General features: G+C 71.1%; 54 protein-coding genes and 1 pseudogene (2 of these 55 cut by a window edge). 39 read left to right on the top strand and 16 right to left on the bottom strand.

Annotated elements, in window-relative coordinates; translation table 11 throughout:
• On the bottom strand, positions 1-801 hold the 5' portion of the coding sequence (locus A3CE_RS0106735) for an SDR family NAD(P)-dependent oxidoreductase (protein ID WP_020639308.1). It extends 105 nt beyond the left edge of the window; the window shows 801 of its 906 coding nt (coding positions 1-801); its start codon is at positions 799-801; its stop codon lies beyond the left edge, outside the window.
• Between the two features lie 72 nt (positions 802-873).
• On the opposite strand from A3CE_RS0106735, the gene A3CE_RS0106730 reads away from it, so the two are divergent.
• The 3 genes from A3CE_RS0106730 to A3CE_RS0106720 are packed head-to-tail and all read left to right on the top strand — an operon-like array spanning position 874 to position 3,535.
• Positions 874-1,974, top strand: a complete 1,101-nt coding sequence (locus tag A3CE_RS0106730) for a serine hydrolase domain-containing protein (protein ID WP_020639307.1) — start codon at positions 874-876, stop codon at positions 1,972-1,974.
• 11 nt (positions 1,975-1,985) lie between these two features.
• The gene (locus A3CE_RS0106725; protein WP_020639306.1) at positions 1,986-2,741 is read left to right on the top strand and encodes an SDR family oxidoreductase; all 756 of its coding nucleotides are present in this window, start codon (positions 1,986-1,988) and stop codon (positions 2,739-2,741) included.
• Positions 2,742-2,758: 17 nt separating this feature from the next.
• On the top strand, positions 2,759-3,535 hold the full coding sequence (locus tag A3CE_RS0106720; protein WP_020639305.1) for an enoyl-CoA hydratase/isomerase family protein: 777 nt from the start codon (positions 2,759-2,761) through the stop codon (positions 3,533-3,535).
• A gap of 87 nt (positions 3,536-3,622) precedes the next feature.
• Here the strand turns inward: A3CE_RS0106720 and A3CE_RS0106715 are convergent, their stop codons facing one another.
• Positions 3,623-4,435: an enoyl-CoA hydratase/isomerase family protein gene (locus A3CE_RS0106715; RefSeq protein WP_020639304.1), complete on the bottom strand. Its 813-nt coding sequence runs from the start codon at positions 4,433-4,435 to the stop codon at positions 3,623-3,625.
• 88 nt (positions 4,436-4,523) lie between these two features.
• On the opposite strand from A3CE_RS0106715, the gene A3CE_RS0106710 reads away from it, so the two are divergent.
• The 9 genes from A3CE_RS0106710 (at position 4,524) to A3CE_RS0106670 (ending at position 13,062) form a co-directional block, all read left to right on the top strand.
• Positions 4,524-5,654 carry an acyl-CoA dehydrogenase family protein gene (locus A3CE_RS0106710; protein ID WP_020639303.1) on the top strand — a complete coding sequence of 377 codons (1,131 nt, stop codon included), beginning with the start codon at positions 4,524-4,526 and terminating at the stop codon, positions 5,652-5,654.
• Positions 5,655-5,677: 23 nt separating this feature from the next.
• The gene (locus A3CE_RS0106705; protein WP_020639302.1) at positions 5,678-6,856 is read left to right on the top strand and encodes an acyl-CoA dehydrogenase family protein; all 1,179 of its coding nucleotides are present in this window, start codon (positions 5,678-5,680) and stop codon (positions 6,854-6,856) included.
• Positions 6,857-6,954: 98 nt separating this feature from the next.
• The gene (locus tag A3CE_RS0106700) at positions 6,955-8,529 is read left to right on the top strand and encodes an AMP-binding protein (RefSeq protein ID WP_245589443.1); all 1,575 of its coding nucleotides are present in this window, start codon (positions 6,955-6,957) and stop codon (positions 8,527-8,529) included.
• On the top strand, positions 8,526-9,674 hold the full coding sequence (locus tag A3CE_RS0106695) for a thiolase family protein (protein ID WP_020639300.1): 1,149 nt from the start codon (positions 8,526-8,528) through the stop codon (positions 9,672-9,674). Before A3CE_RS0106700 ends, A3CE_RS0106695 begins: the two co-directional genes overlap by 4 nt.
• Complete coding sequence (locus A3CE_RS0106690; protein ID WP_020639299.1) at positions 9,674-10,066, top strand: Zn-ribbon domain-containing OB-fold protein; 393 nt, start codon at positions 9,674-9,676, stop codon at positions 10,064-10,066. Before A3CE_RS0106695 ends, A3CE_RS0106690 begins: the two co-directional genes overlap by 1 nt.
• Before the next feature lie 9 nt (positions 10,067-10,075).
• Positions 10,076-10,531 (top strand): MaoC family dehydratase, encoded by a 456-nt coding sequence (locus tag A3CE_RS0106685; protein ID WP_020639298.1) that lies wholly within the window; start codon positions 10,076-10,078, stop codon positions 10,529-10,531.
• Positions 10,532-10,544: 13 nt separating this feature from the next.
• Positions 10,545-11,279 (top strand): FadR/GntR family transcriptional regulator, encoded by a 735-nt coding sequence (locus A3CE_RS0106680; RefSeq protein WP_026468226.1) that lies wholly within the window; start codon positions 10,545-10,547, stop codon positions 11,277-11,279.
• A gap of 58 nt (positions 11,280-11,337) precedes the next feature.
• The gene (locus A3CE_RS0106675) at positions 11,338-12,489 is read left to right on the top strand and encodes an acyl-CoA dehydrogenase family protein (protein WP_020639296.1); all 1,152 of its coding nucleotides are present in this window, start codon (positions 11,338-11,340) and stop codon (positions 12,487-12,489) included.
• 57 nt (positions 12,490-12,546) lie between these two features.
• Complete coding sequence (locus A3CE_RS0106670; protein ID WP_020639295.1) at positions 12,547-13,062, top strand: DinB family protein; 516 nt, start codon at positions 12,547-12,549, stop codon at positions 13,060-13,062.
• Between the two features lie 52 nt (positions 13,063-13,114).
• Here the strand turns inward: A3CE_RS0106670 and A3CE_RS0106665 are convergent, their stop codons facing one another.
• Positions 13,115-14,068: a GlxA family transcriptional regulator gene (locus tag A3CE_RS0106665; protein ID WP_026468225.1), complete on the bottom strand. Its 954-nt coding sequence runs from the start codon at positions 14,066-14,068 to the stop codon at positions 13,115-13,117.
• Positions 14,069-14,198: 130 nt separating this feature from the next.
• On the opposite strand from A3CE_RS0106665, the gene A3CE_RS0106660 reads away from it, so the two are divergent.
• Genes A3CE_RS0106660 through A3CE_RS0106640 form a run of 5 tightly spaced genes read left to right on the top strand, consistent with a single transcriptional unit; the run spans position 14,199 to position 20,233 of the window.
• Positions 14,199-15,545: a hypothetical protein gene (locus tag A3CE_RS0106660; protein ID WP_020639293.1), complete on the top strand. Its 1,347-nt coding sequence runs from the start codon at positions 14,199-14,201 to the stop codon at positions 15,543-15,545.
• Positions 15,542-16,936, top strand: a complete 1,395-nt coding sequence (locus A3CE_RS0106655; RefSeq protein WP_020639292.1) for an acyl-CoA reductase — start codon at positions 15,542-15,544, stop codon at positions 16,934-16,936. The genes A3CE_RS0106660 and A3CE_RS0106655 overlap by 4 nt, the downstream gene beginning before the upstream one ends.
• Positions 16,937-16,971: 35 nt before the next feature.
• Entirely contained in the window at positions 16,972-18,255 is a 1,284-nt protein-coding gene (locus A3CE_RS0106650; protein ID WP_020639291.1) for an acyl-CoA dehydrogenase family protein, read from the top strand.
• Positions 18,252-19,373 carry an acyl-CoA dehydrogenase family protein gene (locus tag A3CE_RS0106645; protein ID WP_020639290.1) on the top strand — a complete coding sequence of 374 codons (1,122 nt, stop codon included), beginning with the start codon at positions 18,252-18,254 and terminating at the stop codon, positions 19,371-19,373. Before A3CE_RS0106650 ends, A3CE_RS0106645 begins: the two co-directional genes overlap by 4 nt.
• 8 nt (positions 19,374-19,381) lie before the next feature.
• On the top strand, positions 19,382-20,233 hold the full coding sequence (locus A3CE_RS0106640) for an enoyl-CoA hydratase-related protein (protein WP_020639289.1): 852 nt from the start codon (positions 19,382-19,384) through the stop codon (positions 20,231-20,233).
• A 6-nt stretch (positions 20,234-20,239) separates the two neighbouring features.
• On the opposite strand, the gene A3CE_RS0106635 is transcribed toward A3CE_RS0106640, so the two are convergent.
• Positions 20,240-20,995 carry a FadR/GntR family transcriptional regulator gene (locus A3CE_RS0106635; RefSeq protein WP_020639288.1) on the bottom strand — a complete coding sequence of 252 codons (756 nt, stop codon included), beginning with the start codon at positions 20,993-20,995 and terminating at the stop codon, positions 20,240-20,242.
• A 165-nt stretch (positions 20,996-21,160) separates the two neighbouring features.
• Between A3CE_RS0106635 and A3CE_RS0106630 the strand changes: the two genes are divergently transcribed.
• Complete coding sequence (locus tag A3CE_RS0106630) at positions 21,161-22,021, top strand: oxidoreductase (RefSeq protein ID WP_020639287.1); 861 nt, start codon at positions 21,161-21,163, stop codon at positions 22,019-22,021.
• Positions 22,021-22,938, top strand: coding sequence for a dihydropteroate synthase (gene folP, locus A3CE_RS0106625; RefSeq protein ID WP_020639286.1), 918 nt, complete (start codon positions 22,021-22,023; stop codon positions 22,936-22,938). The genes A3CE_RS0106630 and folP overlap by 1 nt, the downstream gene beginning before the upstream one ends.
• 6 nt (positions 22,939-22,944) lie before the next feature.
• On the opposite strand, the gene A3CE_RS0106620 is transcribed toward folP, so the two are convergent.
• A complete protein-coding gene (locus tag A3CE_RS0106620; protein ID WP_043791887.1) occupies positions 22,945-23,181 on the bottom strand; it encodes a three-helix bundle dimerization domain-containing protein in 237 nt (78 codons plus the stop codon).
• Between the two features lie 145 nt (positions 23,182-23,326).
• On the opposite strand from A3CE_RS0106620, the gene A3CE_RS0106615 reads away from it, so the two are divergent.
• Complete coding sequence (locus tag A3CE_RS0106615) at positions 23,327-25,891, top strand: hypothetical protein (RefSeq protein WP_020639284.1); 2,565 nt, start codon at positions 23,327-23,329, stop codon at positions 25,889-25,891.
• A gap of 3 nt (positions 25,892-25,894) precedes the next feature.
• Here A3CE_RS0106615 and A3CE_RS0106610 read toward each other — a convergent pair whose 3' ends face one another.
• Positions 25,895-26,518 carry a TetR/AcrR family transcriptional regulator gene (locus A3CE_RS0106610; protein WP_020639283.1) on the bottom strand — a complete coding sequence of 208 codons (624 nt, stop codon included), beginning with the start codon at positions 26,516-26,518 and terminating at the stop codon, positions 25,895-25,897.
• Positions 26,519-26,633: 115 nt separating this feature from the next.
• Between A3CE_RS0106610 and A3CE_RS0106605 the strand changes: the two genes are divergently transcribed.
• From A3CE_RS0106605 to A3CE_RS0106595, 3 genes are read left to right on the top strand one after another with little or no spacing between them, the layout of a single operon-like run.
• Positions 26,634-27,368, top strand: a complete 735-nt coding sequence (locus tag A3CE_RS0106605; protein ID WP_026468223.1) for an SDR family NAD(P)-dependent oxidoreductase — start codon at positions 26,634-26,636, stop codon at positions 27,366-27,368.
• Positions 27,369-27,411: 43 nt separating this feature from the next.
• A complete protein-coding gene (locus tag A3CE_RS0106600) occupies positions 27,412-28,041 on the top strand; it encodes an NADPH-dependent F420 reductase (protein ID WP_020639281.1) in 630 nt (209 codons plus the stop codon).
• Between the two features lie 45 nt (positions 28,042-28,086).
• Positions 28,087-28,977, top strand: a complete 891-nt coding sequence (locus A3CE_RS0106595; RefSeq protein ID WP_020639280.1) for a TIGR03619 family F420-dependent LLM class oxidoreductase — start codon at positions 28,087-28,089, stop codon at positions 28,975-28,977.
• Positions 28,978-29,059: 82 nt separating this feature from the next.
• On the opposite strand, the pseudogene A3CE_RS58365 reads toward A3CE_RS0106595, so the two are convergent.
• Positions 29,060-29,230, bottom strand: a pseudogene (locus A3CE_RS58365) (DUF3159 domain-containing protein); the annotation flags it as partial.
• Positions 29,231-29,413: 183 nt separating this feature from the next.
• Between A3CE_RS58365 and A3CE_RS0106585 the strand changes: the two are divergent.
• The 4 genes from A3CE_RS0106585 (at position 29,414) to A3CE_RS0106570 (ending at position 35,302) form a co-directional block, all read left to right on the top strand.
• Positions 29,414-30,094, top strand: coding sequence for an LppX_LprAFG lipoprotein (locus A3CE_RS0106585; protein WP_020639278.1), 681 nt, complete (start codon positions 29,414-29,416; stop codon positions 30,092-30,094).
• Entirely contained in the window at positions 30,091-31,635 is a 1,545-nt protein-coding gene (locus A3CE_RS0106580) for an MFS transporter (RefSeq protein ID WP_020639277.1), read from the top strand. The genes A3CE_RS0106585 and A3CE_RS0106580 overlap by 4 nt, the downstream gene beginning before the upstream one ends.
• Before the next feature lie 2 nt (positions 31,636-31,637).
• Complete coding sequence (locus A3CE_RS0106575) at positions 31,638-32,123, top strand: DUF5662 family protein (RefSeq protein WP_221761424.1); 486 nt, start codon at positions 31,638-31,640, stop codon at positions 32,121-32,123.
• 428 nt (positions 32,124-32,551) lie between these two features.
• Entirely contained in the window at positions 32,552-35,302 is a 2,751-nt protein-coding gene (locus A3CE_RS0106570; protein WP_245589442.1) for an AfsR/SARP family transcriptional regulator, read from the top strand.
• A 30-nt stretch (positions 35,303-35,332) separates the two neighbouring features.
• Here the strand turns inward: A3CE_RS0106570 and A3CE_RS50280 are convergent, their stop codons facing one another.
• From A3CE_RS50280 to A3CE_RS50270, 5 genes are read right to left on the bottom strand one after another with little or no spacing between them, the layout of a single operon-like run.
• Positions 35,333-36,169 carry a MurR/RpiR family transcriptional regulator gene (locus A3CE_RS50280; protein ID WP_084641314.1) on the bottom strand — a complete coding sequence of 279 codons (837 nt, stop codon included), beginning with the start codon at positions 36,167-36,169 and terminating at the stop codon, positions 35,333-35,335.
• A gap of 38 nt (positions 36,170-36,207) precedes the next feature.
• On the bottom strand, positions 36,208-37,146 hold the full coding sequence (locus A3CE_RS0106560; protein ID WP_020639273.1) for an ABC transporter substrate-binding protein: 939 nt from the start codon (positions 37,144-37,146) through the stop codon (positions 36,208-36,210).
• A 53-nt stretch (positions 37,147-37,199) separates the two neighbouring features.
• Positions 37,200-37,889: an ABC transporter permease gene (locus tag A3CE_RS50275; protein ID WP_020639272.1), complete on the bottom strand. Its 690-nt coding sequence runs from the start codon at positions 37,887-37,889 to the stop codon at positions 37,200-37,202.
• A gap of 9 nt (positions 37,890-37,898) precedes the next feature.
• Positions 37,899-38,528 (bottom strand): ABC transporter permease, encoded by a 630-nt coding sequence (locus A3CE_RS0106545; protein ID WP_043790717.1) that lies wholly within the window; start codon positions 38,526-38,528, stop codon positions 37,899-37,901.
• Positions 38,525-39,661, bottom strand: coding sequence for an ABC transporter ATP-binding protein (locus A3CE_RS50270; RefSeq protein ID WP_043790715.1), 1,137 nt, complete (start codon positions 39,659-39,661; stop codon positions 38,525-38,527). Before A3CE_RS50270 ends, A3CE_RS0106545 begins: the two co-directional genes overlap by 4 nt.
• A 151-nt stretch (positions 39,662-39,812) precedes the next feature.
• Between A3CE_RS50270 and A3CE_RS0106535 the strand changes: the two genes are divergently transcribed.
• The 10 genes from A3CE_RS0106535 to A3CE_RS0106490 all read left to right on the top strand — a co-directional run bounded on the left by A3CE_RS0106535 (position 39,813) and on the right by A3CE_RS0106490 (position 52,455).
• A complete protein-coding gene (locus tag A3CE_RS0106535; protein ID WP_020639269.1) occupies positions 39,813-41,294 on the top strand; it encodes an aromatic amino acid ammonia-lyase in 1,482 nt (493 codons plus the stop codon).
• A gap of 141 nt (positions 41,295-41,435) precedes the next feature.
• Positions 41,436-41,708 (top strand): Rossmann-fold NAD(P)-binding domain-containing protein, encoded by a 273-nt coding sequence (locus A3CE_RS0106530; protein ID WP_020639268.1) that lies wholly within the window; start codon positions 41,436-41,438, stop codon positions 41,706-41,708.
• A 182-nt stretch (positions 41,709-41,890) separates the two neighbouring features.
• Positions 41,891-42,829 (top strand): ABC transporter permease, encoded by a 939-nt coding sequence (locus A3CE_RS0106525; protein ID WP_020639267.1) that lies wholly within the window; start codon positions 41,891-41,893, stop codon positions 42,827-42,829.
• The gene (locus A3CE_RS0106520; protein ID WP_020639266.1) at positions 42,829-43,824 is read left to right on the top strand and encodes an ABC transporter permease; all 996 of its coding nucleotides are present in this window, start codon (positions 42,829-42,831) and stop codon (positions 43,822-43,824) included. The genes A3CE_RS0106525 and A3CE_RS0106520 overlap by 1 nt, the downstream gene beginning before the upstream one ends.
• A 10-nt stretch (positions 43,825-43,834) precedes the next feature.
• Positions 43,835-45,508, top strand: a complete 1,674-nt coding sequence (locus tag A3CE_RS0106515) for an ABC transporter substrate-binding protein (protein WP_020639265.1) — start codon at positions 43,835-43,837, stop codon at positions 45,506-45,508.
• Positions 45,505-47,214, top strand: a complete 1,710-nt coding sequence (locus A3CE_RS0106510) for a dipeptide ABC transporter ATP-binding protein (protein ID WP_020639264.1) — start codon at positions 45,505-45,507, stop codon at positions 47,212-47,214. The genes A3CE_RS0106515 and A3CE_RS0106510 overlap by 4 nt, the downstream gene beginning before the upstream one ends.
• 286 nt (positions 47,215-47,500) lie before the next feature.
• Positions 47,501-49,111 carry an ABC transporter substrate-binding protein gene (locus tag A3CE_RS0106505; RefSeq protein WP_020639263.1) on the top strand — a complete coding sequence of 537 codons (1,611 nt, stop codon included), beginning with the start codon at positions 47,501-47,503 and terminating at the stop codon, positions 49,109-49,111.
• The gene (locus tag A3CE_RS0106500) at positions 49,108-50,061 is read left to right on the top strand and encodes an ABC transporter permease (RefSeq protein WP_026468219.1); all 954 of its coding nucleotides are present in this window, start codon (positions 49,108-49,110) and stop codon (positions 50,059-50,061) included. The genes A3CE_RS0106505 and A3CE_RS0106500 overlap by 4 nt, the downstream gene beginning before the upstream one ends.
• Positions 50,054-50,887 carry an ABC transporter permease gene (locus tag A3CE_RS0106495; RefSeq protein ID WP_245589440.1) on the top strand — a complete coding sequence of 278 codons (834 nt, stop codon included), beginning with the start codon at positions 50,054-50,056 and terminating at the stop codon, positions 50,885-50,887. The genes A3CE_RS0106500 and A3CE_RS0106495 overlap by 8 nt, the downstream gene beginning before the upstream one ends.
• Complete coding sequence (locus A3CE_RS0106490) at positions 50,884-52,455, top strand: dipeptide ABC transporter ATP-binding protein (RefSeq protein WP_020639260.1); 1,572 nt, start codon at positions 50,884-50,886, stop codon at positions 52,453-52,455. Before A3CE_RS0106495 ends, A3CE_RS0106490 begins: the two co-directional genes overlap by 4 nt.
• Positions 52,456-52,528: 73 nt before the next feature.
• Here A3CE_RS0106490 and A3CE_RS0106485 read toward each other — a convergent pair whose 3' ends face one another.
• Positions 52,529-53,479: an NADP-dependent oxidoreductase gene (locus A3CE_RS0106485; protein ID WP_020639259.1), complete on the bottom strand. Its 951-nt coding sequence runs from the start codon at positions 53,477-53,479 to the stop codon at positions 52,529-52,531.
• Positions 53,480-53,610: 131 nt separating this feature from the next.
• Here A3CE_RS0106485 and A3CE_RS0106480 point away from each other — a divergent pair, with 131 nt between their 5' ends.
• Positions 53,611-54,513: a helix-turn-helix transcriptional regulator gene (locus A3CE_RS0106480; protein WP_020639258.1), complete on the top strand. Its 903-nt coding sequence runs from the start codon at positions 53,611-53,613 to the stop codon at positions 54,511-54,513.
• Here the strand turns inward: A3CE_RS0106480 and A3CE_RS0106475 are convergent.
• Together A3CE_RS0106475 and A3CE_RS0106470 are read right to left on the bottom strand one after the other, a co-directional pair.
• Positions 54,470-54,739 carry a hypothetical protein gene (locus tag A3CE_RS0106475; protein WP_020639257.1) on the bottom strand — a complete coding sequence of 90 codons (270 nt, stop codon included), beginning with the start codon at positions 54,737-54,739 and terminating at the stop codon, positions 54,470-54,472. The genes A3CE_RS0106480 and A3CE_RS0106475 overlap by 44 nt on opposite strands.
• A gap of 60 nt (positions 54,740-54,799) precedes the next feature.
• Positions 54,800-55,468, bottom strand: a complete 669-nt coding sequence (locus A3CE_RS0106470; protein WP_020639256.1) for an MmyB family transcriptional regulator — start codon at positions 55,466-55,468, stop codon at positions 54,800-54,802.
• Between A3CE_RS0106470 and A3CE_RS0106465 the strand changes: the two genes are divergently transcribed.
• Positions 55,467-56,240 carry an SDR family NAD(P)-dependent oxidoreductase gene (locus A3CE_RS0106465; RefSeq protein ID WP_020639255.1) on the top strand — a complete coding sequence of 258 codons (774 nt, stop codon included), beginning with the start codon at positions 55,467-55,469 and terminating at the stop codon, positions 56,238-56,240. The genes A3CE_RS0106470 and A3CE_RS0106465 overlap by 2 nt on opposite strands.
• A gap of 62 nt (positions 56,241-56,302) precedes the next feature.
• Here the strand turns inward: A3CE_RS0106465 and A3CE_RS0106460 are convergent, their stop codons facing one another.
• Positions 56,303-56,471: the final stretch of an SDR family oxidoreductase gene (locus A3CE_RS0106460; protein ID WP_020639254.1), read on the bottom strand. The gene runs 701 nt beyond the window's last position; only the last 169 of its 870 coding nucleotides appear in the window; its start codon lies off the right edge, out of view — the gene reads right to left on this strand; its stop codon occupies positions 56,303-56,305.

Genomic DNA, 56,471 nt, shown 5'->3' with positions numbered 1-56,471 from the left:
GCCGATCACCGTCCAGCCCTGCAGGCGGTTGACCGTGGCGCCGTCGATGCGCAGCACCTGGCCGGTCAGCCAGCCGGCCGCGTCCGAGGCGAGGTAGACGACCGCACCGGACGCGTTGGCGGGATCGCGCGGATCGAACCCGGCGGCGTCGCTGCCCGTGCCGGCCACCGCCAGGTCGGCGGTCATCCGGGTGGCCGCGATCGGCGAGATCGCGTTCGCCGTCACGCCGTAGCGGCGCATCTCCAGGGCGGTGATAACGGTCAGGCCGGCGATACCGGCCTTCGCGGCGCCATAGTTCGCCTGTCCCGCGTTGCCGAACAGGCCGGTGCCCGACGTCGTGTTGATCACCCGGCCGGCGACCCGTTCGCCGCGCTTGGCCGCGGCCCGCCAGTACGCGCAGGCGTGCCGGGTGAGCGCGAAGGTGCCCTTGAGGTGGACCGCGATCACCGCGTCGAACTCCTCTTCGGACATGGAAAAGAGCATGCGGTCGCGGACGATCCCGGCGTTGTTCACCACGATGTCGAGCCGGCCGAACTCGGCGACCGTGTCGGCGACCATCGCCTCGGTCGCGGCCCAGTCGGTCACCGACGCGTGGTTCGTGGTCGCCGTCCCGCCCAGCTTGACGATCTCCGTCGCGACGTCGTCGGCCGGGGACTCGCCGGTCTGTTCGCCGTGGAGGCCCGACCCGAGATCGTTGACCACGACCGTCGCGCCCGCCTCGGCGAGGGCGAGGCAGTGTGCCCTGCCGAGCCCCCGGCCGCCGCCGGTCACGATGGCCACCTTGCCGTCGAGGATGCCCACAGCCGCTCCAATCAGTTAACTAATCTTATTCTTTATGCTAGCTTGTGGAGCGGGCCGAGTCGAGGAGGGCGGATGACCGAAGTGGCACAGCACGAGGTGGCCGGTCCGGCCGCCGTCGGCGTCGACCCCGGCCGGCTCGACGTTCTGCTGCGGCACGTCCGGCATGCGGTGGCCGAGATGCCGCTGCCCTCGATGCAGGTGGCCGTGGCCCGGCAGGGCAGGCTGGCGGCGTTCGAGACCTTCGGCGACGCCACCGGCCGGGACCGGTACGTGCTGCAGTCCGTCGGCCGGTCGATCGTCGCGGGCGTGGTGTGGCACCTGATCGGCAGGGGACTGCTCGACCTCGGCGAGCGCGTCGCCGAGATCGTTCCCGGGTTCGGCGCGAACGGCAAGGACGCCGTGACCGTCGAGCACGTGCTGACCCACACCGCCGGGTTCCCGTTCGCCCCGCTCGGCTACCCGAAGATGCTCGACCGCGAGCAGCGGCTGGCCGCGTTCGCCCGCTGGCGCCTGGACTACCCGCCCGGCACCAAGTTTCAGTTTCACCTGACGTCGGCGGCCTGGCTGATCGGCGAGATCGTGCACCGGCGCACCGGCCTGACCTTCGCCGAGTACCTGCGCGCCGAACTCACCGGCCCGCTCGGCCTGTCCTCCCTCGACCTGGGGGTTTCGGCGGACACTGTCCTGCCGATGCTCGCCACCGACCGCACTGGCGACGACCAGGAGCCCGACCCCTGGGGCCCGTGGTACCTGTCCGACCCTCGCGTGCTCGCCGCCGGAGAACCGAGCCATGCGCTCGTCGGCACGGCGGCGGACGTGGCGCTGTTCTTCCAGGCGCTGGTCCACTCCGGACGCTGGCCTGCCGACGCTGTCACCGAAGGGTCCCGGATCCGGTTCACGCGGCGACCGGCCGGAGAAGAGGCCTATGGCGGCGGCACTCCGGTCAGCATGGGGCTCTTCGTGACCGTGGCCGGCGGTGGTCTGCCGTCCACCGGGTCCCCGGCACTGTTCGGCAACAGCGGCGCCGCCTACCAGCTCGGCTTCCTGGATCCGGTCAGTGGAGTGTCGTTCGCGTTGCTGTGCAACGGATACCCGCTCGCCGGCTACGACCTGTCCGAACGCGGCCGGTCGATGATGCGCACCATCGCCGACCTCGCCGCGGACCTGACCTGACGGAGGATTTCGTGGACACACCCGACAAGGTCGCGCTCGTCACCGGAGCCGGGCGCGGCATCGGCGCGGCCATCGCCGCCGAACTGGCCGCGCGCGGCCACCGGATCGCGGTGTGCGACGTCGACCGGGCCGCGGCGAACGACACTGCCGCGGCCATCGCCGACGAACACGGTGTGAAGACGGCGGCGGTCGTCGCGGACATCGCCGACGGCGAGGCGGTCCGGGCCGCGGTCACCGAAGTGGAGGCCGGGCTCGGCCCGGTGGACGTGCTGGTGAACAACGCCGCCATCGACGTCCTCGGTCGATTTGTCGACAGCACCGAACGGGACTGGGACCGGATCATCGGGGTGAACCTGCGGGGCACCATCACGGTGACCAGGGCCGTGCTGGACGGGATGATCGGGCGCGAGCGCGGGCGGATCATCCACATCGCCTCCGACGCCGGCCGGGTCGGCTCCTCCGGTGAGGTGGTCTACTCCGCGACCAAGGGCGGGATCATCGCGTTCGGCAAGGCACTGGCCCGAGAGGTCGCCCGGCACGGCATCACGGTCAACAGCGTCTGCCCCGGCCCGACCGACACCGCGTTGCTCGGGCAGGTGGCCGAGTACAGCCGGCGGATGTACGAGGCGACCGTCCGCGCGATCCCGCTGCGCCGGGTCGCCCAGCCGACCGACATCGCCGGCGTGGTGGGCTTCCTGGCTTCCGACGCGGCCGCCTACCTGACCGGGCAGTCGATCTCGGTCAGCGGCGGTCTCACCATGTTGTGACCGAAGGGAATCCAGTCGTGGCAGACCTGCTGCGCGTCGACGTGGCGGACCGCGTCGCCGTGCTCACCCTCGACCGCCCGGAGCGGCTCAACGCCATCGGAACCGCGACGGCGGACCGCATCGAGTCCACATTGGACGAACTGCGGGCCGACCCGTCGGTGCGGGCGCTGGTGTTCACCGGGGCGGGCCGCGGCTTCTCCGCGGGAGCCGACCTCGACGAGATCGAGGCGCTGCGGACCGCCTACGAGTTCCGCGCCTTCGTGGGACGGCTGACCGAGGTGTTCGGCCGGCTGCAGGCGTTCGCCAAGCCGTCGGTGGCCGCGATCCACGGGTTCGCCCTCGGCGGTGGTCTCGAACTCGCCCTCGCCTGCGACCTCCGGGTCGCCGAGCGCGGCGCCAAGCTCGGCCTGCCGGAGATGAAGCTCGGCGTGCTGCCCGGAGCGGGCGGGACCCAGCGGCTGCCCCGGCTGGTGCCGCCGGGGATTGCCAAGCAGATGATCCTCACCGGCGAGCCGATCGACGCCGAGCGCGCCTACGCGGTGGGCTTGGTGAACGAGCTGGTGGAGCCGGGCGAGGGGCTGCGCGTGGCGACGGCGCTGGCCGGTCGCCTCGCGGCGGGCGCCCCGCTGGCCCTGGCGGCGGGCAAGGCCCTGGTGGACCGCATCGACGGCGACCTCGCCGCCGGGATCGCCGCCGAACGGGAGACCGTATCCGTCATGTTCACCGCCGAGGACCGGGCTGAGGGGCTGCGAGCCTTCCGCGAGCGCCGCCCCGCCGACTTCCGCGGGGTGTAAGCGCGGCTCCCGAAGGTCGTGAATGAGTCATTCAGGACCTGCGAGGTCCTGAATGAGTCATTCAGGACACCCGCACCCGGCGCCTCGCTACAGCGGGAGGTCGGCGCCCGCGGTGAAGTCGGGGCTGCGCTTCTCCCGGTGCGACGCCAGCCCCTCCTGCACGTCGGGGCCGCCGAAGCCGAAGAACTCCAGGCCCAGCGACGATTCGAAGATCGGCGAAGCGGTGCGGTACCAGTGGTTGAGCGAGCGCTTGGTCCAGCCGAGCGCACTGGCCGAGCCCGAGGCGAGTGAGGTGGCCACCCGCAGTGCCTCGGCGTGCACCCCTTCGTCGTCGACGCACCGGGACACCAGGCCGATCCGCTCGGCTTCCTCGCCGGTGAGCACCTCGCAGGTGAGCAGGTAGTACTTCGCCTTGGCCATCCCGCACAGCAGCGGCCAGCAGAGCGCCGCGTGGTCGCCGGCGGCGACGCCGAGGCGGGTGTGGCCGTCCACGATCTTCGCCCGGCGGCCCACGATGGAGATGTCGGCCATCATGCCGACCGCCAGCCCGGCCCCGACCGCGGGTCCGTGGATGGCCGAGATGACCGGTTTCGAGCAGTTCAGCACCCCGTACACCATGTCCCGCGCCTCCCGCATCACCCGGGCGCGCACCACGTAGTCGCGGCTCATCTCCTCGATCGAGTCGAAGGTGCCGCCGGCCGAGAACGCCTTGCCCGCGCCCTGCACGAGCACCGCGCGGGTCTCCGGGTCGCGGTCGATCACCGGCCAGACGTCGGCGAGTTCGGTGTGCATCCGGGGGGACACCGCGTTGAGGTTGGGCGCGTCCAGCACGAGCCGCAGCACGCCGGGGGCGGGGCGGTCGAAGGTGAGGGACGGGAACTCGTCGTAGCGATCACTCATCGGGACTCCTCGTGCGACGCCGGGACATTGACTCAAGCCACTCCGGTAAGACTATAATTATATAACTGATTGCGGGAAGGTGTGCCGGATGACGGAAACGGCTTCGGTCGGCGTCCTGAGCGACGAACAGCTCCAGCTGCGCCAGGTGCTGCGGACCTTTCTGGACAGACACAGCGCCGAGCCCGACGTGCGCCGCCTGATGGCGACCGACGAGGGTTACGACACGCGGGTGTGGCGACAGCTCGGCGGCGAACTCGGGTTGCCAGGGCTCGCGATCCCCGAAGAATACGGCGGATCGGGCTTCGGCTACGCCGAACTCGGGCTCGTGTTCGAGGAGACGGGCCGCGCGCTGCTGTGTGCGCCGTACTTCGGCACCGTCGCGCTCGCCGCCGAAGTGCTCCTGCGCGCCGGGGACGAGTCGGCGGCCAAGGACCTGCTGCCGGGGATCGCGGCGGGCGAGACCATCGCGGCACTCGCCCTCACCGAGCCGGGTGGGCGCCGTGACGAAGGCGGGATCACCGTCCGGGCCGAGCGGGTCGCGGGCCACTGGCAGCTGAGCGGGGTCAAGACCCATGTCCTCGACGGCCACACCGCGGATCTCCTGCTCGTCGTGGCCCGGACGGACGCGGGGACGGGTCTGTTCGCCGTCGACGGTTCGGCCCCCGGTCTGCGGCGGACCGCGGAGCGCACCATCGACCAGACACGTAAGCAGGCCCGCCTGGACTTTTCCGGGGCCCCGGCCCGGCTGATCGGCGACGCCGGGAGTGCCTGGCCCGCGATCGAGCGCACGCTGTCGACCGCTGCCGTCCTGCTCGCCGCCGAACAGCTGGGCGGCGCTTCCCGCGCGCTGGAGCTGGCGGTGGACTACGCGAAGATCCGCGAACAGTACGGCCGGGCGATCGGCTCGTTCCAGGCCGTCAAGCACCGCCTGGCCGACATGCTGACCGACGTCGAGTGTGCCCGGTCCGCGGTGCAGGACGGTCTGCGCGCCCTGGTGGCCGACGCCGAAGACCTGCCCATCGCCGCGTCCGTGGCGAAGGCGTACTGCTCGGAAGCGTTCACCCGGGTGGCCGCCGGGGCCATCCAGGTGCACGGCGGCATCGGCTTCACCTGGGAGCACTCCGTGCAGCTGTACTTCAAGCGCGCCAAGGCGTCCGAGCTGCTGCTGGGCACGCCGGCCGAGCACCGCGCGCGGCTCGGCCGGTGGCTGGGCCTGTGACCGCGCGTCGAGAGGAGCTTTCGGTGGACCTGGACTTCGGGCCGAGTGTCGCGGACTTCCGGGCGGAGGTCCGCGACTGGCTGGCCGGGCACCTGGTCGGCGAGTTCGCCGCGCACCGCGGGATCGGCGGACCGGCCGACTCGGAGGCGTGGGACGTCCGGGTGGCGTGGGACCGCGAGCTGGCCGCGGGCGGCTGGCTCGGGCTGAGCTGGCCGGTCGAGTACGGCGGCCGCGGCCTCACCCTGCTGGAGGAGGTCGTCTTCAACTACGAATACGCCCGCTCCGGCGCGCCTTATCGGGCCACGACCAGCGGCCTCGACCTGTTCGGGCCGATGCTGCTGGCCATGGGCACGCCGGCGCAGAAGCAGCGGTTCCTGCCGCCCATCCTGCGCGTCGAGGAGCTGTGGGGGCAGGGCTTCAGTGAGCCGGGAGCGGGCTCCGACCTCGCGTCGCTGCGCTGCCGGGCGGAGCTGGACGGCGACCACTGGGTGCTCAACGGCCAGAAGGTGTGGACGACGATGGCTCACACCGCGGACTGGCTGTACGTGCTGGTGCGCACCGACCCGGACAGCGAGCGGCACCGGGGGCTGAGCATGCTGCTGGTGCCGCGCCACCAGCCGGGCGTGGACGTGCGGGTGATCCGGAACCTGGCGGGGCAGGACGAGTTCGCCGAGGTCTATTTCGACGACGCGCGCACCGCCGCCGACCTGGTCGTCGGCGAGGTCGGCCAGGGCTGGCGGACCGCGATGGGCACGCTGGGCATCGAGCGCGGCGTCACCCTCCTGCCGCAGCAGCTGTCGTTCGAGCGCGAAGTCGAGAACCTGGTGCAGGCCGCCCGGGACGCGGGTGACGCCGTGCCGGCGTCGACGCGGGACCGGATCGTCGAAGCCTGGATGTCGGTCCGCCTCATGCGCACCACCAACCTCCGCACGCTGGGTGAGGTCCTGGCCGGGCGCGCGCCCGGACCGCAGGCTGGGATCGCCAAGCTCTTCGCCTCGACGTCGCACCAGCGGATGGGACACCTCGCCGCCGAGGTCGCCGGCCCGGCCGGGCAGCTCGTCGGCGAGCACTACGACCTCGACGTCCGCCAGCGCACGTTCCTGCTGTCCCTGGCCGAGACGATCTACGGCGGTTCCAGCGAGATCCAGCGGAACATCATCGGCGAACAGCTGCTGGGCCTGCCGAAGGAACCGCGGCCATGACCGAGCGGCGCCGAGCGGTCACCAGCCGTCGCCGGTATCACTAGTTCAGCTAAATAGGTTAGCCTTTTCCGGAGTGTCAGGTCCAAGGAGTGATCACGGTGCACCCTGCCCGCCGCCTCAGCATCGCCGACGTCGTCCGCGAGCACCGCAGATCGTTCGCGGACGCGGTCGCGTTCGTGGACGGCGACGTCCGTCTCACCTGGACCGAGTTCGACGAGCGCACCAACCGGCTGGCCAGCGCCTTGGCCGCGGACGGGGTCGGCGCCGGCGACCGGGTGCTGTGGCTGGGGCAGAACTCCGTGCGGATCTGGGAGCTGCTCGGCGCGGCGGCCAAGCTCGGCGCGATGGTCTGCCCCGGCTACTGGCGGTGGGCGGCGCCGGAGATGGCCTTCGCGGTGCGGGACTTCGATCCGAAGGTCGTCGTCTGGCAGCACGAGGAGATCGGCGAAACGGTGGCCAAGGCGCGGGCGGAGCTGGGCGAACCGGCCGGCGTGCGCTGGCTGCGGCATGACAGCCCGGCCGGTGAGGACGGGTACGAATCCTTCCTCGCCGAAGGCGCGCTGGAGGATCCCGCGCTCGACGTCGACCCCGACGCGGCGTTGCTGGTCATCTACACGGCGGCGATGTCCGGCACGCAGTGCGGGTCGATGCTGTCGCACCGCAACCTCCTGGCGATGGGCGCCACCGGCGCGTGGCTGGGCGACATCGACCACACCACGGCGTTCCTGAGCGCCGGCCCGATGTTCCACATCGGCAACTACCAGTTCTGGGGCGTGCCGGCGTTCCTCCAGGGCGGCAAGAACGTGATCGTCCGGCGGGTGGTCGCCGAGGAGGTGCTGCCGCTGCTGGCCGGGGAAAAGTGCACGCACGGGTACCTGATGCCGCCGACGATCGTGGAGCTGGTGAAGCTCAACGCCACGGCCGGGCACGACCTGTCCGCCTTCCGGGCCAGCGTGGCGCCCCAGCTGTGGCAGGGCACCGTGACGGTCGACACGAGCCGGTTCACCGCCAACGGCGGCGGCGAGGGCCGCGGTTACGGCCAGACCGAGGTCACCGGGTTCGCGACCACCGGCGGATTCGGCGGATCCGGCCTGGGCAACGCCGGCCGCCCAGGCCCGTTCGTCGCCGTGCGGATCGTCGCCGAGGACGGCACCGAATGCGCGCCCGGCGTGGCCGGGGAGATCTGCGTGCGCGGGGACCTGGTGCACCTGGGCTACTGGAACCGGCCCGAGGTCAACGAGCACCGCTTCCGCGACGGCTGGTGGCACACGACCGACCTCGGCCGCCGGGAACCGGACGGCACGATCAGCTTCCTCGGCACCACCACCCGCATGCTCAAGTCGGCCGCCGAGAACATCTTCCCGGCCGAGGTCGAGAACTGCATCGAGGGGCATCCGGCGGTCAAGGAGGCGGCCGTGATCGGAGTGCCGAACGAGCGCTGGGCGCAGGACGTCAAGGCCGTCGTCGTGCTGCACGGCCCCGATCAGGCATCTGCCGCGGACATCATCGAGCACTGCCGGGAGCGCATCGCGTCGTACAAGAAGCCCAAGACCGTCGAGTTCGTGGACGCGCTGCCGCGGACCGCCGCGTTCGCCAAGGACTACGCCGCGCTCGACGCCCGGTTCGGTGGTGGCGGCTACCCCGGCGGCGAGACGCTCGGAGCCGGCCGGTGAAGACGGTCCGGCAGCCGGTCGTCGTCGGCGTCCACGCCACCGAGCAGGCGCTGTCGCTGCCGCACCGGGACGCGATGGACCTGGCGCTCGAAGCCGTCACCGGCGCGATCGCCGACGCCGGCCTTCGCCCGTCCGATGTAGACGGTGCACAGGTCGACTGGCCCGGGCCGGGTGGCGTGCCGGGGGAGGGCAGCTCGTGGGCGCGGCTGCTCGGCAACCTGCGCTGGACCAGCGACGCCATGCTGGACAACGCGGGCTCTCGCGGGCTGCTCAAGGCCGCCGCCGCGGTGTCGGCGGGGCTGGCCGACACGGTCGTCGTCGGCGGCTGCCGGCTGGTCTCCCGGGGCACCGGACCGGTCGGTGCGGGCGTCCCCGTCGAGTTCGCCGACGTCTGGGGCAGTTACGTCGTGGCCCAGTTCGCGCTGGTGGCGGCCCGGCACATGCACCAGTTCGGGACGACGCCACGGCAGCTCGCCGAGGTCGCGGCCACGATCCGGAACAACGGTTCGACGAACCCGGAGGCGATGATGTACGGGCGGGGTCCGTACACCGCCGACGATGTCCTGGCCTCGCGGATGGTCGCGACGCCGTTCCATCTCCTGGACTGCTGCATCGTCGGCGAGGGTGGCGGCGCGTTCGTGGTGACCACCGCCGAGCGCGCGCGCGACCTGCCGCGGTCGCCCGTCGCGATCCTGGGCGGCGGGATGGAGTTCCACCAGGCCGCGTACGCGAATCCCGCGCTGTACCGCGAAGTCGGCATGATCGGCCGGGACGCCGCGGCCCGCGCGTTCGGCACCGCCGGGGTCGGGCCTGCCGAGGTGGACGTCTTTTCCCTGTACGACCCGAACTCCTTCGAGGTCATCCGGCAGCTGGAAGCGCTGGGCGTGTGCGAGGAGGGGGAGGGTGGCCCGCTGGTGGAAACGGGCGCGATCGCCGTGGACGGCAAGTATCCGGTGAACCCGGACGGCGGCTGCCTGTCGTATGCCTGGAACGGGACGCAGCAGATGACGCTCAAGGTCGTGGAGGCCGTGCGGCAGCTGCGCGGAACCGCCGTGCACCAGGTCACCGGCGCCGAGGTCGCCGTCGTCGGCAACGCCGGCTCCGGTGCCCAGCACTACGAGATGTCCGTTCTGGGGAGGATCTGATGAGCCGTCCGGTGCCCCAGCCGACGACACTGAGCCGCCCCTTCTGGGACGCGGCCGCCGACGGCAGGCTCGTCCTCCCGAAGTGCGGGGACTGCGGGCTCACGTTCTTCGCGCCCGAGCCCGCGTGCCCGGGCTGCCTCTCCCGGAACTGGACTTACGTGCCGAGCACGGGAACCGGCACGGTGTACGCCGTGACGGTCGTCCACCGCGCGCCCGGACCCGGCTTCGACGTGCCGTTCGCGCTGGCGATCGTCGACCTCGACGACGGCGTGCCGTTGCTGTCCCACGTGGTCGGCTGCCCGGTGGACGACGTCGTCATCGGCCTGCGGGTGCGGGTCGACTTCCGGCCACTGACCGCCGAGATCACCTTGCCGTATTTCGTGCCCGCGTAAGGGAGTGCCATGCAGGTCTTAGCCGGTCTCGAGGGGATCTTCGCCGCCAAAGGCAGCGTCCTGGGCAGCAGCGAGTGGGTCACGATCGACCAGGACCGGATCGACGCGTTCGCCGGGGCGACCGGCGACCACCAGTGGATCCACGTCGACGCCGAGCGTGCCGCGGCGGGGCCGTTCGGCACGACGATCGCGCACGGCTACCTGACCCTGTCGCTGCTGCCGATGTTCATGGTCGCCGTCTACCGGGTCGAAGGCGCCCGGATGGCGGTCAACTACGGCCTGGACAAGGTCCGCTTCGTCACGCCGGTGCCGGTCGGCTCGCGGCTGCGCGGCACCACCGAACTGGTCGACGCGCAGCCGCTGGACGCCACGTCGGCCCAGCTGTTCTTTCGCGTGACCGTGGAGATCGAGGGCGTCGAGCGGCCCGCCTGCGTGGCCGAGACCGTCAGCCGCCAGTATTTCTAGGAAGGCGGACCACGTGCGGATACCCAAGATGGCCGAACTGGTCGCGCTCGAGCTGCGCCGCCGGATCGTCCGCGGCGAGCTGACCGAAGGCGACGCGCTGCCGGCCGAGGCCGAGCTGATGGCGGAGTTCGCGGTGTCGCGGCCGACACTGCGGGAGGCGTTCCGGGTGCTGGAATCGGAGTCGCTGATCAGCATCCGCCGCGGGGCTCGGGGCGGGGCGCGCGTGCACGTCCCGGACGGTTCCGTCGCCGCGCGCTACGCCGGGTTCATCCTCGAACACCGGTCGGCGACGCTGCAGGACGTCTATGCCGCCCGGACCGTGATCGAAGCGCCGTGCGCCGGGCTCCTCGCGGGGCGGCGCACCGCCGCCGATCTCGACCGGCTGCACACCGCGCTCGCCGAGGCGGAGTCGCTGATCGACGACCCGCCCGCGTTCATCCGCGCGCACATGCGGTTCCACGCCCTGGTCGTGGAGCTCTCGGGCAACCAGACGCTGGCCCTGCTCAACGGCATGGTGCGGCACATCATCGACCGGGCGAACTGGTCGCACGTCGACCTCGACGCGGGCACCGAAGAGAACGTCCGGGCCAACCTCAGCGGCTTCCGCGCACACGTCCGGCTGGTCGAGCTGGTCACCGCCGGCGAGGCGGCCGAGGCCACCCTGGTGTGGCGGTCGCACCTGGAGCAGGCCCACGAGTACCTGCTCGGGAACCGGTCGATGACCACGGTCCTCGACCTGCTGCGCTGACACCTATATAGTGCAATGAGATAGATGATTGTTCATCCCTGAGCGATGGGGGTCTGCCGTGGACTTCGAGCTGACCGACGAGCAACGGATGTTGCGCGAGACCGCGCGTCAGTTCGTCGCGAAGGTCTGTCCGGCGGAACAGGCCAAGAAGTGGGACGAGGAGTCCGCCGTGCCCCCGGAGCTGTTCTCCGGCATGGCCGACCTGGGCTGGTTCTCCCTGCCCTTCCCCGCCGAAGAGGGCGGGGACGGCGGCGGCCCGGTGGAGCTGATCGTGCTCGCGGAGGAACTCGGCCGCGCCAGCTTCGACGTGGCCATGTGCTACATCGGCGTGCTCATCCCGGGGATCACCGTGTTCCGCTGGGGAACCGAACCGCAACGGGACTTCATCCGCGACCAGGTGATGACCGGCCGGCACCGGCTTGCGGTCGGCCTGAGCGAGCCCGACAGCGGGTCGGACGCGGCTGCGCTACGCACCACGGCCGAGGACCGCGGGGACCACTTCGTGGTCCGTGGCCAGAAGGCCTGGTGCACGGGCGCCGGGCTGCCGGACACCACGATCGCGACGTACGTGCGCACCGGGCCGCGGGAACCCAAGCACAGCGGGATCAGCCTGCTGCTGATCGACCCGGAGAGCCCGGGGGTGGAGGTCCGCCGGACCCCCACCCTCGCCCGGCACATCCTGGGGACCAACGAGGTCTTCTTCGGTGACGTCGTGGTGCCCAAGGAGAACCTGGTCGGACCGGCCGGAGAAGGCTGGAAGGTGATGCTGTCCAACATCGAGCTGGAGAAGGTCATCATCACCGGCGGCTACCTCGGCGCGGCGCAGGCGACGCTGGACGAGATGCTCGAGTTCGCGCGCACCCGGCAGGCGTTCGGCCGCCCGGTCGGTACCTTCCAGGCGATCGCGCACGCCATCGCCGACCTGCAGACCGAGATCGACTCGGCCCGGCTGCTCGCGTACCGGGCAGCCTGGCTCCTGGCCCAGGGCAAGCCGTGCACCCGCGAGGGCTCGATGGCGAAGCTGAAGGGCTCGGAGACGTATGTCGCCGCCGCCCGGCTGGGCATGCAGGTCTGCGCCGGGCACGGCTTCTCCACCGAGAGCGTGATGAGCTTCCGCTACCGGGAGTCGATCGTGGCCACGATCTCCGGTGGCACCAGCCAGATCCAGCGCAATGGCATCGCACGGAGCATGGGCCTGCGCACCTACTGAGGGCGGTCCCGTAAACCAGGTGCCCGCTCCGCGCCGCCCCGGGTAGCGTTCGCCGGCATGGCATCGAAACTGGCACGGCCCCCGCTCCAAGCGGACGAACGCACCGCGCTCATCGGCTGGCTGGACCTGCAGCGGCAGATCCTTCGCTGGAAATGCGAGGGGCTGACCGACGACGACGCGCACCGCTCGGTCATCCCGACCTCGCCGGCCATGACGATGGCCGGTCTCCTCTCGCACATGCGCTGGACCGAACACACTTGGCTGGACGTGTTGTTCCTCGGCGGCGACGAGAAGCAGAACCCGTCGTTCGACGAGTCGGCCGAGGATGCCGACTGGCACACCGAAGGCCGCCCGCTCGCCGAACTCATCGCGGAGTACGCGGCCCAGTGTGCCCGCAGCAACGCGATCGTCGAGTCGGCCTCCCTGGACGACGTCGGCCGCCACGGCGGCTTCACCGCCGGTGGCGCCAACCTCCGCTGGATGCTGATCCACCTCATCGAGGAGACCGGGCGGCACGCCGGGCACGCGGACATCGTCCGGGAACTGCTCGACGGCACAAAGGGCTATTTCTGAAACGCGCTGAAGCGGCCGGCCCGGCCAGGGGAAGTGGCCGAGGCTGCTGCCGTCAGCCTTCACCGCGGCGGACGGCTGAAGGCGCGTGGCCGAACCGCCTGCGGAACTGGCCACGGAACGCCCCGGCGTCGGCGTAACCGACCAGCGCGCCCACCCGGTCCACCGGGATCGAAGAACGGCTGAGCATGATCCGGGCCGCGTCCAGGCGCAGCCGGCGCAGGACGTCGCTCGGGCTTTCGCCCAGCGCCGCGCGGCACCGGCGGCGCAACGTCCGTTCGGTGGTGCCGAGTTCCGCCGCGATCGCCGCGACGGACCGCGGTTCGGCGTAGTGCTCGCGGGCCAGCTGGAGGAACCGCCCCACCGTCGCGTCCGGCACCGGGTCGTGCGCCGCCCGGCGTCCGAGTTCTTCGTCCACCCAGTCCAGCTGGTTCGGCGAGCCGATCCGGCGCACCAGCTCGCGCACCATCTCCTGTTCGCCGTCCATGGTCGCGGCCGTGACGATGTTCCCGGTCGCCAGCACCGGCAGCCCGGGCAGCAGCAAGACGGCCGGATGGCGTGTTTCGATACGTCGTGCCACGCGCTCGTCGGCGACCGCTTCGACTCCGTCCAGCAGCCCCGCCTCAGCCAGCGCCAGCACGGACGCGCCCGCGGCCGCGATGAGCGCCCCGCCCGCGTGCTGCCGCCTGAGCCAGGGCAGGACCACCGCCCACTGCGACAGGTGCACGTCGCCGCCGAAGGCAGGCAGCACCACGGCTTTCGCGATGGTGTCCCCGCCGACGCGGCCGTCGGCGAGCAGCCGGACACCGCCCGCCGCGCACACTCCGTCGCCGGTCGGGGTCAGCACCCGCACCTGCAGGCCGGTCACCTCGGTGCTCGACGGGTAGAACGCGTGTCCGCCGTAGACCCGGCCGCGGTAACGGTCCGAGAGCGCCATGGCGTCCGAAACCAGCCCGAGGCTGCCGAGGAGGACTCCCTCGAAGGCGACGATGAAGACCTGCTGCCGCATCCGTGCCCGCCTCTCACCGTCCGAAGTGGCCGGAACGGCGCCGGTATCGTCCGTTCCGCCCATGGTTTCCGCCGCTGTACCGGCGCACGCTTCCTGCCGACCCCCCGTCCGGGATCCAAGGAGGCTTCCGATGGACCAGGCCAGCCGCACACTGCTCGAGCTGGGGCAGGCGCCGGAGCTCTACCGGTATCCAGCGGCGGAGTTGCTCCCGCTGCACCTGGCCGCGGCGGACGCCGTGGTCGCCGAGCGCCGGCAGCAGGTGCCGATCCTCGACCGCCGGGCCCGCGAGGCCGGTGTCGACCGGATTTCCCGCAAGAGCGACCTGGTTCCGTTGCTGTTCCCGCACTCGACTTACAAATCCTACCCGGCGAGCTTCGTGGAAAAGAAGCGCTGGAAGGATCTGGCGCGCTGGCTGACCACTTTGTCCACCGACGACGTGACCGGCGTCGACTTCGACGGCGTCGCCGACGAGGACGAGTGGGTCGACCGGCTGCGGGAAAACGGCCACTTCGTGATCGCCACCAGCGGCACCACCGGCAAGTGCTCGTTCCTGCGGCACAGCGCCGAAGACCGCGCGCGCAAAGTGGACGCCTTCGCCCGCCAGCTCGGCTGGCCCTTCGCCCGCGCGGACGGCTCCCGCAGCTACTTCTGGCTGGGGCCGCACGTCGGGGTGAACAGCGCCACGGATGCGGCGAACCTCGGGGCGAGCCTGTGGTCCACCCCGGACAACGCGTTCTTCCTGACCGACGAGCGGTTGCGCCTGACCGACATCAGCCGCCTCGCGGCCATGCGCCGCCGGATGGCCGACGGCCAGGCCACCCCCGGCGAGATCGCCGCCTTCGAACGGCAGCAGCAGGCCCGCAGCGCCGCGCTGTACCCCGGCATCGACGCGTTCATCGATCGCCTGCTGGACCGGCGGAACGAGAAGCTGAGCATCTCCGGCACCTGGGCGCAGCACCTGCTGGTCCGCGACCGGGCCCGGGAACGGGGTATCCCGGACGGCGCTTTCCACGCCGAGACGATCGTCAGCGCGGGCGGCGGGATCAAGAACGTGGCCCTCCCGGACGACTACCAGGAGCAGGTCGCGCAGTTCTACGGCGACGTCGTCCGCACCGGCACCTACGGGATGACCGAGATGTTCCAGCTGATGAACCGGTGCGAGAAGCTGCGCTACCACATCCCGCCGGGCCTGCTGCCACTCGTGCTCGACCAGTCGGGCGAGACGCTGCTGAACACCGAGGACGTCAGCGGGCAGGTGGTCGAAGGCCGCTTCGCGTTCGTGGACTTCGCCATCACCGGCCGCTGGAGCGGCACGATCACCAGCGACCGGGTGCAGTTCGACACTGCAGAGCAGTGTCTGTGCGGCCGCCCCGGGCCGACGATCCTCGACACCATCACGCGGTATCAGACCGGCGACGACACGATCGGGTGCGCCGGCACCATCGACGGCTACATCCGGGGAGCGCTGGCCTCATGACCACCCTCGAGACGGACACCCCGAACCGGGTGTGGCACGTGCAGCGCGGCGTGCCGGTCAGCGGTGACGAGCGCTCCTTCGGCAGCGGCGCGAACCGCTTCGTCACGCCCGCGCTGGACCTCGACGCGCTGGTCTGGCCGCGGAACGAACCGGGACCGGCCTTCGGCACGCCGGTCGCCGAGATCATGGACCTGCTGGGGGAACTCGGTTCCTGGCTGGACCGGGACCCGGACGGCCTGGTGGCCGACGCGCTCGCGGCGGCCCGGCGGACGAATCCGCTGCCGGCCGGGGTGCTCAGCCAGGCGTACGCCTCGTTGGGCAAGACGTTCAGCCGGCGCGCGATGGAGTTCATGGTCGAGCAGGAGCTTGGGGGCGCTGACGTCCTCGACGGCTGGCGGACGATCACCGGCCCGCCGTCCGGCCGCACCGTCCGGGTCCGCGCGTTCCCGGCCCGCGTGGTCCACGTGCTCGCGGGCAACGCCCCCGGTGTCGGCGCGGTTTCGCTGCTGCGGGCCGCCCTCACCAAGGGGGTCAACCTGTTCAAGCTGCCGTCGAACGACCTCTACTCGACCAGTCTGCTGCTCGCCGGCCTGCACGCGGTGGCGCCCGGCCACCCGACCACCCGCTCGTGCTCCGCCGCCTACTGGCGTGGCGGGGACACCGAGGTCGAGTCGGTGCTGTTCCGGCCGCAGTTCTTCGACAAGCTCGCCGCCTGGGGCGGCGAGGCGTCGTTGCGCAGTGCCCGCGCCTACGTGGGCCCCGGCTTCGAGCTGGTGTCGTTCGATCCCAAGACGTCGGTTTCCCTGATCGGACGGGAAGCGTTCGGTTCCGCCGCCGCGGTGACGGAAGCCGCGGAGGCCGCCGCGCAGGACATCATGCTGATGGACCAGCAGGCGTGCGCGGCCAGCCGGTTCCAGTACGTCGAGGGCAGTGCCGAGGACGCCGACCGGTTCGCTGCCGCGCTGCTCCCGCGGCTTGGCGTCGCCCGCAGGCTCGGGTCGGCGGTGGGGAACCCGGTGCCCGCCGAGATCCGCGCCGAAGTGGAAGCACTGCGGGACCTGGCGCCGTACGCCCGGGTGTTCGGTGGCTACGAGGGCCACGGGCTGGTGGTGCGCACCGAGGAGCCGGTCGACTTCCATCCCGAGTGCAAGGTGGCGAACGTCGTGCCGGTGGACCGGCTCGAGGACGCGCTGGGCCGGATCAACGTCGCCACGCAGAGCGTCGGCGTCTATCCCGCGTCCCGCAAGGAGTCGCTGCGGGACGCGCTCGCCGCGGCGGGCGCCCAGCGCATCGTGACGCTCGGGCACGTTCCGGTCGTCGAGGCCGGGCTGCCGCACGACGGCTTCTACCCGCTGCAGCGGCTGGTCCGCTGGGTCAGCGACGAGGGATAGTGTAATTATCTACCTATTAATGATAGGGTTGCCCGATGCAGCACGACCTCGAACCGGACTTCGTCGACGAGGTCCGCCGGTTCCTCGACGCGCACGCCGATCGCCGGCCCGAGCCCGCCGCGTTCCGCTGGGGTGACGGCGACGACCGGGTGGCCTACTTCAGCGCCGACCCGCCGGACGTCGAACGGGCCGCGGTGGATCGCGCGCGGGCCTGGCAGCGGACCCGGTACGAAAACGGGTTCGGCTGGATCACCGGCCCGCCCGAGTACGGCGGGCGGGGCCTGACCGCCGTCCACGACATGCTCTACGACGCCGTCGAGGCGGAGTACGACGTGCCGGACACCGGCACGATCGGTGTGGTCGGGCTGGGGATGGTCGGCCCGACCATCCTGGCCCACGCGCGGCAGCACCTGAAGGACCGGTGGCTGCCGGCGATGTACCGCGGCGACGCCATCGCCTGCCAGCTGTTCAGCGAGCCCGGCGCCGGGTCCGACCTCGCGGCCGTACGTACTACGGCGGTGCGTGACGGCGCGGATTGGGTCCTCAATGGACAGAAGGTGTGGACGTCGGTCGCGCACCTCAGCCAGATCGGCCTCGCCCTGGCCCGGACCGACCCGGACGCCCCCAAGCACCGCGGCATCACCGCGTTCCTCGTGCCGATGGACGCACCCGGCGTCGAGGTCCGGCCGCTGCGCCAGATGACCGGCGGCGCCGACTTCAACGAGGTCTTCCTGACCGACGTCCGGGTCCCCGACGACCATCGGCTCGGCGACGTCGACGGGGGCTGGACGGTCGCGCTGACCACCCTGATGAACGAGCGGGCGACGGTCGGCAACGAAGGTGTCGGCGCGGTGAGCGCGGCTCTGACGCCGGACCGGCTGGCCGCGTTGATGCGGGCAGCCGGTCACGAAGACGATGGCGCGCTGCGCGCCAGGCTGGCCGAACTGCTCGTCGACCTGACCGCCACCGCGCAGCTGAACGCGCGGGCGATCCGACGGATGCGGGCCGGGGTGGCGCCGGGACCGGAGATGTCGGTGTCGAAGCTGATGTACGCGCAGAACCTCACCAAGGCCGCGCACTTCGCAGCGGACGTGCTGGGTCAGCGAGTGATCGCCGACACCGGCGAGTGGGGAACCTTCGCCTGGACCGAGCTGCTGCTGGCCACCCCCGCGTTGCGAATCCTCGGTGGCACCGAGGAAATCATGAAGAACATCCTCGCGGAACGGGTGCTCGGCCTGCCGAAGGAACCGGGCATCGACACCCGGTCGCCGTTTCGCGCGCTGCGCCATTCCGTGGCGGACCAAGGAGGCCGGTCGTGACGACAGCGACTTCGCAGGAAGACCTCGACGCGTTGCGCGCGACCGTGCGCGACTTCCTCGAGGCGGTCTCGGGCGAGGAAGCCGCGCGGGAGCTGATCGAGTCCGAAGCACCGTTCGACCCCAAGGTGTGGGCGCAGCTGTCCGGCGAACTGCGGCTGGCCGGTCTCGCCATTCCGGAAGCCTACGGCGGCGACGGTTTCGGGCTGGTGGAGCTGGGTGTCGTGCTGGAGGAGATGGGCCGCTCGCTGCTGTGCGCGCCGTTCTTTTCCTCCGTCGTCCTGGCCGCCACCACGCTCCTGGCCGCCGGTGACGACGTCGCCTGCGCGCGGTACCTGCCGGGAATCGCGGCGGGCACGACGACGGCGGCCTTGGCGGTGACCGAGGCCGACGGCGCGTGGGGCCCCCGCCGGATCACTACGGTGGCGGAGGAGACTTCGCCGGGCCAGTGGTCGTTGACCGGGCGCAAGAGCTTCGTGATCGACGGGACCACCGCCGACCTGCTGCTGGTCGTGGCCCGTGCGGGCGTCGGCCTTTCGCTGTTCGCCGTGGATCGGCAGGCGCCGGGGGTGCGTGCCGAAGCCCTGCGTTCGCTGGACGCCACGCGAGCGCAGGCACAGGTCACCTTCGAGGCCGCACCGGCGACACGGGTCGGCGAGGACGGTGCGGGGGAGTGCGTCTTCGGACCGGTGCTCGACGTCGCGTCCGTCTGCCTCGCGGCCGAACAGGCCGGGGGAGCGCGCCGGGTGCTGGAAACCGCCGCCGAGTACGCCCGGACCCGCCACCAGTTCGGCCGGCCCATCGGCTCGTTCCAGGCGGTCAAGCACAAGTGCGCGGACATGCTGGTGCACGTCGAGCTGGCCGAGGCGACGGCCCGCGAAGCCGCCCGGCTGCACGACGAGGACCCCGCCGGGCTGCCGGCGGCCGCGGCGGCGGCACATGCCTGCTGTTCCCGTGCCTACCTCTTCGCCGCCATGGAGAACATCCAGGTGCACGGTGGGATCGGGTTCACCTGGGAACATTCGGCACACCTGCACTTCCGCCGCGCCAAGTCCGCCCAGCTGCTCTTCGGCGGCCCCGCGGCCTACCACGAGCGGCTGCTCGCGGCGCTCGGCGTCTGAGCCCGCCCGTGTCCGGCTACGAAACCCTGCTGACCGCCCTCGACGCCGGCGTCCTGACGGTCACCCTCGACCGGCCCGGAAGGCTCAACGCGATCACCCCCGACCTCGTGCGGGAACTGCTCGCCGTCCTGGACGCCGCCGACGCCGACGACGAGGTGCGGGCGATCATCGTCACCGGCGCCGGTCGGGCCTTCTGCGCGGGCGCCGACCTCGGTGCCGGAAGTGGCGCGTTCGACCACCGCGAGGCGGGTGCGGAGCACCGGGACCTCGGCGGCCTCGTCGCGCTGCGGCTCTACGCGAGTACCAAGCCGGTGATCGCCGCGGTCAACGGCCCGGCGGTCGGGGCGGGCGCCGGGCTGACCCTGCCGATGGACATCCGGCTCGCGTCCACCACCGCCCGGTTCGGGTTCGTCTACGCCCGCCGCGGCATCGTGCCGGAGTCCGCGGCCGCCTGGTTCCTGCCCCGGGCCGTGGGCATGCAACGCGCCATGGAATGGGTCGCCACCGGCCGGATCTTCGACGCCGCCGAGGCGCTCGCGGGCGGCCTGGTCCGGTCCGTGCACGAGCCGGACGAACTGCTGCCCGCCGCCATCGGCATCGCGCGCGAGATCGCAGCGAACACCGCGCCTGTGTCGGTCGCGCTCTCCCGTCAGCTGATGTGGCGGATGCTCGGCGAAGCGCATCCGATGGCCGCGCACCGGCTCGACTCGCGGCTGATGGGCGAGCTCGGCGGCGGTCCGGACGCGGCGGAGGGCATCGAGTCGTTCCTGGCCAAACGCCCGCCGGCGTTTCCCGGGCGGGTCAGCACCGGCCTGCCGCCGGGCTGGCCGTGGTGGCCGGAGGAGGCTTTCCGGCCGTAAGGGGGTTCAGGACAGGATGTCGACGAGCTCCGGCACCTCGCCGCGGGTCATGTAGTTGCTGACCTGCTTGAGGTGCTTGCGCCAGAACTCCGTCGCCCCGTCGGCGTCCCGCGCCTGGATCAGGTCCAGCAACTTGACATGGGCGCGCTGGACGACCTTGGCCGAGGCGAACGCGGGAACGTCGTCCTGCGTGGCGGCATAGGCGCGGTGGTGGGCGTCGATGAGGTGGAAGAGCATCCCGGCGAGCACGTCGAGCGTGTCGTTGCCGGACAGCTTCACCAGCAGCTCGTGGAAGTCCGCGTCGTGTTCGGCGTAACCCACCGCGTTGCCGATGAGCGTCTCGCCCTTTTCGACGAGCTCGGTCAGCACCTGCAGGTCCGTGGCGGTGCGCTTGGCCGCGAGGGTGCGCACGGCGGCGGTTTCCAGGAGGCTGCGAGCTTCGTAGACGTCGGCGATGGACGCCTTGCGGTACTGCAGGAGCAGGCCGGCATAGCGGGCGGCGACCCGGGAGTCGGGCACCAGCACGCGAGCCCCGCCGCGAGCGCCACGCCGGATGTTGATCAGCTGCTCCGATTCGAGGATGCGGAACGCCTCACGCAAAGTCGGCCGGGACACGCCGTACCGCTCCATCAAGGCTGTCTCGGAGGGCAGCACGTCGTCCTTCGCCAGCTCGCCGAGGACGATCTGGCGCCGCAGGTCGGCAGCGATCATCTCGCCCGCCTTCGGCACGCGCACGATGCTCGTTCTGGACGCGGCGGTCATCCTGTTCCCCCTTGAGTTGATTGAGTGAACTCATAGTACCGGATGACCGGTTCGCGAGCGCGGCGCCGGGCGGGCTCGCCGCCGGATTCGTTGACAGCCCGAAGGGCCGTCTCTATCGTCTATTCAGCTAGATAATTATTCTGATGCTGGTGAGAGGTGGCGACGATGGCACCGGACGCGCAGCCGCGGCACTGGCTGATCACGGGCGTGTCGGGCGGGCTGGGCCGCGCCCTCGCCGAGCAGGTCCTCGACCGCGGGGGCGTCGTCGTCGGGACGCTGCGCGACGAGCGTCAGTCGGCCGCCTTCGAAGCGCTCGCCCCGGGCCGGGCGTTCGCCGTGCAGCTCGACACCACCGACGGGCCGGAGGTGCTCGCGGACCGGGCCGCTGAGGCCGTGCGGCTGGCCGGGCACATCGACGTCCTGGTCAACAACGCGGGCTACGGGCTGGTCGGCGCCGTCGAGGAGGTCGGCGAAGACGAACTGCGGCATCAGATGGACACCAACTTCTTCGGCCCGCTTCGCCTGATCCGGGCGCTGCTGCCCCACCTGCGTGCGCGCGGGGGTGGTCATCTGGTCAACATCAGTTCGATCGCGGGGTTCCGGGGCCAGGCCGGTCTCGGGCTGTACAACGCGTCGAAGTTCGCCCTGGAAGGACTGTCGGAGGCCCTGATGGCCGAGCTGAAACCGCTCGGCATCGCCGTCACCGTCGTCGAACCCGGCGGATTCCGCACCAACTGGATGGGGAAGGGCCTGCGCCGGGCCGAGCGGCGGCTGGCCGAGTACGCGTCGGTCGACGAGCTCGCCGGCACGATGCGGCGGTTCGACGGCCTGCAGCCGGGAGACCCGGCGCGGGGTGCCGCCGCCATCATCACCGCCGTCGAGACGGCCGACCCGCCGCTGCGGCTGCCGCTGGGCGCCGACGCCCACCAGGCGGTCCGCGGCAAGCTCGCCGAGATCGCCCGCGAACTCGACACCTGGGAACACGTGAGCGTCTCGACGTCGTTCGAAGCGTCCGGGGCCGGATGATGATCCGCCGTTTCACGGTCCCGGCGGCCGGCCGCACGCTCGAGCTGGGCGGCCGGCCGTGGCTGATGGGCGTCGTCAACGCCTCGCCCGAGTCGTTCTCCGACGGCGCGCTGGTCGGCACCGCCGACGCCCAGCTCGCCCACGCGGCCCAGCTGCTCGAAGAAGGCGCGGACCTCATCGACGTCGGCGGCGAGTCCGCGATCACCAACGTGCCGGCGGTCGCCGTGCAGGAGGAGATCGACCGGGTGGTGCCGGTGATCGAACGGATCACCCGCGAGCTGGGCGCCCTGGTCTCCGTGGACACCTACAAGCCCGAGGTCGCCGAAGCCGCCATCGCGGCCGGCGCGGTCCTGGTCAACGACGTCAGCGGGCTGCGTGATCCGAGGCTGGCCGACGTGTGCGCGAGGACGGGCGCAGCCCTCGTCCTGATGCACACCCGGGCCGCCCCCAAACAACGGCTGCAGGACGCGAGCCGCTACTCGGACGTCACCCAGGACGTCCTCGCCTTCCTCGCCGAGCGCATGGCGGTGGCGACGGCTCGTGGCGTACCCGAGGAAGCCCTGATCCTCGACCCCGGGCCGGATTTCGCCAAGACCCCTGGCCAGACCATCGACGTCCTCCGGCACCTGAACGATCTGCACGCGCTGGGCCGGCCGCTGCTGATAGCGGTGTCGCGCAAGGACTTCATCGGCGCCCTCATCGACCGGTGCCCGAGCCGCCGGCTGGCGGGAACGCTGGCCGCCGTCGGCTACTGCACGGATGCCGGCGGGCACATCCTGCGCGTGCACGACGTCGGCGCCGTGCGCGAGTACCTGACCGTGCGCGCGGCGCTGCTCGGCGAGCTCGCCGTGGACCCCGCCCTCGCGCTCGCGGAATCGCTGCGCCACGAGCCCCCGGCCACGGACCACGCCGGCTGAGGCAGATCAGTCTTTCCGGTGCCGGCCCGGAGCGGTCAACGCCACCCGGACGGCCCGTTCGACCAGGATCGGGACGAAGGCGTGGATGCGAGCGCCGGCGAACCGGGCGCGCTCGTGGCCGACCAAGTCGTGGAGCCGGGCTCGGGTGACCTCCGAGTAGTCCTGGTCCAGCCGGTCTTCGAGCTGGGCGAAGTGGAGGTCCAGCTGCTCGGAAGCCATCGTGTCCAACGTCGGAGTGCTCATCTCGGGACCTTTCTCGGCTTCGGTCGTCCTTCCGGTGACGTACCCCATGAGACGACAAGCAGATGAACTGAAGATGAACAAGAGTGCGGAAGGTCCGCTAACGGCCCTGTAGCGCCTGGTCCGGCCGGTGCGACTCCCTGGTGTGATGTCCGGACAGCTGGATCCGATGCCGAGGCCGACCAAGGGCCCGTTTTCGCAGGATCTCGACGACCTGTTCGTCGAAGCGATCGCCGCCGTGCGGTCGCGGAGGGAGATCCGGGAGGAACTGGAGACCCTCCAAGATCCACCGGACCTCCACGCGGTCATCGTGGCGAACCGCGAGATGCTCTTCTCGTCCGTGCGCGAGCAGTTCGACCGTACCGAGATGGTGGGGAACCGCCTGCACGAGTTGCTCGTGGAGGCAGCGGGGCCGGTCGGCGCCGAGGAGCTGACCGGGCTCGTCGAAGGCGTCATGGCGTTGCGGAGTGTGGTCGACGACTTCAGCCTGGTGGAGCCGTCAGCTGAGCGCATTCACGAGCTGAGGCAGATCCGGCTGCGGATGGAACGCCGGACGAACGTGGTCGTGCCGCGCTCTGGGGACTTCCCTTACGACCCGGCCGAGGCGCTGAGAGCTGAGCTGTACGACTGTGAATATCTGCTCGCGGAAATGGTGTTGCGGGAGGCGGACCTGTTGGCGGCCGCCCGCCCCCGGGCACGGGAGGCGCTCGAGTTTCGCGCATTGGAAACCGACTGGGAAGTCCAGCGCAAGGATACTGTCCAGGCGCTGGAAGCGGCGGTGTTCAGCTGCGCGTTGACAGCCCTGAACACCGCCGTGACCGAGGAAACGGCGCCGCGGATGCGCGTCAAGTCCTTCGACGGGCTGCGGCAGAGCGTCACCACCGAGCGGATCGTGCTCACCGATGCCTACGAGCGGCTGGAACGCATGATCCGCGAGCGTAGCGACGGCAGCTTCGGGATCGCCGGGCCGCGCGGCGTCGGCAAGTCGACACTCGTGCGGTTCTTCGCCACCACACGCGGGGTGCGCGGCCTGCCCGACGACGAGGAGCACGAGCGGTCGACCGGGAATCGCCCGCGGCTCGGCGTGGTCGTTTCGGCGCCGGTCGCCTACCAGCCCCGTGACTTCGTCCTGCACCTCTACGCCGAGCTGTGCAAGCGGGTGATCGGCGGCGACACGATCGCCCGGCCGGAAAGCGAGCCCGAACCCGAACCCCGGTTCGCGGGGATGTCGCTGCGCTGGGCCCACGCGTGGCTGATGGTGCTGGGGGGCGGCGCGCTGGCCGTCACCGCCGGACTGCTGGTCCTGGTGGGTCTCCACGGGCCGCTGTGGGTCGCGCATCCGTTCGCCGACGCCGGTACGTTGTTGCTCGTCGTGGCCATGTTCACCACGACCATGCAGTTCGTCCGGAACGTGAAAGTGAACTTCGCGCGTGGCACCTTTCGGGCACGGCGCAAAGACCGGGTGTGGCCGGCAGTGGTCGTCACCGCGCTGGTGGTCGACGGGCTGATCATGGTCACCGCCGGGAACGGCTGGCAGAGCCCCACCTGGCAGCTGGTGGGGGCAGTGGCAGGTGCGCTGATCGGCATCCCGGCGTTCGTGCTGGCCGACGGAGCTCGCGACCTGCTGTCCAGGATGGACTTTCCCGACGAGCTACCGTTCTCCGAAGAGCTGCAGCTGCGTGAGCTGGCGGTCGAGCGGCTGCGCGGAATCCGGTACCAGCAGAGCTTCGCGCACGAGCGGTCGGTGGCGGTGAAGGCCGGCGGCGCGATCGGGTTCGACGTCGGCGGCAAGCGCGGTGAGACCCGCCAGGAGATCGCGAAAACCTATCCCGAGCTGGTCGGGGACCTGCGCGCGTTCCTGGCCGCGGTGGCGCAGCAGCACGTCGTCGTGATCGGCGTGGACGAGCTGGACAAGCTCCGCTCGTACCAGGACGTCGAGAACTTCCTCAACGACATCAAAAGCGTCTTCGGCGTCACCGGGTGCTTCTTCCTGGTCTCGGTGTCCGAGGACGCCGCCGCCGGCTTCGAGCGCCGCGGCGCGCCGTTCCGGGACGTTTTCGACAGCGCGTTCGACGACGTGCTTTCCGTGCGCCTGCTGGACATGCGGTGTTCGCGGAAGATCGTCTACGGGCTCCTGCTCGGCTGGACGAAGCCATTCGTCGGTCTGTGTTACGTCCTTTCCGGCGGGCTCGCCCGGGATCTGCGGCGCAGCGCGCGGGAACTCGTGTCCCACCGCGGCACCGGTGACGAAATCGAGCTCGGCACGGCCGCGCTCGCCATGTGCCGCCGTGAGGCGGAAGCGCGGGCCGACGCGATCCGGCACGAGCTGATGCGGGACCCGTTCGACGCCTTGAACATCGACCTGCTCACCAAGGTCGCGGACCTCACGCCCGCCGAGGCCACGGCGCCGTCGCTGCTGAAGTGGCACGACGAGCTGACCTCGTGGGCCCCCACCGCGGCGCCGGGAGAGCTGATCCCGGCGGCGGCGCGCCTCGGGAGCGAACTGGCGGCGTTCCTGCTCTTCGCCGCCACGGTGCTGGAGTTCTTCGACCCGGCCGAGGTCGGCGAGCGCATCCGCGAGGCCGAGAAACCCGGCAGCGGCGCGAAATGCCTGTCGACGCTGGCCACGGCGCGGCGGTCACTCGCGCTGAGTCCCGGGATTTCGATCGCGCACACCCGGCTCTTCCGCACGGCCTGGACGATGGACTCGTGAGTGTTATGTGTTCGACCGCGCGGCGACCGTGCCAGCTGCTGTCGGGATGGCGTTGTCGATGAGGACGGCGGCGATGGCGGCGGCGGTGGGGAAGGTTTCGGCGTTGAGGGCCCGGTTGCGGGCCGAGGCGCCGTCGAGCAGCAGCGCCAGTTGTTCGCCGAGTTCGTCGGGGTTGGTGGCGCCGGCTTCGCGGGCAGTCTCGGCCAGCCGTGCGGCAACGGCTTTCTTGTAGTCGTGAGCGCGTTGGCGTGCGGGGTGGCCGGGGTCGTGGATTTCGACGGCCGCCCCGATGAAGGGGCACAGGGGCGTGATGTCGTCCTCTGTTGCGTTCACGGGCGCCTCGAACACAGCGAGAAGCCGTTCGCGGGGCGTGAGGTCGGTCCGGTCGAACACTCCGGGCATGACGTCGGGATCGAACCGGCGCAGGTATTCGGCCACGAGTTCGTCCTTGCCGGAGAAGTGCTGGTAGGCCGTGCGCTTCGACACCTGGGCGACCGCGCAGAGCTGGTCCATGCCGGTCTGGTTGATGCCTTGCTCGCGGAACAGCTGCTGTGACGCGCTGAGGATGCGCTCGCGTGCGCCCCGGCCGCGGCGCCGGCCTTGAGGGCCCTTCTCCAACTCCGTCATGCCCCCAGTCTAGCCGAGTTAGGTACCGCTCGGTGTACATAGCTTGCGTCTCAGGTGATTGCCCGCTACGTTAAGAACACAGATCGGTGTACATAACTGAGGCAAGGGAGTGATCGTGGGAAAGCTCGACGGCAAGGTCGCGGTGATCACGGGCGGAACGAGTGGCTTGGCGCTGGCCGGCGCCAAGCTGTTCGTCGACGAAGGAGCGCATGTTTTCCTCTCGGGCCGGCGGAAGGAGGCGCTGGACGACGCCGTCGAGCTGATCGGCCGGAACGTGACCGGCGTGCAGGGCGACGCGGCCGACCTGGACGACCTGGACCGCTTGTTCGACACGGTCAAGCAGGAAAAAGGCGCGATCGACGTGTTGTGGGCCAGCGCCGGCACGGGCGAGCAGCGCAAGCTCGGCGAGATCACCGAGGAGCACTTCGATGCCACCTTCGGGCTCAACGCGCGCGGCACGCTCTTCACGGTGCAGAAGGCGCTGCCGCTGTTCAACGACGGCGGCTCGATCTTCATGACCGGGTCGAACGCTTCGCTCAAGGGCTATCCCGAGTGGAGTGTGTACGCGGCGAGCAAGGCCGTGCAGCAGGCCTACGCCCGCGTGTGGCTGTCCGAGCTGAAGGACCGGCGGATCCGGGTGAACGTGCTGACCCCCGGCCAGGTCGCCACGCCGAAGCAGGAGGAGCTGTTCGACGAGGAGACGAAGCGGCAGTTCGAGTCGCTGATCCCGCGGGGAAAGATGGGCCACCCCGACGAGATCGCGACGGTCGCGCTGTTCCTCGCCTCGGACGACTCGAGCTACGTGAACGGGATGGAACTGGCCGTCGACGGCGGCGTCGCGGCGATCTGAGGGCAGTCGACCTTTTCGATCGTCAATCAAGACGGGACACCTCATGAGCAGCATCAGCATCAGCATCATCGGCACCGGGAACATGGCCCGCACCATCGGCGCGCGGGCGGTGGCGGGCGGCAACACCGTCGAGATCATGGGCCGCGACCGGTCCAAAGCCGCCGACCTGGCCAAGGCGCTCGGCGGCAGCGCCACGACGGGCGAGTGGGGCGCCGTCCCGGCCGGGGACATCGTCATCGTGGCCCTGCTGGCCGACGGCGTCGTTCCGGTCGTCGCCCACTACGGAGACGCCCTCGCGGGCAAGGTCATCGTCGAAATCAGCAACCCGTTCAATTCCGCGGCCGACGGGCTGGCCCACGGCGAGGGCACCTCGATCGCCCAGGAAGCCGCGAAGGCGGCCCCGGCCGATGCCAGCGTGGTGAAGGCGTTCAACACGATCTTCCGGCACGTCCTGGAGAAGGGCCGCCCCGCCGTCTTCATCGCCGGCGACGACGCGCAGGCCAAGGCGGGCGTGGAGGCGTTCATCAAGAGCCTCGGACTGCGCCCGCTGGACGTCGGCGACCTGAAGATGGCGTACTGGCTGGAAGGTGCGGGCGTGGTCACGATGGGCCTGGCCCGCCACGGCGTGGGGAACTGGGACTTCGCCCTCGGCGTCACCGAACTTGCCGGCTGAGCCGCACCACCCCCGATATCAGATGGCCTGGAAAGGATTCTCGCGATGAAGCTGGGTTTCGCAATTCCCATCGTCGGGCCCGCTGTCAGCGGCGCCGCCGGCCTGAGCGCGTTCTGCCGCGGACTCGAAGACCTTGGCTACGACACGCTGTGGGTCGGCGATCGCCTGGTCACGCCCGTTGAAATGCACAGCACCTATCCGGGCAAGGAGCAGCCGTACCCGCCGCAGATGACGCGTTACCTCGATCCGCTGCTGCTGTGGACCGTCGCCGCGACGGCGACCAGCCGGGTGCGGCTCAACGCCAGCACGCTCAGCACGTTCTACTTCGAGCCGCCGCACCTCGCCCGGCTGCTGACCACCCTCGACGTGCTCAGCAACGGCCGTCTTGACATCGGCGTGGGGCTAGGGTGGATGAAGGACGAGTACGACATCACCCGCGGCGCGGACTGGCATCGGCGCGGCAAGATGCTCGATGACCTGCTGGCGTTCCTGCACGCGTGGTGGACGACCAATCCGGTGTCCTGGGACAGCGAGTTCCTCTCCTTGCCGCCGGTGCACGCCGACCTGCGCCCGGTCCAGGCGGGCGGCCCGCCGATCTGGATCGGCGGGGCCAGCGAGGCCGCGATGCGCCGGGTCGGCCGCAGCGGCACCGGCTGGCTCGGGTTCGAGGGGCTGCCGGACGAGGTCGCCGACCGGCTGTGGTCGATCGCCCGCAGTGCCGCGCAGGACGCCGGCCGCGATCCTGACGCGCTGAAGACGGCGATGCGCATCAACCTCGAACCGGACGTGTCGATCGACGTACTCGCGGACAACCTCAAGCGCCACGCCGAGTCCGGTGTGGACGAAGCGTTCGTCGATGCCTTCGCCGTGTCTCCCAGCCTTGACCGGATGCTCGACTTCGCCGGCCAGGTGATCGAGCGCACCGGCCGGTTGTGACCTTGCCACCAGGCGTCGGGGGGTCTTCGCGGAGGATCCGCCGGCTCAGGTAGAGGCAGGCCGCCGCAGGGGCACCTCCCAGCAGCGTGGCCGCGATGCCGAGCGCGGTGGTCTGCCCGGCCAGGTACAGCGGCATCTGCACGGCCGTGGCGATGCCGCACTTCACCACGAACACCGCCGTGCACAGCTGGTAGCGCCGTCGCCGTGCCGGTTCGTGCCGCCGGCCGAACCGGTCGCGGCGCACGGTCCCCATCGCCACCCCGACCGCCGACACACGTTCGACGCTGATGCCAGTCGGGCGCGCCCAGCACCTTTGACCGTGTTGCGTCCTTTGTAGACCCGGGCCGTTCTCCGTGTGAACGGCCGGTTCCGGTCACCCCATCACGATCGCGAGGCGGTCTGTTCCGGAGTGCGGCTCCTGTTCTAGGGTGGGCGCATGATTCTGCGGCGTACTCTGCTCGCGGCGATGGCCCTGGGCGCGGCGATCGTCACCGGCTGCTCCTCGGGCGGTGACGCGTCGCTGCCCGACGCCGGTGCCCTGCTCAAGGACAGCGCGACGGCGGCGGGTGGTATCACCAGCACGCACTTCACGCTGAAGGTCAACGGCACCGTGCCGGGCCTGAGCGTGCACAGCCTCGACGGTGACCTGACCAAGGCGAACGGCGGTGGCGCGAAGGGCACCGGCACGCTGGAGCTGATGGGCCAGGTCGTCGACGCCCAGTTCGTCCTGGTGAACGGCTCGCTGTACATCAAGGGGCCCACCGGCGGGTTCCAGCGGATCCCCGCGGTGCTCAGCTCCTCGATCTACGACCCGTCCGCGATCCTCGACCCGCAGCGCGGCATCCCGAAGGTGCTGTCCTCGGTCCAGGGCCCGAAGACGGCCGGGAAGGAAGACGTCGACGGCACTCCGACGTACCGCGTCACCGGGACGGTGCCGAAGGACGCGCTGGCCGCCCTGGTGCCGGGGGTGTCCTCGGACGCGAACGCCACCTTCTGGCTCCGCCAGGACGGCGGCCACCTGCCGGTCAAGGCTTCGCTGGGGTACCAGGGCGGCGCCAGCGTGGACGTGACGCTGTCCGACGTGGACAAGCCGGTCACCGTGACCGCGCCGGCGTGACCGGGCTGATCGGCTCGCGCGGCGGCCGCGCGCTCGCGGTCGGCGCCGGCGGTCTCGCCGTGCTGCTCGGCGCGCTGGACACCTATGTCGTGGTCGGCCTGCTGCGGCAGATCATCGACGACCTGAGCATTCCGGTGAACCGGCTGGAGATCGTCACGCCGGTCATCACCGGCTACCTGCTCGGCTACGTGGCCGCGATGCCGCTGCTCGGCCAGGCCTCCGACCGGTTCGGCCGCAAGCTGCTGCTGCAGGCCTGCCTTGGCGGTTTCCTCGCCGGGTCGGTCGTCACCGCGCTGGCCGGCACGGTGCCGGTACTGGTCGTGGGCCGGGTGATCCAGGGGACCGCCGGGGGCGCGCTGCTTCCGGTGACCCTCGCGCTGGCCGCGGATCTGTGGCCGGGGAACCGCCGCTCCGCCGTGCTGGGGGCCGTCGGCGCCGCGCAGGAGCTCGGCAGTGTGCTCGGGCCGCTTTACGGCATCGGGCTGGCCGCCGCGACCGGCTGGCGCGGCGTGTTCTGGGTGAACGTGCCGCTGACCGTGCTGGCCGCCGTCGCGGTGCAGGTTTCCGTGCGTGGCGGGAAACCCGCCGAGCGGCCGCGCGTGGACCTCGTTGGTGTCCTGCTGCTGGCGCTCACCCTGGCGTTGCTCGTCATCGGCCTGGACAATCCGGATCCGCGCGAGCAGGTGCTGCCGCCGTGGGGGGTGCCGTTCCTGATCGGCGCCGGGATCGGCCTGGTCGCGTTCCTCTGGTGGGAGTCGCGCGCCGAGGTCCGGCTCATCGACACCGCGAACGTGTCACTGCGGCCGTTCCTCGCCGCACTCGGGACGAGCGTCGCCGCGGGGGCGGCGTTGATGATCACGCTGGTCGACGTCGACCTGTTCGCGCAGACGTTGCTCGGCCGCGACGACGGCGGCAGTGTCGAGCTCCTCCTGAGGTTCCTGGTCGCGCTGCCGGTCGGCGCGCTGCTCGGCGGCCTGCTCGCCACGCGGCTCGGCGAACGCTGGATCGCCGGCGCCGGGATGCTGATCGCGGCCGGCGGCTACCTGCTGATGTCCCACTGGCCCGCCGACGTTCTCGCGGCCAGGTCCGTCCTGGGGCTGCCGCGCCTCGACGTCGACCTGGCGCTGGCCGGACTCGGGCTCGGCCTGGTCATCGCCCCGCTGTCGGCCGTCGCGCTGCGCGCCGTGCCGCGCGCCCAGCACGGCGTCGCGTCGGCCGCGGTCGTGGTCGCGCGGATGACCGGCATGCTGGTCGGCGTCGCCGCCGTGTCCGCCTTCGGCCTGCACTACTTCCACACGTTGACCGCGTCGCTGAACCCGCCGCTCCGGATCCTGTTCCCGTCCGCGCCGGCCTACGACCACGCCCTCGCCGGCTACCTCGGTGCGGTCCGCGAGGCGCTGCTGACCGAATACCGCGCGATCTTCCTGATCACGTCCACGGTCTGCCTGGCAGGCGCGGCCGTCGCCGTGGCCATCGGCGGCCGGACACCCCGGACGGCCGTGAGTGGTGAGCCGGGCCGGCCCACATCAGGAGGTACGTGAGCATGTCGTACGACTCCACGCCAGACACTCTCTGGCACAGCCTGCGAGTCGCCGAGCTGATGGGCGAGCTGATCAAGGAGCTGCTCGACCGGTCGGTCCGACACGACCTGAGCAAGACCCGCGAGCCGGAGCAGGCCGTCTACGACGAGGTCGTGCCGCAACTGCGCGCCGCGACCTACGGCAGCGTGGAGTATCGGACCCTGGTCGACGCGATGGGCGAGGGGCTGCGACACCATTACGCGCACAACCGTCATCACCCGGAGCACTTCGCCGACGGGATCAACGGCATGACCCTGGTCGACCTGCTCGAGATGCTGGCGGACTGGAAGGCGGCCACCGAACGCACCCCGCACGGTGATCTCGCAGAGAGCCTGACGATCAACCGCGAACGGTTCGGTATCGCACCACAGCTGATGGACATCCTGGTGAACACCGCGCGCCACTTCGGGTGGCTGGCCGCAGAACCAGACGGAAACGCCGTGCCATGACATGTGGTGGCCGCACAGCGGGAGTTCGAGAACGCGGCGTTCGTCGCCCGCGTTGACGCGTCACGTTGTCGTGCCGGCGTCGCCGGGCGAACGGGACCAGGAACAGCAGGAACCACAGCGACAAGAACGACAACGCGCTCCCGGCAAGGCAGAGCCTCGTGCTCACCTGCCGCATCGCGGTGGGCGCCGTTCCCAGGGTGGCGATCCACGCCTGGTAGGTCCCGCGGTTGCCGTCGGTGGACACCGGCCGGAGCCCGTGCCCACCGACGAACCCCCAGCCGCGCGGCAGGCACCACGATGTCCGAGAGCGTCCCCGGCTTGTCCTCCCCGCGTCCTCCGGGCGGATCTGCTGGGCATACCCGCTGGTGAGCTAGCATTCGGTGTGCCCAGGACACAGTGGGGGATGAGGCTGCCCAATGGATTTCCGCGTGCTCGGAACGCTGGAGGTCTGGACCGACGCAGGCAGGGTCATGGTGCCGAGCCCCCGGCATCAACGGGTACTGGCCGCGCTCCTGCTCGCCGCCAACTCCGTCGTGCCCGTCGCCCGATTGGTCGATGCGGTCTGGCACGACGAACCACCCGTGACAGCCACGAAGCAGATCCAGAACTGCGTGTCGGTGCTTCGTGAGCGGCTGGGCCGCGAACGCGACGTCATCATCACGGATGGACCCGGTTACCAGCTGTCGATCGGCGACGACGAGCTCGACGCCATCCGGTTCCAGCGTGGCATGGTTGTGGCGCACCAGTTCGCGGCCGAGGGCAGCCGGCGGCGGGCGGTCGCCACCGCCCGCGACGCGTTGCGGCTGTGGCGTGGCCCCGCCCTCGACGGGTTGGACGCGATCGCGCTGGCCGGGCCCATCACCAAGCTGAACGAGCAGCGGTACAACGCCATCGAGACGTGTGCCGAGTGGCAGCTCCAGCTGGGTGACCATCAGGCTGTCGTCGAAGAGCTGGGCGAGCTGGTCGCGTTCCACCCGCTGCGCGAGCGCATGCACGGCCAGTTGATGGCGGCGCTCGACGGCTGCGGCCGGCCGGCCGACGCGCTCGCGGTGTTCGGCGCCCTGCGCGCCAGGTTGGCCGGCGAGCTCGGCGTGGAACCCGGGCCCGGACTGCGGGCGCAGCAGGCACGCATCCTCGCCGGGACGCGCGGCAAGTCGTCGCCCGCCACCGGCAGCCCACCGGTGCCGGCCGACCGCGCACCGCGGCAGCTCGCGGCGGCCGTCGCCCGGCAGTGGACGGCTGAGGTCGAGCTGCGGTCGCTCAACCGGCCCGAACCCGTCCCGCTCACCTGGTCGAGCACCGGACGGCCGGTCACCGCCGGGGCCGCGCTCTCCCGCCACGACGTCGCGAGCCGGGGCGAACGGCTCGTGTTCAGCGGTGATCTCCGCGACGTCGTCGCCAAGTTCCGGCAGGTGCGCTCCCGGCAGCTGGTCGTCCTCGGTGACCCGGGCGCCGGCAAGTCCGTCCTGGCGATGCTGTTCACCCTCGGCCTGCTCGCCGACCGGCGCGAGGGGGAACCGGTCCCGGTGCTGCTGCCGTTGGCGTCCTGGAATCCGCACCGGGAGCACCTGCGGCACTGGCTGGCCGCCAAACTGGTGGAGGACTATCCCGGCCTCGGCAACAAGGCCGTGTACGGCGCCGACGCGGCGACCCGGCTGGTGTCCGACCGCAGGATCGTCCCGGTGCTGGACGGCCTGGACGAGATCCCGCCCGCGCTGCACGCCGCGGCGATCGACGCACTCGACCGCGCCGTCGCCGACGGTAGTCCGCTGGTGGTGACCTGCCGCGCCACGGAGTACGAGAAAGCCGTGACACAGAGCGGTTCCCTCCTCGCCAGAGCCGCCGTGGTGGAGATCGAGCCGGTCGGGGCCGAGGCCGCCATCGAGTTCCTGACCGCGCGGACGAGAGCCGGCGAGACCCGGTGGCGGCCCGTCGAGCAACGGCTGCGCCGGCAGCCGGACAGCCCGCTCGCTCAGGCGCTGCGCACCCCGCTGATGGTCGACCTGGCCAGAGCCGCCTACGCGGATCCGAAAACGGATCCCGGCGAACTGTGCGACACCGACCGGTTCGGCGGTCCGGAGCTGATCGAAGACCATCTTCTGGACGCCTACCTTCCCGCCGGCTACGCCCATCGCCCCACACCACCCGCTCCGGACGGCCGGCCGGTCACGCCGCGGACCTACGACCCGCGGCAGGCCGAGCGGTGGCTCGGATTCCTCGCACGGCGGTTGCAGGACCAGCGGACCCGGGACCTCGCCTGGTGGCGTCTCGACCGGATGATGCCTCGCCATGTCGCCGGGCTCTACCTCGGCCTGCCACCCGCCCTGCTGTTCGCGGCGACCGGCTGGGTCGCCGCCGGCCCGATCGCCGGCCTTGTCTACGGCCTGTCGTTCGGTCTCGCGGGCTGGTTGGCGCACACGCTCGGCGAGCGGCCGGGACCACTTCGGGTCGAGCTCCGCTTCCACCGGACGACGAGCCGTTTCCTCTGGCGGTTCCTCGCCGGCGCCGTCGCCGGCAGCCTGCTCGCACTGGGCTGGTCGCTGTCACCGCCCGTCATCGCCCTGCTCGCCGTGCTGTTCGGGCTGGCCATCGCACCCCACGTCTGGCTGGACACCCCGATCGACGCCGGCACGGTGACCAGCCCGGCCACCGTGCTGCGCGGCGACCGGACCGCGGCCCTGGCCTACACCCTGTCGTTCGTGATGTGCATGGGCCCGTTCTGGGGAATCGCCTTCGCGCTCACCAACGAGACCCGGTTCGTCACGATTCTGGGCGGCGACTTCGACCTGGTGCTGGCACTGGCCACCGGCCTCGCCTCCGGGCTGCTCGGCCGTTTCATGCTCGGGACCGCGGGCGGCATCGCCTACGGGCTGGCGGGCGCGGTCGTCGGTGGTCAGGTGCTCCCGCGCGCCACCAGCGCCACGCAGGCCGTCATCGCCGGGATCCTGTTCGGGCTCGCGGTCGGGCTCGCCGTCTGCCTCGCCCGCGCGTGGGGCGCGTTCACGATGATGCGCCTGTGGCTCGCCGCTCGCGGTCACCTGCCGTGGCACTTGATGGGTTTCCTCGCCGACGCCCACCGCCGCGGCGTCCTCCGCCAGGTCGGCGGCGTGTACCAGTTCCGCCACGAGCGCCTGCAGGCCCGCCTCGCCGGCCTGGCGGAACCCACGGCGCGCAGCTGACCAAAACGAGTTTTGCCGCCCTCGGCCCTGTCATCTGGACAGGAAGATCTGGCGTTCCTCCGCGGTGGTCTCGAACAGGTCCAGGCTGGCCTGCTGGTCGGTCGGGGTGGCGCCGAGCACCGTGTGCAGCAGCGCCGTGCACAGCACGGTCGCCCCGGCGTGCGAGTCGAACGCGAAGTCCGAGCAGACCGGCGCGGCCAGCACGACGTCCGCATGCTCGGCCAGCGGGCTGAGTCGCTGGTCGGTGACCAGGGCGATCTTCAGGCCGACCCGCCGTGCCCAGAGCATCGCCTTCTTGGTCTCCGCCGGATGGCGGGGCAGCGCGAACACGAGTACCCATTCGGCGCCGGTCTCGGCTGCCCGGGTCAGTCCGTCTTCGAGCGTCGAACCGGGAACGTCGAGCACCCGGACGTCGGGCAGTACCTTCGCCGCGAAATAGCCGAAAAGCTGTGCCAGCGGCGCCGACACCCGCAGCCCGATCACGGGCAACGGGCGCGACGCCGCCAGCGCGGCCGATACTTTGTGCAGCGGACCGAGGTCCGCCAACGTGTCCCGCAGAGTTTCCAGATTCCGGATCTCGGCGTCGATCAACAGCTGGATCTCGTTGCGCACCCCGGCGGCCGGCTGGTCCGCCGGGCGGGCCAGCAGGGCCGATCGCAGCGCGCTGCGGAACTCCGGGAAGCCGTCGAAGCCGAGCGCGGTGGCGAACCTCGTCACCGACGGCTGGCTGACGCCCACCTTCTCCGCGATGTCGACGCTGCTGAGGAACACCGCCTCCCGCGGATGGTCGAGCAGGTACTGCGCGATCCGCCGTTGCGACGGGGACAGCCGATGCCCGCCGAACAGGTCGTGCATCCTGGCTCTCATCCATCCGGTGTCCTCTGCCGACCCGAGATCCGGTTGGGTCACGAAACAATCCCCTCCTGCTTCAGCCAGTCGGCGGCGACCTGGTCCGGGTCGGCCTTGTCGTTGTCCACTTTGGAATCCAGTTGGCTGAGGGCGTCGGTGGTCAGCTTGTCGTTGAGCTGGGCCAGCGCGCTTTCCACCGCCGGATTCGGCTTGGCGGAGCTGATCAGCGGCACGATGTGCTGAGCGGCGATGAGGTGCTTCGGGTCGGTGAGCACGACCCAGCCCTTGCGCTGGATGTCCACGTCCGTGCTGAACAAGTTCGCCACGTCGATGTCACCTTTGCCCAACGCTCCCTTGGTCAGCGGCCCGTCCGCGTCCAGGGCCTTGAATTCCTTGAACCGCGCCCCATACACCTGCTCGAGGCCGACGATTCCAGCGTACCGGGTCTGGTCCTCGGCCGGTCCGCCGAACACGAGCTGGCCGTTGTGCGCGGCCAGGTCGGCCAGTGAGTGCAGGTTGTACTTGTCGGCGGTGGCCTTGGTGACCGCGTACACGTCGGCGTCCTCGGCGGCCGCATACGGAAGCACCTTCAGCCCGGCGGGCAGCGCGGCGGTCAGCGCCTGCTGCACGTCCGCGGCGCTGCTCTGCTTGGCGTCCGGCTTCAGGTAGGCGAGCAGGCTGCCCTGGTACTCCGGCAGCAGGTCGATGTCGCCGTGCTGCAACGCCGGGATGATCACCTCACGGGAACCGAGGTTGGGCTTGACGGTGACGGTGACACCCTTGGCCTTGAGCACGCCGGCGTAGAGGTAGCCGAGCACGACGTTTTCGGTGTAGTTGGCCGTGCCGACGGTGATGGCGCCGCCACCGCTGTTCGAAGCGGACCCGCTGGCGGGCTGGTTGAGCGAGTCGACGCCACCGGAACAACCGGCGAGCAGGACAGTGGTGACGGCGGTGGTGATGGCGGTGGTGGCGATCAAGCCGATGCGGTTCTTCACGGAGCTCCTCGACGAACGCGGGTACTGAGGTGGGTCGGGTACAGCTCGGCCGGCTAGGCGTCGTTGTTTTGACGTCGCCGCAGCGCAATGCCCCGTGGTACGAGACTCCGCTGCAGCCCGGTGAACGCGAGGTCCACCGTGATGGCCAGGACGGCGACGAGCACAGCGCCGGCGAGCACCTGGGTGAGGTCGCGCTGGGCAAGCCCGTCGAACAGGTAGCGGCCGAGACCGCCGAAGCTGATGTACGCGGCGATGGTCGCGGTGGCGATCACCTGCACCGCGGCCAGCCGGATGCCGGCGATGATCAGGGGCAGTGCCAGGGGGATCTCGATCTCCCACAGCACCTGGAGGCCGGTCATCCCGACGCCGCGCGCGGCGTCACGCACCTCCCGGTCGACCGCGGCCATGCCGGCGTAGGTGTTGGTGATGATCACGGGAACGGCCAGCACCACCAGCGCGACGTACACCGGCCACAGGCTCAGCCCGCTGACCAGGAACACCAGGGTGACGAGCCCGACGGTGGGCAGCGCCCGGCCGAAGCCGCTGATGTTGATGGCCAGGAACGCACCTCGGCCGGTGTGCCCGATGAGCAGGCCGATCGGCAGCGCGACGACCATCGCGGCGAGCGTGGACAACAGGGAGTACTGCAGGTGCTCCAGCACCCGGTTGGCCACCCCGCCGGTGCCCGCCCAGTGCGCACCGCTGGTCAGCCAGCCGAAGACCGAGCCGAAGATACCGAACATGACGCGGCCCTACTTCCTGGTCCACGGGGTGAGCACGCGCTGCGCACCGACCAGCAACCCGTCGGCGACCAGCGCGAGCAGCAGCGTCAGCACCACGCCGACGACGATCGGGGTGGGAAAGTCGCGCTGGAAGCCGTCGATGAACAACTGGCCGAGCGCGCCGTAGCCGATGAATCCGGCGACGCTGACCAGGCTGATCGTCATCACGGTCGCCATCCGGACGCCGGCCATGATCACCGGCAGGGCGAGCGGCAGCTCCACCGCGAACAGGGTGTGCAGCCGGGTGTAGCCCATCGCCCTGGCCGCCTGGCGGACCTGCGGGGACACCCCGGCCAGCCCCTCGACGATGTTGCGTACCAGCACGACCAGGGTGTAGACGGTCAGTCCGGCGATGGCGGTCGTCTCGGTCAGCCCGGTGATCGGCAGCAGCAGGATGAACAGCGCGAGCGAGGGCACCGTGAACAGCACACCGCTGATCGCCGTGATCGGGCCGCGCAGCACGGGCAACCGGTGCGCGAGCACCCCGAGCGGCAACGCGATCACCAGCCCGAGCAGCACCGCGATCGCGGTCATCTCGGTGTGGGTGAGCACCAGCGTCCACAAGGCACCGGTGTGGGCGGGAATCCACGACCACATCATGAGGACGGCACCTCGTGCGCGGCGACCTCGGCGACGATCCCGGCCCGGAAGCCGGCGGCGAGCTCGCCGATCTCCCGCTGATCGGAAACGCCTGCCACCGCACCGTGTTCGTCGAGCCGGACGGCGAGCCCGGTCGGCGCGGACATCGCGTTGTCCAATGCGGACAGCAAAGACGCGTCGGGCCGCAGGCCGCCGGCCGGGAAGATCTCGCCGTCAGCGACCACTCCGGTCGCCGGAAGCCGGTGCCGGTCGACCCAGCCGACCGGCCGGCCATCTGCTGTCACGGCGAGCAGCCACTGCTGGTCACCGGTCGCCGACCGCGCTTCGGCGACCGGGGTGTCGGCGCGGACGGTGGTGACCGGCCGGATCGGCACGCCGTCGAGCGAGCGCAGGGACAGCAGTTTCAGCCCGCGCTGCTCGCCGAGGAAGTCGGCGACGAACTCGTCGGCCGGATGGGCGAGCAGTTCGGCAGGCGCCGCGTACTGGGCGAGCTTGCCGCCGACGCGGAAGATCGCGATCCGGTCGCCCAGCTTCACCGCCTCGTCGATGTCGTGCGTGACGAACACGATCGTCTTTTGCAGCCGGCGCTGCAGGCTGAGCAGCTCCTCCTGCAGGCGGCCGCGGACCACCGGATCGACCGCGCCGAACGGTTCGTCCATCAGCAGGACCGGCGGATCGGCGGCCAGCGCGCGGGCCACCCCGACGCGCTGCTGCTGCCCACCGGAGAGCTGGTGCGGGTACCGGTCGGCCAGCTGCTCCGCCAGCCCGACCGTCTCCAGCAGCTCGTCGGTGCGGTCCCGGATCTTGCGTTTCGACCAGCCGAGCAGCCGCGGCACCGTGCCGATGTTGTCCCGGACTGTCCGATGGGGAAACAACCCGGACTGCTGGATCACATAGCCGATGCCCCTTCGCAAGGCGGCTTCCGGCAGGTCGCGCACGTTGCGACCGTCCACTGTGACCGCACCGGAGGTCGCCTCGACCATCCGGTTGATCATCCGGAGTGTGGTGGTCTTCCCACATCCTGACGTGCCGACGAGGACGGTGAGCTGTCCCGCCGGCATGGTCATGTCCAACTCGTGCACCGCCGTGGCACCGCCAGGGAAGCGCTTCGTCACCGACTCAAACCTGATCAACTATCTTCACCCCTTGAAGTGAGTGAATATCTTCATGCATAGTTCGTAGCGAATACGCGTATGTCAAGGTTCAGTCGCGGGCGTTAACCGACCGGAAACACGAGCCGGTCCGGCTGCCGTCCGCGATGACCCGTGTCCGGAGGAGATCGACATGACGTCGGTGATCGGGACGGTCGCGCCCGTGGTGCTCGACGGCCGCACGTTGAGCGCCGACCAGCTCATCAGGGTGGCGTGTGAACGGGCAACGGTCCTGCTCGACGACACCGGCCGCAAGCGGATGGCCGCCTCGGCGCGGGCCTCCCGGGAAATCGTCGACCGGCAACTCGTCTACGGACGCAACACCGGGGTCGGCGCCAACCGGACCGAGAGCGTGTCCGCGAGCGACCGCGCCGAGCACGGGCTCCGGCTGCTGCGCAGCCACGCCGGCGGGATCGGCGACCTGCTGCCGGAGGAACAGGCCCGCGCGATGCTGGCGGTCCGGATCAACCAGCTGCTGGCCGGCGGTGCCGGACTGCCGCCGGCCGTCGCCGAAACGCTGACCGCCGCGCTCAACGCCGGCGCCTACCCGGCCGTGCACGAGTTCGGGGCGATCGGCACCGGCGATCTGACCGCGCTCGCCGAAACCGGGCTGGTCATGCTCGGCGAACGGCCGTGGCTCGGCGGCCGCGCCACCCCGCCGCCGATCACCCTCGAACCGGGCGACGCCCTCGCGCTGATCAGCAGCAACGCGCTGACCATCGGCCTGGCGTCCCTGGCCTGGCGGATGGTGCGGGACCTGGTCGCCGCGACCAGCCTGGTCGCGGGACTGTCCTTTTTGGCCGTCGATGCGTCGCTGGAACCGTTGGCCGAGCGGGTCCACCGCGCCCGGCCGCACCCCGGCCAGGTGCTCGCCGCCGCGCGGATGCGGCGCTTGATCGGCACGCCGCCGCGGCAGCGGGCGAGAATCCAGGATCCCTACGGCTACCGGTGTTTCCCCCAGATCACCGGGCTCGCCGTGGATGCCGTCGACGGACTGGAGCGGGTGCTGTCCGTCGAGCTCAACGCGGCCGCGGAGAACCCGCTGATCTCGGCCGAGGACGACGCCGCGTACCACCACGGCGGCTTCCACTGCGCTTACCTGGGCATGGCCCTGGACACGACGAAACTCGCGCTGCTGCACACCGGGCAGCTGTCCACCGCGCGGCTGACCACGCTGAGCGAACCGGGATTCACCGCGCAGCGGCCCTTCCTCGCCGAGGGCGCGACCGGCAGTTCCGGGATCATGATCCTCGAATACAGCGCGCACTCGGCGCTGGCCGAGGTGCGCGGCATGGCCCAGCCGGCCGGCCTCGGGCACGCGGTCGTCTCCCGGGGCGTCGAGGACCATTCGAGCTTCGCGTTCCAGTCCGCCGGTCAGGCGTTGCGTGCGGCCCGCGCGTTCCGGCTGGTGCTGGCGTGCGAGCTCGTGGCGGCCATGCGGACGCTGCGACAGCGATCCATCGAGCCGGATCCGGCCAGTCCGCTCGCCGCCGCCTACCGGCTGGCCGACCGCGCACTGGACCCGGACATGGCCGACCGGTCACTGAGCCCGGACGTCATGGCGGCCGCGATCCTGCTCGACCGGCTGGCCGGCAGCGGGGAAATCGAGGGCTGATCGATCACGTCGCCCGGGGGCCGGCAAAGTCGCGCCCGGTTCGCGGATCGGCGGCTCGCCGGAGGTCTTGAATGACTCATTCAGGACCTCCAGAGACCTGAATGAGTCATTCAAGACACCGCGCTGCTGTACCGGCTGGCCTTGGAGCACACGCCCGCGGGCAGCAGGCTGCACGCGGTCGGCGACGAGGGCATCCCGGTGCGCCGGATCGCCGAGCGCATCGGCGACCACCTGCACCTGCCGGTCACGTCCGTCCCCGTGGAGCAGTCGGCCGAGCACTTCGGCTGGCTCGGCCCGATCTTCGCGATGGACACGCCCGCCTCCAGCGCCATCACCCGGAAGCTGATGGACTGGCACCCGGCTCGTCCCGGGCTGCTCGCCGACCTCGACGCGGGCCACTACTTCGCCCGCTGAACCGTCCTATGAGCGGTCGACGTCCGCTCAGTGGACACAAAACGGGCATCAACAGATAAATCACCCGCGCCGTCGGCGACTTACCGTCCAGATAGTGGGATGGTGGGTCGATCACTGGGTTCGGCAGTGGAACTTCCATAAGGTCCTGATCGTCACTCGATCGGCTGAACCTTGAAGGTGCTGTGGTCAAACCTCCGCCGACACCCGCCGGTGTCCCGGCCCTCGCGGCACGTTCCCTGCCGGCCGCGGTGTGGCGTGCCGTCCGCTCCGGGCGGTGGACGTCCGTCTGTGCGCTCCTGGTCGTCGGCATCGTGCTGCTCGCCGCCGGGGCCGATCTGTTCGCCGGAGTCGAAGGGCAGAGCCTGGTCCCGGACATCGCCACACTCGGCCCGACCGGGCTCCCGGCGGGGACGCTGGGCGGGGTGAGCGGGGCGCACTGGTTCGGTGTCGAGCCGCTGACCGGTGTCGACCTCTTCGCGCTCGTCGCGCACGGCGCGCGGACGTCGTTGCTCGTCGGGCTCGGCGCCACCGTGCTCGCCACCGCCCTCGGTGTCGTGATCGGAGTCAGCGCCGGCTACCTCGGCGGCTGGTGGGACCGCCTGGTGACCTGGACCGCCGACGTCATCCTCGGGTTCCCGTACCTGATCTTCATGGTCGCGCTCGGCGCGGTCCTGCCGGTCGACTTCCCGCGGCAGGTCACGTTGATCGTCGTGCTCGGGCTCTTCGGCTGGCCGCGCGTGGCCAGGATCGTGCGGGCGCAGGCCCTGACGCTGTCCCGACGCGATTTCGTCGCCGCCGCCAAGGTCATCGGCGGCGGGCCGTGGCACGTGATCACGAAGGAACTGCTGCCCAACCTCTGGGCGCCGATCATCGTCGTCGCCAGCCTGTCCATCCCGTCGATGATCGGCAGTGAGGCCGCGCTGTCGTTCCTGGGCGTCGGCGTCCTGCCTCCGACGCCCAGCTGGGGGCGCACGATCAGCACCGCCATCGACTTCTTCGAAACCGACCCGATGTACCTGGTCTTCCCCGGCCTCCTGCTGTTCCTCATCACGCTGGCCTTCAACGTCGTCGGCGACGCCGTTCGCGACGCGCTCGATCCGCGCTCGGGAGGTGCGGCCTGATGCGCACCGCCCGCTTCGTCGCCACCCGCTTCGCCGGGATGCTCCTGGTCCTGCTCGTCGTCGCCTTCGTGACGTTCGTGGTGTTCTACGTCCTGCCCGCCGACCCCGCCCGGATGGCGTGCGGCCGCCCGTGCTCGCCGGAAGGACTCCGGCTCGCGCGGGAGTTCATGGGCTACGACGTCCCGTGGTACCGGCAGTTCCTCGACTTCCTCGGCGGGATCGTCGGCGGCCGCACGTTCGGCACGGGTACCGCGGCGATCCACTGCGCCGCCCCCTGCTTCGGCTACGACTTCCAGAACAACGTCGACGTGCTCAGCGAGATCGGCGGCCGGATCGAGGTCAGCTTCTCCGTCGCGCTGGGTGCGGCCGTGATCTGGATCGTCCTCGGCGTCGGGCTCGGCGTGCTTTCGGCGCTGCGCCGCGGCACGGCCGTCGACCGGATCACGATGGCCGCCGCGATGACCGGCGTGTCCATGCCCGCCTACCTGGCCGGGATGATCGGGATCACGATCTTCGCGTTCGCGCTCGACGTCGTGCCGAAGTCCGGTTATGTGCCCCTGAGCGAAAACCCCGCCCAGTGGGCCTGGCACCTCGTGCTGCCGTGGTTCGTCCTGGCCTTCCTGCACGCTGCCATCTACGCGCGGCTGACCCGCGGCCAGATGCTGGAAACCCTCGGCGAGGACTACGTCCGCACCGCGCGGGCCAAGGGCCTCACCGAGCGGAAGGTGGTGGGGCGGCACGCTTTGCGCAACGTCCTGCTGCCGGTGGTCACGGTGTTCGGCGTCGACCTCGGCGGCCTGCTGGCCGGGACGGTGATCACCGAGCGGATCTTCGGCATGGCCGGGGTCGGGCGGCTGCTCGTCGACGCGATCGCGTCGCTCAACCTGCCGGTGCTGCTGGGCGTGACGCTGTTCTCGGCCCTGCTGGTGACGGTCCTGAACTTCCTGGTCGATCTCTGCTACGGCGCGCTCGATCCGCGGGCGCGCCTCGTTTGAAGGGGACACGATGAAACAGCTGCGGTTCGCCGTGGGGGTGCTGGCCGCCGTCATGCTGCTGACGGCGTGCGGGGCCAACGACACACCCGCCGGACAGGGCGGCACCGTCAAACCGGGCGGCACCCTCGTCCTGCTCAACGACGCGCCGTCGATCACCTGGGACCCGGCGAAGAGCTCGAACCTGGTCGTCACCACGCTCGGGCTGATCCACCGGCGGCTGACGTCGTGGGACGTCGCGCCGGGCAAGGACACCACGATCGTGCCCGACCTGGCCACCGACACCGGACGGCCCAGCGACGGCGGCAAGACCTGGACGTTCACCCTGAAGGACGGCCTGAAGTACGCCGACGGAACGCCGATCAAGAGCGAAGACGTCAAGTGGGGTCTGGAGCGCTCGTTCGCTGCCGCCTTCTCCGGCGGTCTGGCCTACCACAAGGACCTGCTCTCGCCGGGCCTGGCGTACAAGGGCCCGTTCGACGGCGGCAAGGAACTCGACACCGTCCAGACGCCGGACGCCAAGACCATCGTCTTCCACCTCGCCCGCGCCTACGGCGACTTCAACTGGGTCGCCAGCACCCCGGCGTTCTCGCCGGTGCCGAAGGGCAAGGGCGCCGAAGCGAACTACGGCGACCACCCGGTCGCGTCCGGCCCGTACCAGCTGCAGAGCTACGAGCGCGGCAAGTCGGCGAAGCTGACGCGCAACCCGAACTGGAGCCGCGACGAGGACAAGACGCGGCTGGCCAACCCGGACACCATCGACTTCGAGCTCGGCCAGGACACCGGGGTCATCTCCAAGCGCCTGGTCGACGACACGGGCAAGGACCGTGCCGCCTTCGGCATGACGTTCGCCTCGCCCGCCCAGCTGGCGCAGATCCAGGGCAACGCCTCGGCGAAGTCACGGCTGGTGACGTCGGAATCCGGGGCGCTGGCCTACCTTTCGCTGAACACCCAGCGCGGCAACCTGAAGAACCCGAAGGTGCGCCAGGCGTTCCAGTACGCCGTCGACAAGGCCGCGTTCCAGGTGGCCAGCGCCGGCAGCCCCCAGCTGGCCGGTGACGTCGCCACCACGCTGATCACGCCCGGCCTGCAGGGGCGTGATCAGTACGACCTGTACCCGGCGCCGCCGTCCGGCGACCCGGCGAAGGCCAAGCAGCTGCTGGCCGAGGCGGGCTTCCCGAACGGGCTCGACGGCCTGGTCATGGCCACCCACAACGAACGGGGTTTCCCGGAGAAGGCCGCGGCGATCCAGGCTTCGCTGGCCCGGGCGAACATCAAGGCCACGATCAAGCCGCTCGACGACGACACCTACACGTCCGAAGTGGACACCAAGGGCCTCTCGGACTTCGACCTGACGCTCACCTCGTGGCAGCCGGACATCCCCTCGGCCAACGCGAACATCCAGCCGCTGTTCCAGTCCACCGAGATCGGCAACGGCGGGTACAACGAGTCCCGCTACAGCAACCCCGAGGTCGACGCGCTGATCGCCGAGGCGCAGGCCACGGTGGACCCGGCCGAGGCAGGCAAGAAGTGGGCGGCGCTGGACAAGAAGATCCTCGCCGACTCGCCGGTGGTGCCGCTGATCTACACCCGCAACTCGTTCCTGCACGGCTCGCAGGTCGGTGACGTCCGGATCGGGCGCTTCCCGGCCTACGTCGACTACCGCAAGTTCGGGCTCGTCCAGTGACCGGAGCCGGGCTCCTGCGGCTGCACGACGTGGCGGTCTCGTTCGGGGACGTCGAAGCCGTCCGCGGGGTCGGCTACGAGGTCGGCGCGGGCGAGGTCGTCGCGGTGGTCGGGGAGTCCGGCTCCGGCAAGACGGTCACCGCGATGTCCCTGCTCGGCCTGCTCCCGCCCGCGGCCCGCGTAACAGGCCGCGCGGAGCTGGCCGGGCGGGACCTCTACGAGCTGACCCCGGACGAGCTGCGGGAAGTCCGCGGCGGGGACGTCGGGATGGTGTTCCAGGAGCCGATGAGCGCGCTGAACCCGGTGTTCACCATCGGGGACCAGCTCGTCGAGGCGATCCGCGCGCACCGCGACGTCACCGCCGCGGCGGCTCGGGAACGCGCGGTCGAGCTGCTCGGCCTGGTCGGGCTGCCGGACCCGCGTGCGCGGCTCCGGTCCTACCCGCACGAACTGTCCGGCGGGCAGCTGCAGCGCGTGGTGATCGCGATGGCGGTGGCGAACGAGCCGAAGCTGCTGATCGCCGACGAGCCGACCACCGCGCTGGACGTCACCGTGCAGGCGGAGATCCTCGAGCTCCTGCGGGACCTGCGGGCACGGCTGGGCACGGCGATCCTGTTGATCACGCACGACATGGGCGTGGTCGCCGACCTCGCCGACCGGGTCGTCGTGATGCACGACGGCCGCGTCGTCGAGCAGGGCGCCGTCGAGGCGATCTTCACCGCGCCGGCCGAGGACTACACGCGGCAGCTGCTCGGCTCGGTCGTCTCGCTCAGCAGCGCGGCGACGACCGGGCTCGAACGCGCGCTGGCCGCGGACGTTTCGGTCGGGCCGGGGCACGTCGCCGCCGGGGAGCACCCGGCGGTGGCGTCGGTCCCCGACGTGCCTGCCGAGGCACCGCTGCTGCGCGTGACGGACCTGGCGGTCACCTACCGCGGCCGGTTCCGCGCGCTGGCCGTGCACGCCGCCGCGGGGGTCAACCTGCACGTGGCGCCGGGGGAGGTCCTCGGCCTGGTCGGGGAGTCGGGCTCGGGCAAGAGCACGGTGGCCCGGGCGGTCACCGGCTTGATCACGCCCACGGCGGGGTCGGTGCACATCGGGGACGCGGACATCACCCGGGTGCGCGGCCGGGCGGCGAAGGCGCTGCGACGCCGGATCGGCATGGTGTTCCAGGATCCGCTGTCGTCGTTGAACCCGCGGACGACGGTGGGGGAGAGCGTCGCGACGCCGCTGCGGCTGCACCGGGCGGCTCGCGGGTCCGAAGTGGACAGCCGGGTCGCGGAGCTGCTTTCCGCTGTGCAGCTGTCGCCGTCGCTGGCCGCGCGTTACCCGCACGAGCTGTCGGGTGGCCAGCGCCAGCGCGCCTGCATCGCGCGGGCGCTGGCCCTGCGGCCGGACCTGCTGGTGGCCGACGAGCCGACGAGCGCGCTCGACGTCACCATCCAGGCCCGGATCCTCGACCTGCTGCGCGAGCTGCGGCACGAGTTCGGCTTCGCCTGCCTGTTCATCAGCCACGACCTCGCGGTGATCGAGCAGCTCGCCGACCGGGTCGCGGTGATGCACCGCGGGCACGTCGTCGAGCAGGGCCCGGCCAAGGACGTCCTGACCGCACCGGCGCACCCGTACACGCAGCGGCTGCTGTCGGCGGCGCCGGTCGCCGACCCGGAGGCTCAGCGCCGGCGCCGCGAAGCCTGGCGGCAGCTGCGCTAAGGCAGTAGACGCCGCGGTCCTGCAGCTCGGGCTCGCCATCCAGCTCCACGGCGACGTGCAGGCTGCGAGAAGTCATGTCTCTACAGCTATCCGGTGCACCGCCGCGGCGCACGCACGTTCAGGATGTGGACCGCCGAGCGGCGTCCGAGCACAAAACGCTTGCGTGTCAAGGGCGTCTCGCCGCGGTGCCAGGGGATGGGATGCCGGTTCGCCCAGTGGGACGGCCTCAAGTCTCTGGCTAGCGTCGCCTTCGAACACACAACCGCTCCCCGCTGGAGGCCGTCCGGTGTCCCCTGTTTCCCGTGCCCGCAACGCCGCGGCCCTGCTCGCCTTGCCCGTGCTGCTGACCGCCTGCTCCGCGGCGGGTACCGAACAGGCGGCCGACGCGGGGCCGCCGAAGCCCGGCGGCACGCTGCGGCTCGGCATTTCGTCCGCACCCGACTGCATCGACCCGCAGCAGATCGCCACGAACGCGTCGATCAACGTCGGCCGTCAGCTGGTCGACTCGCTCACCGACCAGGACCCGAAGACCGGCGAGATCAAGCCGTGGCTGGCCGAGAAGTGGGAGACCAGCGCCGATTCGAGGGCGTTCACCTTCCACCTGCGGTCCGGCGCGACCTTCTCCGACGGCAGCCCGGTCGACGCGGCCGCCGTGAAGACGAGCTTCGACGGTATCAAGGCTCTCGGCACGAAGGCCCAGCTCGGCTTCGGCTACCTGGCCGCGTACAAGGCGTCGGCAGTCGTCGACCCGCAGACCGTCCGGATCGAGTTCTCCGCACCCAGCGCCCAGTTCCTGCAGGCCAGTTCGACGGTCTCGCTCGGCGTCCTGGCTCCCGCGGCGTTCAAGCAGACCCCGGAGCAGCGCTGCCAGGGCAACGGCCTGATCGGGTCCGGCCCGTTCGTCTTCGAAAGCCTGAAGCAGAACCAGGAAATCGTGCTGGCCAAGCGGAAGGGCTACAGCTGGGGGTCCTCGCTGTTCAAGCACCAGGGCGAGGCTTACCTCGACAAGATCGACTACAAGATCGTGCCCGAGCCGGGCGTCCGCACCGGCAGCCTCGCCTCCGGCCAGCTCGACGCGGCCACCGACATCCAGCCGGTCGACGAGCCGCAGTTCACCGGCAACGGCTTCACCGAGAACATCCGGCCCAACCCCGGCGTCGTGTTCAACCTGCACGCCAACACCACACGCGGCGTGCTCACCGACGAGAAGGTGCGCCAAGCCGTGCTCAAGGGCGTCGACCGCACCGAGGTCGTGAACACCGTCCTGACACCCAGCTACAAGGCCGCGACCAGCATCCTGGGCTCGGCGACGCCGCTGCACAGCGACCTCTCACAGCAGCTCGCGTACGACCAGAAGGGCGCCGCCGCGCTGCTGGACGGCGACGGCTGGGTGCCCGGCCCCGATGGGATCCGCGCCAAGAACGGGCAGAAGCTGAGCGCGTCCGTCGTGTTCTCGCCGGTGTTCAACCAGAACCGCAGCGCGCTGGAGCTGATCCAGCAGCAGCTGCGCAAGATCGGCTTCGATCTGAAGATCGAGCAGCACACGACGGCCGAGACCACGCAGATCCAGCTGAGCGGCAACTACGACTTCCTCTGGTACAACGTGACCCGCGCCGACCCGGACATCCTGCGCAGCCAGTTCTCCACCAAGGCCGGCAACCGCAGCAAGCTGGTCCCGGGCAACCCCCTGGATGGTGCGCTGGACGCTCAATCGTCCACTGTGGACACCGTCAGGCGCAAGCCGTCCGCCGACGAGGCGCAGAAGCTGATCGTCGGCCACGCCTACGCGATCCCGGTGTTCGAGCTGACCCAGGTCGTCGCGCTGAGCTCGAAGGCGCACGCCGTCGACTTCGAGGCGTCGTCGCGGCTGCAGCTGTTCGACGCGTGGCTGTCGTGAGACGCTATCTGCTCCGCCGCGTCGCGCAGGCGGTGTTCGTGCTGTGGGCGGCGTTCACGCTGTCGTTCCTGATCCTCTACCTGCTGCCGGGGGACGCCGTTTCGGCGAAGCTCGCCAGTGGTGAGGCGGGTTCGTCGGCGACGCCCGGGCAGCTCGCCGCCGCCCGCGCGGAGTACGGCCTCGACTCGCCGCTGCCCGTGCAGTACCTGAAACGGCTGGTCTCGGCGCTGCACGGCGACTTCGGGCGCAGCGTCGCCACCGGCGACGACGCGACGCACATGGTCGTCACGGCGCTGCCGCCGACGCTCGCGGTGACCGGGCCGGCGCTGGTGTTCGCGGTGCTGTTCGGCGGCGGCTCGGCGTTCCTCGGCACGTTCACCCGGCTCCGCTGGCTGCGGCAGGCCCTGTTGTCCCTGCCGTCGCTGGCGATCTCGCTGCCGCCGTTCTGGGTCGGGCTGCTGCTGATCCAGTTTTTCTCGTTCCGGCTGCGGCTGCTGCCCGCACTGGGCACGCAGGGCTTCTCGGCGGTGATCCTCCCCGCGATCACCCTGGCCCTGCCGACCGGCGCGATCATCGGGCAGGTGCTGGCGAAGAGCCTGGCCACGCAGCAGGCAGAACCGTACGCGGAGATCGCCGCGGCCAAGGGCGCGAGCCGCTGGCGCGTCCACTTCGGACACCTGCTGCGCAACGCCGCCGTGCCGACGCTGACCGTCGCCGGCGTCGTGGCGGGCAACCTCGTCGCGGGCTCGGTGATCACCGAGACGGTCTTCTCGCGCGACGGCGTCGGCCGGATCACCGCGGCCGCCGTCACCGCGCAGGACGTCCCGGTGGTGCAGGCGGTGATCGTGCTGGCCGCGCTGGTGTTCGTGGTGCTCAACCTGGTCGTCGACCTGCTGTACCCGCTGCTCGACCCGCGCATCGCGCGGACGCCGGAGGTGGCCCGTGGTTGACCTCGCCCAAGCCCCCGGGCGGCACTTTCACGTGAAAGTGCCGCCCGGGCTGGTCCTCGCCGTCGCCGTGGTGGCGTTCGTGCTGCTCGCGGCCTTCGTGCCGGCGCTGCTGACCGGGTACGACCCGATCACCGGCGTCCCGAAGGAACGGCTGCACGGCCCATCGCTGCGGCACCTGTTCGGCACCGACGAGACCGGCCGTGACGTCTACGCGCGGGTGATCCACGGCGCGTCGCTCTCGCTGCGGGCCACCGCGATCGCCGTGCTCGTGGCCCTGGTGGCCGGCTCGGCGCTCGGCCTGCTCGCCGGGTTCCGCGGCGGCTGGGCCGATTCGGTGATCATGCGGGTCGTCGACGTCTTCCTGGCCATCCCGCCGATCCTGCTGTCGCTGGCCCTGGTCACGGCGCTGGGCTTCGGCACGACGAACGTGGCGATCGCCGTCGGCATCGCGAACCTCGCGTCCTTCGCGCGGGTCATGCGCGCGGAGGTGCTTCGCGTGCGAAACGGTGTGTTCGTCGAAGCCGCTCGCGCCAGCGGAGTGCGCTGGTCGGGCGTGTTGCTGCGGCACGTCCTGCCGAACGCGGCGGGCCCGGTGCTGGCCCTGGCGACGCTCACTCTCGGCACGGCCGTGCTCGAGGTGTCCGCGCTGAGCTTCCTCGGCTTCGGGGCGACGCCGCCGACGCCGGAGTGGGGCGCGCTTGTCGCGGGCGGGCGCAGTTTCCTGGGCACGGCCTGGTGGATGACGACGTTCCCGGGCCTCACGGTCGCGGCGGTGGTGCTCGCCGCGAACCGGCTGTCCCGGGCACTGGACGGAGGAGACCGATGACCCTGTTGCGGATCGCGGACCTGGCGGTGTCGTACGGAGGAGTCCCGGCCGTCCGGGATGTCAGCCTGGGCATCGAGGCGGGCGAAGTGGTCGCCGTCGTCGGCGAATCGGGCTCGGGCAAGTCGACCACGGCCCACGCGGCGATCGGCCTGCTGCCCCGCGGCGGCCGGATCGACGGCGGCTCGATCACCTTCGACGGCCGGGACCTGCTGTCGCTGTCGGACAAGCAGTGGCGCGGGGTCCGCGGGCGCGAGATCGCCCTGGTGCCGCAGGACCCGGCGGTCTCGCTGAACCCGGTGCACCGGGTCGGCGACCAGGTCGCGGAGGTGCTGAAGATCCACGGTCTCGCGGACCGGCGATCGGCGTCGACGCAGGCGATCGAGCTGCTGGAACGCGCGGGCGTGCCCCGGCCGGAGCTGCGGGCGCGGCAGTATCCCCACCAGCTGTCCGGGGGACTGCGGCAGCGCGTGCTCATCGCGTCCGCGCTGGCCGGGCGGCCGAAGCTGATCATCGCCGACGAGCCGACCTCGGCGCTGGACGTCACCGTGCAGCGGCGGATCCTCGACCACCTGACGTCGCTGGCCGCCGAATCGGGCACGGCGATCCTGCTCATCACCCACGACCTCGGCGTCGCGGCCGATCGCGCGGCACGGATCGTGGTGCTGTCGCAAGGTGAAGTGGTCGAGGAGGGGGCGTCGGTCGTCAGCGCGCCGACGCACCCTTACACCCGGCAGCTGCTCGCGGCGGCGCCGAGCATGACGGGCGCTTCCCGGCCACCCGCGGCACCGAGCGAGCCGCTGGTTTCGGTGCGAGACCTCGCGAAGACGTTCGACGGCGGGATCCGCGCGGTCGACGGGATCTCGTTCGACATCCCGCGCCGGCAGACCCTGGCGCTGGTCGGCGAGTCCGGCTCGGGAAAGTCGACGACGGCGCGGATGGTGCTGCGCCTGGAATCGCCGACGGACGGCTCGGTGCTGTTCGACGGCCAGGACATCACCGCTCTCCAAGGCGACGAACTGCGCCGGCTGCGACGCCGGATGCAGATCGTCTACCAGAACCCGTACGCGTCGCTGAACCCGAAGTTCTCCATCGAAGACGTCGTCGCGGAACCGTTGCGGGCGTTCGGGGTGCCGGACCGGCGCGCCCGTGTTCCCGAGCTGCTGGACCAGGTGGCCCTGCCGGCTTCGGTGGCGCGCCGGAAACCGTCGGAACTGTCGGGCGGCCAGCGGCAGCGGGTCGCGATCGCCAGGGCCCTCGCGCTGCGACCGGACCTGGTGGTCTGTGACGAGCCGGTGTCGGCGCTCGACGTGTCGGTACAGGCCCAGATCCTGCGTCTGCTGGACGAACTGCAGGCCGAGCTGGGGTTGTCCTACCTGTTCATTTCGCACGATTTGGCCGTGGTCCGGCAGCTCGCGGACCACGTGGGCGTCCTGCGGGACGGCGCGCTGGTCGAGCTGGGCCCGGCGGCCCAGGTGTTGCACGAGCCGCGCTCGGAGTACACGAAGGAGCTGCTGGCGGCGATTCCCGGGCGCCGGGTGCGGAACGGGCTAAGCCCGACGGGAAGGTGAGGGTGAACCTGCCGTCACCGAGCACCAGCGACGTACCCAGCCCCCAGCAACGAACGAGTACCGGACCGGTGCGTCAGCGGGAGACGGCGAGCATGTGTTTTCCCATGACGCCGCCCTGTTCGAAGGCCTGGTGCGCGGCGGCGATGTCGGTCAGCGGGTACACGCTGTGGACCGTCGGGCGCAGCGCGCCGGAGGTGACGAAGCCGGCCAGACCGTCCAGCACGGCGGAGCCGGGATTGGCGCTGAACGTGCGGATGCGCCGGGAGCCGTGGATGGCCGACGCCGCGATCGCGGCCAGTGCGGGGGCCGACAGCCCGACGGTGACCATCCGGCCGCCCTTGGCCAGCCTGCCGCGGTAGCAGTGCAACTCGGAGCCGACCGTGTCGACGATGACGTCGAACGGCCCGAGCTCGGCCGAGGTGGTCGTGCCGTAGTCGAGGACCTCGTCGGCCCCCAGCTCACGCAGGGCCGCGGCGTGGCGGTCGCGGGCCAGCGCGGTGACGTGACCGCCCATCGCGTGCGCCAGCTGCACCGCCGCGGTACCGACACCGCCGGCCGCGCCACGGACGAGGACCCGTTCGCCGTCGCCCAGCCGCACGCTGTCTCGTAACGCGATCAACGCGGTGCTGCCGGCGACGACCAGGGACGCCGCCTCGACCGACGAGACACCGGCGGGAGCGAGACCGATGCGGTCGGCGGGAACCACGACGTACTCCGCCGCCGCGGCGGTGACGTGCCGCTGCCGCGGGTGCACCATGCCCCAAACCCGGTCCCCGGCGCGGTAGCCCTCGACACCGGCGCCGGTCGTGACGACGGTACCGGCGAAGTCCAGGCCGACGCCGATCGGGAACGCGCGGCCCGACACCATCTTCAGCCCGCCGGCGCGGACGATCGTGTCGTGTCCGTTCACACTGGACGCCTCGACCGCCACCAGGACCTCACCGGCACCGGGCGTGGGGCGTTCGGTCTCGGTGACCCGCAGGACGTCCGGCGTTCCGAAGCTCGTGATCTGTGCGGCCTTCATGTCGCGTTTCCTTCCGTGATCGGCTGGTACGGCACCGATCCTGGGGCCTGTTCGCGACCGCACGGGCGTTCGGGTTTTCCTGGGACCGCCAGACCCACCCTCGCCGGTCACCCCACCGGCATACTGGGTCGATGACCGACGACCCCCGCCGCGCGCTCGCCGACTTCCTGCGGACCCGGCGAACCCGGCTGCGACCCCAGGACGTGGGCCTGGAACCCGGTCCGCGGCGGCGCGTCGCCGGGCTGCGCCGCGAGGAACTGGCCCTGCTGGCCGGCGTGAGCTCGGACTACTACCAGCGCATGGAGCAGGGCCGCGACGTGCGGCCCTCCGACCAGGTCCTCGACGCCATCGCCCGGGCGCTGACCTTTTCCGCCGAGGAGACGCGGCACCTGCACAGCCTCGCCGCCGCCGCACGCACCCCAGCCCGCCCGGTGCGCTCGTACCCGGCGGAGGAAGTGCCGGAGACCACGCTGCGGCTGCTGCACGCGACGACCTCGCCCGCCCTGGTCGTCGGGCGCTTCCTGGACCTGCTGGCCTGGAACCCCCTGGCCGGCGCGCTGCTCGGCACGTTCACCGAGCTGCCCCGGACCGAGCGGAACCTGCTCGCGCTGTTACTGCACCCGGAGGCCGGCCAGGCGTGCCCGGAACGGGCGGCGACCGTCGCCGAGCTGACCGGAATGCTGCGGGCCCAGGTCGCCGCCGAGCCGGGGCACCCCCGCGCGGTCGAGCTGGTGGGTGAGCTGGCCGTGCGCAGCGACGAGTTCGCGACGCTGTGGGCCCGCCACGACGTCGAGGACACCACACGCGGCAAGATGCGCGTCGACCACCCGCTGGTCGGCGAGCTGAACCTGGACTGGGACGCCTACCCCATGCCGGGCGCTCCCGGTCCCGTGCTCATCGTCTACACCGCCGAGCCGGGCGGCCCGGACCACGAACGACTCCAACTGCTGACCGGCCTGCTCGACGCACCCAGCAGGGTGGAGCCTGCGGTCACGAGACCGTCGCCGCGATCTTCACCGCGTCCTCGAGGGTGAACGCGCCTTCGAGCCGGTAGGTGACCGCGCCTCGCTGCCAGATCAGCGACTGCGCGGCGAGGCGGGCCGTTTCGGTGCGCCGTTCCCCGGCCCGGTCGACGTACATCAGCTGGTGCGGCCGGTCGATCCAGATCGCCGGTTCTCCGGCGACGCTCACCCGGCGGCCGTCGGACATGCCGAGGAACTTCTCGAAAACCGGGCCCTGAACGGCGGTGGTGCGGTGCAAGCGCAGCCGGTCACTCCGAGCGCTGTGGCGCGCGGCCGGCACCTAAGCGGGTGACGATTGCTAAAGCGGTCCGCTCGCGCGGACGCCCTCGGGGCCCAGCACGTTCAGCAGGGCCAGTGCCTCGCTGTCACGGGATCCGGGCGGTGCGGTGTAGAGCACGAGGTGCTGGTCGCGGTCGGCGAGCGTGAGGGAGTCGCAGTCGACCGTGATCTCGCCGACGGCCGGGTGCCGGAACGTCTTGGTGAGCATCGGCGTCGCCTGGATGTCGCGTCGTTCCCAGAGCCGGGCGAACTCGGGGCTGCCGTCGAGGAGTTCTTCGACGAGGCCGGTCACGGCGGGGTCCGAGGGGTACCGTGCGTGGACGACCCGCAGTTCGATCACCACGTGGTGCCGGAACTCGGCGAGGTCGGAAACCCCGTACAGCGCCGCGTCGGGACGCGGCGGCCCGAGGAACGCCCTGCGCGCGAGGTTGCGGTCTCGCGGGGCGAGTGCGGCGAAGTCTTCCATGAGCGCGGCCGCCAGGTCGTTCCACGCGAGGACTTCGAAGATCGCGGAGATCACGAACCCGGCCGTCTGCGGGAGCCGGTCCAGGAGCGTCAGGATGCTGGGACGGACGTCGCGGCGGTGGGTGCCGGACCCGATCGGCGCGGTGCCGGCCAGGACGTGGAGATGGCCGGACTCGGCGTCGGTCAGGCGCAGCGCGCTCGGTTGCGGTGACGCTGGAGGCATGACCAACAGCGATTCGATCGGCCTGCTCACCGGCAAGGTCGTGTTCATCACCGGTGCCAGCCGGGGCATCGGTGCCGCCGCGGCCCGGCTCTTCGCCGCCGAGGGCGCCGCCGTCGTGCTCGCCTCCCGCGGCACGGAGGCTCTCCAGCGGATCGTCACCGAGATCCGCGCGGACGGCGGCGTCGCCGACGCCGTCACCCTGGACCTCGCCGACGGCGTGAGCGTCCGCGCGGCGGTCGACCGCGTGGAGCAGCTGCACGGACGGCTCGACGGCGCCTTCAACAACGGCGCGGTGATCCAGTCGCCCGGCCCGCTCGACACCACCAGCGACGAGGACATCGACGCGCAGTTCGCCGTGAACTTCCGTGCGCACTGGACCGCCATGACCGCCGAGGCCGCACTCATGCGACGCACCGGCGGCGGGGCGATCGTCAACACCTCCAGCATCGGCAGCCGCCGCGCGAACCCCGCGCTTCCCGCCTACGGCGCCATGAAGCGCGCGCTGAACAGCATCACCGAGACCGCGGCCGTGACCTGGGGTCCGCAAGGTATCCGGGTGAACGGCATCACCCCCGGCGGCACCGCCACGGAGATGATCGACGCGTGGGAGGCGGTGTCCCCGGGCATCGTCGAGGCCAACAACGCGGCGACCCCCCTCGGCCGCATGGCGGAGCCCCGAGAGGTGGCCGAGGTGGCCGCGTGGCTGCTCAGCGACCGCGCCTCGATGGTGACCGGCGCGATCGTCCCGGTCGACGGCGGCGCCGGAGCCTGAGGGCGCCCGTCGAGGTCCACGGCTGCGCCGGCCGCCGGGACCTCGACGGCTTGCGGCGGGGCTTACACGGTCAGCTCGGCCAGGTGGGTCTTCAGCACGTCGTGGAGGGAGACCGGCGCGCGGCCGGTGAGGTCCTGCACCGCGGTGCTCGGCTGATCGAGCCAGCCTTCGCGCGTGGCGACCCCGAAGGACGCGATCCACGGGGCGGCCGGCTCGGGCAGCCCGTGCGCG

This window comes from Amycolatopsis balhimycina FH 1894 (genome assembly GCF_000384295.1).
Lineage (GTDB): Bacteria > Actinomycetota > Actinomycetes > Mycobacteriales > Pseudonocardiaceae > Amycolatopsis > Amycolatopsis balhimycina.
This window is presented reverse-complemented; position numbering and strand designations above follow the sequence as displayed.

Coding starts and splice junctions, on each gene's coding strand:
- A3CE_RS0106685 (WP_020639298.1), top strand. CDS start 10,076: ATGCAGGTCTTAGCCGGTCTCGAGGGGATCTTCGCCGCCAAAGGCAGC.
- A3CE_RS0106665 (WP_026468225.1), bottom strand. CDS start 14,068: ATGCGGCAGCAGGTCTTCATCGTCGCCTTCGAGGGAGTCCTCCTCGGC.
- A3CE_RS0106710 (WP_020639303.1), top strand. CDS start 4,524: ATGACGGAAACGGCTTCGGTCGGCGTCCTGAGCGACGAACAGCTCCAG.
- A3CE_RS0106620 (WP_043791887.1), bottom strand. CDS start 23,181: ATGAGCACTCCGACGTTGGACACGATGGCTTCCGAGCAGCTGGACCTC.
- A3CE_RS0106595 (WP_020639280.1), top strand. CDS start 28,087: ATGAAGCTGGGTTTCGCAATTCCCATCGTCGGGCCCGCTGTCAGCGGC.
- A3CE_RS0106600 (WP_020639281.1), top strand. CDS start 27,412: ATGAGCAGCATCAGCATCAGCATCATCGGCACCGGGAACATGGCCCGC.
- A3CE_RS0106575 (WP_221761424.1), top strand. CDS start 31,638: ATGTCGTACGACTCCACGCCAGACACTCTCTGGCACAGCCTGCGAGTC.
- A3CE_RS0106515 (WP_020639265.1), top strand. CDS start 43,835: ATGAAACAGCTGCGGTTCGCCGTGGGGGTGCTGGCCGCCGTCATGCTG.
- A3CE_RS0106635 (WP_020639288.1), bottom strand. CDS start 20,995: ATGACCGCCGCGTCCAGAACGAGCATCGTGCGCGTGCCGAAGGCGGGC.
- A3CE_RS0106465 (WP_020639255.1), top strand. CDS start 55,467: ATGACCAACAGCGATTCGATCGGCCTGCTCACCGGCAAGGTCGTGTTC.
- A3CE_RS0106630 (WP_020639287.1), top strand. CDS start 21,161: ATGGCACCGGACGCGCAGCCGCGGCACTGGCTGATCACGGGCGTGTCG.
- A3CE_RS0106535 (WP_020639269.1), top strand. CDS start 39,813: ATGACGTCGGTGATCGGGACGGTCGCGCCCGTGGTGCTCGACGGCCGC.
- A3CE_RS0106490 (WP_020639260.1), top strand. CDS start 50,884: ATGACCCTGTTGCGGATCGCGGACCTGGCGGTGTCGTACGGAGGAGTC.
- A3CE_RS0106585 (WP_020639278.1), top strand. CDS start 29,414: ATGATTCTGCGGCGTACTCTGCTCGCGGCGATGGCCCTGGGCGCGGCG.
- A3CE_RS0106660 (WP_020639293.1), top strand. CDS start 14,199: ATGGACCAGGCCAGCCGCACACTGCTCGAGCTGGGGCAGGCGCCGGAG.
- folP (WP_020639286.1), top strand. CDS start 22,021: ATGATCCGCCGTTTCACGGTCCCGGCGGCCGGCCGCACGCTCGAGCTG.
- A3CE_RS0106670 (WP_020639295.1), top strand. CDS start 12,547: ATGGCATCGAAACTGGCACGGCCCCCGCTCCAAGCGGACGAACGCACC.
- A3CE_RS0106485 (WP_020639259.1), bottom strand. CDS start 53,479: ATGAAGGCCGCACAGATCACGAGCTTCGGAACGCCGGACGTCCTGCGG.
- A3CE_RS50275 (WP_020639272.1), bottom strand. CDS start 37,889: ATGTTCGGTATCTTCGGCTCGGTCTTCGGCTGGCTGACCAGCGGTGCG.
- A3CE_RS0106480 (WP_020639258.1), top strand. CDS start 53,611: ATGACCGACGACCCCCGCCGCGCGCTCGCCGACTTCCTGCGGACCCGG.
- A3CE_RS0106520 (WP_020639266.1), top strand. CDS start 42,829: ATGCGCACCGCCCGCTTCGTCGCCACCCGCTTCGCCGGGATGCTCCTG.
- A3CE_RS50280 (WP_084641314.1), bottom strand. CDS start 36,169: ATGAGAGCCAGGATGCACGACCTGTTCGGCGGGCATCGGCTGTCCCCG.
- A3CE_RS0106610 (WP_020639283.1), bottom strand. CDS start 26,518: ATGACGGAGTTGGAGAAGGGCCCTCAAGGCCGGCGCCGCGGCCGGGGC.
- A3CE_RS0106655 (WP_020639292.1), top strand. CDS start 15,542: ATGACCACCCTCGAGACGGACACCCCGAACCGGGTGTGGCACGTGCAG.
- A3CE_RS0106650 (WP_020639291.1), top strand. CDS start 16,972: ATGCAGCACGACCTCGAACCGGACTTCGTCGACGAGGTCCGCCGGTTC.
- A3CE_RS0106690 (WP_020639299.1), top strand. CDS start 9,674: ATGAGCCGTCCGGTGCCCCAGCCGACGACACTGAGCCGCCCCTTCTGG.
- A3CE_RS0106545 (WP_043790717.1), bottom strand. CDS start 38,528: ATGATGTGGTCGTGGATTCCCGCCCACACCGGTGCCTTGTGGACGCTG.
- A3CE_RS0106715 (WP_020639304.1), bottom strand. CDS start 4,435: ATGAGTGATCGCTACGACGAGTTCCCGTCCCTCACCTTCGACCGCCCC.
- A3CE_RS0106470 (WP_020639256.1), bottom strand. CDS start 55,468: ATGCCTCCAGCGTCACCGCAACCGAGCGCGCTGCGCCTGACCGACGCC.
- A3CE_RS0106615 (WP_020639284.1), top strand. CDS start 23,327: ATGTCCGGACAGCTGGATCCGATGCCGAGGCCGACCAAGGGCCCGTTT.
- A3CE_RS0106730 (WP_020639307.1), top strand. CDS start 874: ATGACCGAAGTGGCACAGCACGAGGTGGCCGGTCCGGCCGCCGTCGGC.